The sequence below is a fragment of the Nonomuraea maheshkhaliensis genome, assembly GCF_039529435.1.
Taxonomy (GTDB): Bacteria; Actinomycetota; Actinomycetes; order Streptosporangiales; family Streptosporangiaceae; genus Nonomuraea; species Nonomuraea maheshkhaliensis.
Map to the genome: position 1 here is coordinate 1 of NZ_BAAAMU010000016.1, position 57,422 is coordinate 57,422.

Genomic DNA, 57,422 nt, shown 5'->3' on the forward strand with positions numbered 1-57,422 from the left:
TGGCGGCGTTGACCCGGTTCAGGATGACGGCGAACAGCGGGGCGAGGACGATCAGCGCGGCGGCGATCGTCACAGACGGCGGGGGGGGGGGGGGGGGGGGGGGCCGCCGGGCTGCTCGCGGCGTTCGCCGCGACCGCCGTCTTCTCGGCGCTGGCCATGGGCTGGGCACTGGTGCTCGGCATCACCGGCCCACCGTCGCCCGGCCTGCTGACCGTGTCTTTCCTGCTGTACGCGCTGTCGGCCCTGACCGGCACCGCGCTCGGCGCCCTCACCAGCCGGGCGATCCTGCCGTCGCCGGCCTTCTCGATCATGACCCTGGTGCTCGGCTTCCTGGCGATACTGCTGCTCAGCGCCACTTCGCTCTATTGGCTCACGGTGCCGCTCATCTCGTGGATGAAGGCCGCGAACGCCGGCGAGCTCGTCGGCCGGCTGCCTGTGCTCGGCTCGATCTCGCTGGTCTGGTGTGTGATCGGGCTCGGTGCGTACGCGTGGCTCCGCCGCAGAACCTGACCCCACCCACACCGGCGATGCCTGTTGGCCGGTCGCCTCTGACCGGCCCGCCCTCTGACCGGCCCGCCCTCTGACCAGCCCGCGCGAGACCAGCCCGCCCTCTGACCAGCCCGTCCGAGACCAGCCCGCCCTCTGACCAGCCCGTCCGAAACCGGCGCGCCTCTAACTTGCCCGCCACACGGTGGTTACTCGGCGGCGGCGAGCTGTCCGCAGGCGCCGTCGATCTCGCGCCCCCGCGTGTCCCTGACCGTCACGGGTACCCCGTGGAACTCCAGCCGCCGCACGAACGCCCGCTCGTCCTCCGGCCGCGAGGCCGTCCACTTCGACCCGGGCGTCGGGTTGAGCGGGATCAGGTTGACGTGCACCAGTTTGTTCTTGACCAGCTTGCCGAGCAGGTCGGCCCGCCACTCCTGGTCGTTGATGTCCTTGATGAGCGCGTACTCGATCGAGACCCGCCGCTTGGTCCTGGCCGCGTACGCCCAGGCGGCGTCGAGGACCTCGGCCACCTTCCACCGCGTGTTGATCGGCACCAGCGTGTCGCGCAGCTCGTCGTCGGGCGCGTGCAGCGACAGCGCCAGCGTGACCGGCAGCCCCTCGTCGGCGAGCTTGCCGATCGCCGGCACCAGCCCGACCGTGGACACGGTCACCCCGCGCGCCGAGATGCCGAGCCCGTGCGGCGACGGCTCCACCAGGCGGCGGACCGCGCCGATCACCTGCTTGTAGTTGGCCAGCGGCTCGCCCATGCCCATGAACACGACGTTGCTGACCCGCCCGGGCCCGCCGGGCACCTCGCCGGCGGCCAGCGCCCGCGCCCCGGAGACGACCTGCTCGACGATCTCGGCGGTCGACATGTTCCGGGTCAGCCCGGCCTGCCCCGTGGCGCAGAACGGACAGTTCATGCCGCATCCGGCCTGCGACGACACGCACATCGTGACCCGGTCGGGATAACGCATGAGCACCGACTCGACCAGCGCCCCGTCGAACAGCCGCCACAGCGTCTTACGCGTGGTGCCCCCGTCGGTGGTCATCTCCCTGACCGGCGTGAGCAGGTCGGGCAGCAGCGTGGACAGCCTCTCCCTGGCCGCCGCGGGCAGGTCGGTCATCGCGTCCACGTCGGAGGTCAGCCGCTCGAAGTAGTGGCGCGAGAGCTGGTCGGCGCGGAAGGCCTTCTCGCCCAGCTCGGTCACCGCGGCCCGCCGGTCGGCCATCGACAGGTCGGCCAGGTGCCGCGCGGGCTTGGCCCGGCGCGGCGCGACGAAGGTGAGCTGGCCTGGAGGCTGGGACACGTTGCTGCCTTTGCTTTGAGGGGTTGTCGACCAGGGTAATGAACGTTCGGATCGGAGGTGGCATTCCTGGTCACGTCATGGCTCGCGTCTTGGTCACCGCCCGATCTACAGTCATCTCGTATGGCGATTTTTCGGTCGGCATCTGGCGAGGGTGGCACCGAGGTCGTGCTCGCCGCCGGCAACCCGTACGGGAGCCGGACGCTCGTGGTCGAGCGGGACGAGGACTCCTCGGTAGCTTACCTGTGCTCTCCGGACGGTGTGGTCCACGGCGCCGTCTGGCTGGCCAACCACCGCCCCGCCCCGGCCGTCGTCGATCTGGCGCGGATCAACGCGGGCCTGCCGCCGCTGATGCCCAGGCCCAACACCCTGCACCCCGAAGGCCGCCGCCCGCTCGGGCAGCTGAGCCCGCTGTGGTTCGAGGAGGGCGACGGCGTGGCCCTCTACGAGGACGACGAACTGCTCGCGGTCATCCCGGGCTGGGCCGACATGAGCAGGGGCATGCCGGGATACGCCCGCGACGCGGTGGGCGAGTCACCGTTCGCGTGGGCGCTGTCGGAGGCGCTCGAAGGGCTGCGTCCCCGGATCTCCAACGCCAGGTCCTACTGGCGCTGGCGGCACAGCGAGGGGTCGTGGCCGTCGTTCCAGGAGTTCGTGATGGGGCATCTGGACCGGGTGCTGGGACCGGCGGGCCGCTACTGGGACGCCAGTGGTGACCGGCTGCCGACCGTCGGCATCACCGAACGCCCTCCGGTGGCCGACCGCGCCTTCACCGTGCTGTCCACGGTCGGGATGAGCTGCCAGCGCATGCCGACGGTGGAGCAGTGGATCGACAAGCCGGGCGCGTACGCCAGGATAGAGCTGGCCGTGGCCACCCGCGAGGACCCTCGGGACGCGGCGTTGCTGCTGGTCTGGCTGTCGCAGTATCCGTGGCACTCGGTCACGTGGCTGGGCCACGGGCACACGGCGAAGTGGTATCACGAGCCTGCGACGTTCCCCCTCGGGCCGCAGTACTCGGGCGTCCTGATGCAGGCCAACCCACCCCATATGCCTGACATGTCAGGATTCGCGTTCGGCGGCGAGGTCGTACGGTGGCTCTGGCTCTCCCCCACCACCACACCTACGGAAGCCCAGCCCCACTGAGCCCGCCACCGCCAGGGAGACGGCTGAGGCACGCCACCGTCAAGGGGGGCGATTGAGCCCCACCACCGTCAGAGCGACGGCTGAGCCCCGCCACTATCAGGGAGGCGGCTGAGGCCCGCCGCCGGCAGAGCCGACCTCGTCACAGTAGACGACCGAAACCCGCCGCCGCCGTCAGAACGACACCGACATGTGGCACCGTCAGAAGAAGATGGTCATCAACGCCCAGACCGGCACCAGCGTCGTCACCAGCGAGTCCAGCCGGTCCATCAACCCACCGTGCCCCGGCAGGATCGTCCCCAGGTCCTTGATGCCGAGATCCCGCTTGATCATCGACTCGATCAGGTCGCCCACGGTCGCCAGCACCGCCGCCAGCGCGCCGATCAGCGCCCCTTGCCAGATGTCGCCGCCGAGCAGCCAGGTCACCAGCCAGGCGCCCACCGCCGTGCACGCGACGATCGACCCGGCCAGGCCCTCCCAGGTCTTCTTCGGGCTGATCACCGTCAACTGGTGCTTACCGAACAGCACCCCCGCGATGTAGCCCCCGATGTCGCTGGCCACGGTCACCGCGATGAAGATCACCACGCGGTGGTCGCCGTCGCCCTCCTTCAGCAGCAGCGCGACGAACGCGGCCAGCATCGCGGGGTAGAAGAGCGTGAGCACCGAGGCCGACGCGTCGCGTACGTAACCGTCCGTACCGTCGCTGAACATCCGCCAGATCAGCAGCACCAGCGCGGACACCGCGAACGCGGCCAGCAACCAGACCGGCCCGCCCCAGTACGCCCCCGCGTGCATCGCCACCATGCCCGCCAGCACCGGCACGGCCGGGACCTTGATGTCGCGGGTGGCGAAGGCCTTGACCAGCTCCAGCACGCCCACACCGACGGCGCCCGCCACCACCAGGAGGAACAGCTCCTTGATCGTGTAGACGGTGCCGATGACCAGCGCGCCCAGCACCACACCGACGGCGATGGCCGCGGGCAGGTTTCTTCCGGTACGGCTGCCGCCGCTCGAGCTGGTGCCAGCCGTACGTTCTTCCACTGAGTTCTCCAAGAGCCCACGGCCCCCGCCGTCGAAGCGAGGGCCGTAGTGCAGACCCGCTACGCTGCGGCGGCCCGTCGAACGCGGTCCGCCCCGTGGCGGCCCGTCGTGAGCGCGGTCCGCCCTGCGGCGCGCCGCTCAGACTTCGAGCAGCTCGGTTTCCTTGTGCTTGAGCAGCTCGTCGATCTTGGCGACGTGCTTCTGGGTGAGGTCGTCGAGCTCCTTCTCGGCCCGCCGGACCTCGTCCTCGCCCGCCTCGCCGTCCTTGATCATCTTGTCGAGGACTTCCTTGGCGGAGCGGCGGATGTTGCGTACCGACACCTTGGCGTGCTCGCCCTTGTTCCTGGCGACCTTGATGTACTCCTTGCGGCGCTCCTCGGACAGCTCGGGGAACGTCACCCGGATCACCTGACCGTCGTCGGTGGGGTTGACGCCGAGGTCGGAGTCGCGGATGGCCCGCTCGATCGCGCTCATCGAGCCCTTGTCGTACGGCTGGATGATGACCATGCGCGCCTCGGGCACGTGGAACGACGCCAACTGCTGGATCGGCGTCGGCGTGCCGTAGTACTCGGCGTTGATCTTGTTGAACATCGAGGGGGTGACCCGGCCCGTACGGATGCTCGCGAAGTCCTCCTTCGCGACCGAAACGGCCTTGTCCATCTTCTCCTCGGCCTCGAGGAGGGTTTCGTCGATCACAGCGGCTCCCTGTCTTCTAGCTGGCGGTCTCGGGCTCGCTCCGTCATTTGCCTGCGGGACTAACCAGCGTGCCGATTTTCTCACCGCGCACCGCTCGCAGGATGTTGCCTTCGCCCATGAGGTCGAAGACCACGATCGGCAGGTCGTTGTCCTTGCACAGGCTGATCGCGGTGGCGTCCATGACCGCGAGGTCGCGCAGCAGCACCTCGCCGTAGTCGAGATGGTCGAACCTGACCGCGTCGGGGTTCTTGCGGGGATCGGAGTCGTAGATCCCGTCCACCTGCGTGCCCTTGAGCAGCGCCTCCGCGCCGATCTCCAGGGCCCGCTGGGACGCCGCGGTGTCGGTGGAGAAGTAGGGCGAGCCGAGCCCGGCGCCGAAGATGACCACGCGCCCCTTCTCAAGGTGCCTGATCGCGCGGCGCGGCAGGAACGGCTCGGCCACCTGCTGCATGGTGATGGCGGTCTGCACGCGCGTCTCCACGCCCCGCCGCTCCAGGAAGTCCTGCAGCGCCAGGCAGTTGATGACCGTGCCGAGCATGCCCATGTAGTCGGCCCTGGCCCGGTCGATGCCGCCCTGGGACAGGGTGGCGCCGCGGAACATGTTGCCACCGCCGACCACGACCGCGACCTGCACGCCCTCCTTGACCGCCTCGGCGATCGAGTCGGCCAGATGATCGACGATCACCGGATCGATGCCGAGCGGCTCGCTGCCGGCGAACGCCTCTCCTGACAGCTTCAGCATCACCCGCTTCCACCTGAGTGGACCCTGCGGGTTCGGAGATGGGGAAGCCGCCGTCCGTGTGGATTCGTGGGCTGACTCCCGGTGGTCCTGCACGGCGGCGGCCTCCTTCATTCGGCGGATCGTTGAGCTGTGAGCTTGCCTAAGCCTAAGCCTGACCGACCTTGAATCGGACAAAGCCCAGCACCTCGACGCCATTCTCCTCGGCGTACTTGCCCACGCTCTTCTTGTTGTCCTTGACGAAGGCCTGCTGCAGCAGCGTGAAGTCCTTGTACCAGCCGTTCACGCGACCCTCGACGATCTTGCCGATGGCGGCCTCGGGCTTGCCCTCCTCACGGGTCATCTCCTCGAAGAGCTTGCGCTCCTTCTCGACGACCTCGGCGGGCACGGAGTCGGCCTTCAGGTACTGCGGAGCCATCGCGGCGGCGTGCTGCGCGATGTCCTTGGCGACCTCGGCGTTCGGCTTGTCCAGCTGGACCAGCACCCCGACCGCCGGCGGCAGCGCCGGGTCGGTCTTGTGCATGTACGCGCCGATGTAGCCGCCCTCCAGCACCGCGAAGCGCCGGATCTCGATCTTCTCGCCCAGCGCGGCGTTGGCGGTGTCGAGGCGCTCCTTGACGGTCTTGCCGTCGAAGGAGGACTCGAGCAGCGCCGCCACGTCGGCGGGCTTGCTCTCCAGGACGTGCGCGACGACCTGGGCGGCCAGCTCCTGGAAGCGCTCGCCCTTGGCCACGAAGTCCGTCTCGCAGTTGAGCTCGAGAAGCGCTGCGGAGGAGTCGCCGTCCTGCTTGAGCGCCACCAGGCCGTTGGACGCGGTACGGGCCTCACGCTTGCCCACGTCCTTGGCGCCCTTCAGGCGCAGCAGCTCGATGGCGCGGTCGAAGTCACCATCGGACTCCTCCAGCGCCTTCTTGCAGTCCATCATGCCGGCGGCGGTGATCTCGCGAAGCCGCTTGACGTCGGCCATGTTCACGGAAGCCATGCTCTTTTTCCTTGTGGGATTTCGTCGTCGTCATCGTGGATGGGGCAGGCGCCGGGATCCGGCCTCCCACCCCCTGTTCGTACGGCAGGCGTGTGCCGTACGGGAGCCTTGCCTTACTCGGGGCCCGGGTCGGCCCGGCCTCGCTGCTGCTTCGCTCGGCATACTGCCCAGCCTCGCCTCGGTTACCACCTCAGCTCAGCACCGCCGCGCGAACCGATCAGAAGGCCGGCAAGCCGAACGAACCGACCTGGCCGACCACGCTCATCCGAACGAACCGACCCGGCCGACCACGCTCATCCAAGCGAACCGACCTGGCCACTCGCACAACCTGCGCCAACCGACTCCGGCGAGCCGCAGACCCTGCGCGAACCGACCACAGCCAGTCGCCCAGCTCCGGCCAACCTCGACTCTGGTCAGCCTCAGCTTCAGCCAACCTCAGCTTCAGTCAACCTCAGCTCTGGCCAGAGCTCAGCTCTGGCCAGAGCTCAGCTCTGGCCAGCCTCAGCTTCAGCCAGCCTCGGCTTCGGCAGCCGCAGCCAAGCTCAGCCAACCCGGCTCCACCCAGCGGCAGAACTAGAGCCAACCGACCTCGTGCCGACACCAACTCTGAACCGGCACCGACCCTGAAAGCCAGTGCCCGCCCCTGAGCAGGCACCCGACCTCAAGCCGGCGCTCCGGCCTGAACCGGTGCCCTGACCCTGAGCCGACACCCGACCTTGAGCGGCTGTCCACCCTGAGCCAGTCCCGGCCTTGAGCCAGTATCCGCCCTGAGCCAGGGCCCGACCTTGGGCCGGTGTCAGCCCGTGAGCCAGAGCCTGGCCTCAGACCGGTGTCCGACTCAAGCCGACACGAACCCGACCCTCAGACCTCAGCCGGTATCCAGCCTCAGACCAGCACGCCCAGCCTCAGACCGGCACCTTCCAAGAGTCCGGAAGTACCGTCCAGGAGTCAGCCCGGAAGCTTCAGCTCGAGTCAGTCCGGAAGCTCTGGCTCGCCAACCCGCATGCGTGCCCCGAAGAGGGCGGGGACGTCAGAACTCGTGCCCCGCCCTGACCAAGGCGTCAGGCCTGCTGGTCGTTCTCGCCCTCGGCGGCAGCGGCCTCAGCCGGAGCCTCCTCGGCCGGAGCAGCCTCAGGAGCAGCGGCCTCGGGAGCAGCAGCCTCGGCAGCGGGAGCCTCCTCGGCGGCAGCCTCGGGAGCAGCCGGCGCGGCCTCGTCAGCCGCACGCTCCGGGGTGCCCTGCTCGATGAGCTCACGCTCCCACTCGGCCAGCGGCTCGGCGGCGGCCGGCTTCTCGTCACCGCGAGCGGCGCCGGAGCGAGCCATCAGACCGGCCGCGACACCGTCGGCGACGACCCTGGTCAGCAGGCCGACAGCGCGGATGGCGTCGTCGTTGCCCGGGATCGGGTAGTCGACCTCGTCGGGGTCGCAGTTGGTGTCGAGGATCGCGACGACAGGGATGCCAAGCTTCTTGGCCTCGCTGATCGCGATGTGCTCCTTCTTGGTGTCGACGACCCACACCGCGCTGGGCACGCGACCCATGTCACGGATGCCGCCGAGCGTACGCTCGAGCTTGTCCTTCTCGCGACGGCGCATGAGGAGCTCCTTCTTGGTGAGCCCCGAGCCCGCGACGTTGTCGAAGTCGAGCTCCTCGAGCTCCTTCAGACGCTGCAGCCTCTTGTGCACGGTGGAGAAGTTGGTGAGCATGCCACCCAGCCAGCGCTGGTTGACGTACGGCATGCCGACCCGCGCGGCCTGCTCGGAGATGGCCTCCTGAGCCTGCTTCTTCGTACCGATGAAGAGGATCGTGCCACCGTGGGCGACGGTCTCCTTCACGAAGTCGTAGGCACGGTCGATGTACGACAGAGACTTCTGCAGGTCGATGATGTAAATGCCGTTGCGCTCGGTGAAGATGAAGCGCTTCATCTTCGGGTTCCAGCGCCGGGTCTGGTGACCGAAGTGAACGCCACTCTCGAGCAGCTGTCGCATGGTGACGACGGGGGCCATGTGCTGGTCCTCCAGGTCTGGGCGCCCTGCGGATGGGCGCGATTCTCGGTTATGCCGCAGCAGCGCGTTGTCTGCCGCCCTGATGCCCCGAACCCGCTCCCGCCGGGCACATGGCCCGGACCGATGGCGCGGTCCGCAATGGGGCATGCGAAGTCGGCCTGTGGTCACAGGCCACCGAAAAGTCTACCTCCCACACCGCCCCAGGCTGACCGTCTGCGGTCAACCAGACATTCGACCCCTCTGCGACACCACCACTCATCAACCCCACCAGCCTCACACCGCCCACCCCCAAAGCCCCCGCGCTCCGCACGAACAGTCGCCCCTGCTCACAAGCCCAAACGCCCCGCCCAAACCCCAGCCATTCAAGCAGTCCCCTCAACCATCACCACCTCCGCCCCACCCAGCCACCCCTTTCCAGCCCGCCATAACCCCCCACCCCGCTCACTCCGCAACCACCTGCTGACGACGGGTGAGTAGCGGCTGTCGTCGACACCACCTTGACCACGCTCAGCCCCACCCTCCCGCTCCGCCCAACGGCCCGGCTAGACGTCGGCGGTGTCGGCGATGCCGCGGATGGTGACGCGCTCGTAGCCGTGCTCACCGATGTGCCACCCCTGCCAAACCCACACCCACCCAACCCCAGCCCCACCGAACCCGGCGCCGAACCCGAACCCCGCCCAACCCAGCGCCACCCAACCCAACCGATTTGACCCCGCCCTGCCGAACCCCTCCCTGCCTGACCTGACCCACCATCCCCCGCCTGCCGAACCAGGCCCTACTCAACCCCGCCCCCGCCCGACCCTTCTGCCCCACGTCAGCCAACCCTGGTTACACCGAACCAGGCCTGCCCAACTCCGCCCCGCCGAACCCCTGTCCTGCCTGACCTAACTCGCCCAACCCAACCCGCCTGAACCCCACATCCCTGCCGAAGCCCATGCGCACACCTCCACAGGGCCGCATACCTCACTTGCGCTCAGCCACGCCATGATCTTCGGTAGGCAGCCCCGGAACCGCCCTCGCCGCCACCGGGAACAGATTGATCTGAGCCTCAGCCACCCTGGCCCCCTCCGGCGCGACCCCTTCACCTCGACGCTGCAGCACGAACGGCTCGATCAACTTCTCGATCTCCCGGTTCAACCGGGCAAGCTCCTCGGCATCGACCCTGATCCGGTACCGACCGAACCGGGTCGCATCCCGCCACTCCTCGGGCTCCCGATCGACATTCGCCAGCGCCCGTTCGGCCTCCTCATTGGCCTCTCGTCGGAACGCCGTGATCAACGTGACCTTGGCCTCCCGGACGTCAGGCTGATCATCAGGCAGCACCCCCACGCTGACCGGCTTGCCCACCGCCTTCCAGAGCCGCTCCCTGCCATCTCCCCTGGGCGGCGCATCTTCCACGAACCCGTACTTGGCCAGCATCCGCAGGTGATAACTGGCAGCGCTGGGAGTGATCCCCGCGATCTCCGCCACTTCGGTGGCAGTGGCGCTGCCCTCCACATTGAGCCTGTTGAGGATCATCAACCTCGCCGGATGGGCCAGCGCCCGCATCGCCTTGGGATCACTGAGCCCTTCGCCGTGCCGCGTCATGTGCCAACGGTACTCAATCACAGGCGTGAAGCATTGCCTTCATAACTATGAAGGGATACCTTCATAGTTATGAAGCGTTCCCTTCACAACTTGGCCGACTCCACCCCTCCCCACATCCCTCAGCCTGAATCACATGAGGCCCCCAGCCTCCATGACCTCGTCGAACCACCGGCTACAGCCTCCGGACTCACCGAGACCAACGAGGCTGACACCCGCCGACCCAGCCCCACGACTGCCGCGAAGACTGCTCCCCCACTCACTCCCTTGAGAAAGCAACGCGACTATCGCCTGCTCTGGACCGCCCGAACGATCTCCATCACCGGCTCAGAGGTATCGAAACTGGCCATCCCACTGACCGCGATCACCCTGTTGACCGCATCCCCGTCCCAAATGGGCATGTTGACCGCCGCCGCCTCGGTGCCCGCTCTCGCGTTCGGCCTCCAGTCGGGCGCCATCGCCGACCGGCTCACCCGTCATCGCCCGATGATGATCGCTTGCGAACTCGTCTCATGCGCGGCCGCAGCCACGATCCCGATCGCCTGGCTCCTCGGCATACTGAACGTCGTCTGGCTGATCGTCGTGGCACTGGTGATCGGTACGGCAGGCGTGCTCTTCAAAGCGGCGAACTTCCCCCACATCGCAGCCGTGGTCCCCACGAGCCAGCGCACCGAGGCGATGGCCGGCTTCCACGCCTCCTACTCCGTCGCATCAGTCAGCGGCCCCGGCTTGGCTGGCCTTCTGGTGCAAATCCTCACAGCTCCCTTGGCCGTACTGGCGGAAGCCCTGTCGTTCCTGACCTCGGCTCTCCTGCTGCGCTCCATCCGAACCCCGGAGAAGCACACCGCTACGACCTCCCGAGGCATGTGGCAGGACGTCATGGAAGGCCTCATGGCCAGCGTCACCCACCCCGTGCTCCGCGCCCTTCTGGGCGCAGGCGTCACCATCAACTTCTTCGCCATGGCCTACACCGCCGTCTACATGCTCTACATGCTGCATACGCTCGACATCCCCAAGAGCCTCATCGGTGTACTCATCGCCCTGGGCGGAGCCGGCGGCCTGCTCGGCGCGTGGGCAACCGCCCGCCTGTCCAAGCGCTACGGCGAGGACCGCATCCTCCTCATCGCAGTGATCTTCTTCCCCATGGAGATCCTCGTGGTGGGCCTGCTGAACGGCTCCCTGTGGTGGAAGATCTCGATACTCGTCCTGACGGGCACACTGACCGGCGGCATCGTCGTCGCCTTCGCCACTTGTATGGGTGCGATCATCCTCCGGGAAACGTCCCCGGAACTCCGCGGCCGGGTCAACGCCACCATGACCTTCGCCGTTCAAGGCGTTCTGGCCCTGGGCGGCCTCGCCGGCGGTCTGGTCGCCGAACTCATCGGCTTGCGCCCTGTCATCCTCATCTGCGCCGCTGGCATCGCTCTGAGCACCATCTGGATCTGGACGTCACCTCTACGCCCGCACCGCGTCAAGCCATCGTCTCCGACCCACGCAACTTCAGCGCCATCACACGTGTAGCCCACGAACCACTTGATCGAATCAGCCCGCCGTCCCGCGGCAGGCGTGACCATCATGCCTCACCTTCATCATTCCGCAACTGCGTTATCCACAGGCACCCATCCGCCGCTTCCGATATCCACAGAACGACGTTCACCACCTCGCGCCGCAGGCCACCCCCGCCAAACTCCCCCGCATGAACGTCAACACCGCCTGCCCCACACCCGCCGTCTCTCCGGTTCCCGCCACTCCTCCGCCGATGAACACCCATCCGCGACCATGGCCTCACCTCTGGACAAACCCGGCACCGATCAGGACCGCCATCATGACCACGTTCATCTCCGCGACCCTGATCCTGCCCATCCTCACACCTCCGGCCAGAGCCTCCCCGCTCCCCTGGCGCTGGCCCCTGGACGGACACCCCAGGATCGTGCGCCGCTTCACCCCACCGCCGGAGCCCTGGCTGGCCGGCCACCGCGGCGTCGACCTGGCCGCCCCCGTCTCTGCCACCGTCCTCGCCTCAGGCTCGGGCACGATCCGCTTCGCCGGCCCCGTCGCCGGAAAAGGCGTGATCGCCATAGATCACCCAGACGGCCTCCGCACGACTTACCTTCCCGTCACAGCATCTGTACGCCGCGGCCAACCCATCACAGCAGGCGCCAAGATCGGCACCCTGGAAGACTCAACGCCTCACTGCACGGAGTCATGCCTGCACTGGGGCCTGCTCCGCAACACCCGTTACCTCAACCCTCTCGCCCTCCTCGGCCAAGCCCCCATCCGCCTCCTCCCCTACTGGTCTCTACCAACGACCAAGACAAACAACCCCCAGCATCCGCCCCCTGACCAGACCTTGCCTTCCCCGCACACAGCAACGCCCGCGAACGCCCTCACCCTCCCCCACGCAGAGCCCGCCCCACCCACGCTCCAACGAACCCCGCTTCGCCCCTCGACAGGGTCACTCCCACCATCAGCGGCACACCTCTCAGCCCCATTTCCGCATGTAGAAACGCCGCCCTACTCAACGGAAACCGCAACCCAGCCCCCGACGGCACTCCCGCCAGCCTTGTTCCTGACCGCATCCCCAGCTACGCCAAGCCTCAGCCTCCTGGCCATGACGCTCGCGTCGTCCCGCCACAAGACCGCCCAGGAAAACGCCACACCCATCACGAGCCCGACCACGCAGCCGCCCTCGAACCCGACCCCCCAAGCAGGCCCAAACAAGAACCCAAACACCGACACCGACACCGACACCGACAAGATCACCGCAACCGCAACCGCCGACGTCACCCTCGCCACGAGCCCGAGCCCGAGCCCGAGCCCGAGCCCGAGCCCGACGGCGACGGCGACGGCGACGGCGACGGCGACGGCGACGGCGACGGCAGCGAGCACGACCGCCAGCGCCAGCCTCATCACCACAACGACAACCGTGAACGACACCGGCACAAACCCCACTGCGACCCTCGCTACCTCCGCCACCGGCCATGGCCCTGGCCGCGACAGCGACAACGACAGCGACAGCGACAGCGACAGCGACAGCGACAGCGACAGAAGCGCGACCACCTCAGGCGCAACCTCGCCACCCGCCAGCCATCGCCCAACATCCCCGATCCGAACCCTGCTGCACGCAACCTCAACCCAACTGAGCCCTGCCTCCACGATCGGCGTCGGCATACTTCTGGGAGCCGTGCTCCTCCTGCTCACCGCCACCCTGCGCAGCACAACACGCCGCAGACGCAGCAAGCGCCGCATCAGAACGCCAAAGCACGGCCCCGTACGAGGCCAGCACCGCAAAGAACGACATCGCCGGCGAAATCCAGCTCCTCGACGCCGCCCTCCTCCGAGCTGACCGGCGAAACCCCTGCGACATCCATCGCAGCAACCTGCTCGGTCAATGGCCCTTCCCCGCCCCTGCAACCCCCGCCCCCACGGCCAAAGAGCTGATGAGACGGCTAAGCCACCGGCTACCAACGCCTCGTTCCTTCGCGTCGGGTGCTCTAAGCAGACCAGCCAACGTGGGTCCGATAGCCGTACCCAACCAACGTGGGCCCAGTGGCCGTTCTCTCGCGTCGACCGTGGGTCGTCGACCTACGGGTTGGGAATCCTATCCGCCGCCCTCGTCCTTACCCTCTTCCTCGATCAAGCCCTAGGATGCGCCTGCCGGTACGCCGCCCGCAGCCGTTCGATCGATACATGCGTGTAGATCTGGGTGGTGTTCAAGGACGCGTGCCCAAGCAGTTCCTGCACGCTGCGAAGATCGGCACCGCCTTCTAGAAGGTGCGTCGCCGCACTGTGCCGCAATCCATGCGGCCCCAGGTCGGGCGCGCCCTCTACCTGCGCCAGCCGCGCGTGCACCACTCGCCGTACGGTGCCCGCGTCGATACGTCCACCCCGTACCCCAAGGAAGAGAGCCGGCCCGGTTCCGGCCTTCATCCACAGCGGCCGCCCGTGGATGCACCACCGGTCCAATGCGCGCAGAGCAGGCAGCCCGAACGGCACCGTACGCTCCTTGCGCCCCTTGCCCATCACTCTGACGACGTTCCGCTCGCGGTCGACATCGTCGACATCGAGCGCGCACAGTTCACTCACCCGCACACCCGTGGCGTACAGCAGCTCAAGAAGCGCCTGATCCCGCAGTTCCTTAGGTCCTTCGCTGGAGGCAGCGTCAAGAGCGGCCTTCGCCTGCCGCTGATCGAGTACGGCCGGCAGCGGCCTGGGCGCCTTAGCGCTTCCCAGCAGCAACCCGGGATCCGTCGACAACCAGCCGCGACGATGGCAGTACGCGGTGAAGGTGCGCGCGCAAGCCGTCTTGCGCGCCAGCGTGGCTCGCGCCTTTCCCGCCGCATGCTGCCCGGCCAGCCACTCCCTCAGCGCCCCGATATCGAGTCCTCCCAGCACGCCGTGCGTGTGATCGAGCAGGGATTTGACGTCGGTCAAGTACGCCCGGACCGTGTGCGGCGAAAGATCGCGTTCAAGCCGCAGATACCGCCCGAACTCGGTCACCACTTCTTCCCTGTCCACGCCCACATCGTCCACGCCCACGTCGCCCTCCGATCACGATCCGACCGCGTCCGTCCCCTGAAACGTCCACCACATGGCGCACCCACCGCCACTCAAGACACTCACGCACTACTCCGACCATCCGCAAATACCCGCTGCGCTTCCCACCTCCAACCCAGACCCATTCACGTCCAGCGCGCCCTCCCACCTCCAACCCGCGCCCACCCATACCCGCCACGCTTCCTCACCTTCGTCGCACGCACCGGCCCATACCCTGCACGCCTTCTGCCTCCAGCCGCGCCCACCCACACCCATCACGGCTTCCTCGCCTTCGCCCCACGCACCCACCCGTACGCTGCACGCCCCCTGCCTCCAGCGGCGCGCACCCACCCAAACCCCGCCATGCCCTCCTACTTTCAGCCGCGCCCGCCCACGCCCACCACGACTTCCTCACCTTCGCCATCCGCACCCGCCCAAACACTGCACGCAACCACCTCCGAACGCGCGCCCACCCGCCCCCGCCACGCCCTCCCACCCTTCGGCCCATGCACCCCGCAGATATGTGGCACGCCCTTTCACCTTCGCAGCAAGCCACGAGCACGATCGACGGCCGGCTCCAGCACCGAAGCCGGGCCGTCGGATCGGGACAGCGACCTCCTACTCCGCCGAGACCCAGGCAGCGATGTCACCGATGACCATTGGATCGACATGCTGCGGAGATTCGTAGTCGGCCGGCGTGGACGGCCCGTCGCCTGGAAAGAACAGGTGATCGTCGGCGTCGTAAACCCGGATCGTGACGTCTGGTCGATGCCCGAGCCCTGCCTTCCATCCCGAGAGATCATCCGCGACGGTCACCTGATAGTCGCGCCCTCCCTGAAGGATGAACATCGGCTTGTCCACCGCCACCGCGGTCGCCACGGGGTCGTAGTCGCGCAGATCCAGCCAGTACGTGGCCGAAAGCCCGAACGGCAATGCCTCGGACGGCGTCGAGGGCGACAGGTCAGGACTGTCGACCGTCGCGGCCAGCCGCACCATGCCCTCCACCATTGCCTCCGCGGCCGGGCCAGGGCTCAGTGAAGCGAGATGGCGAGTGACACGCACCGCGGCGTGGTGCATCGGCTGCGTATCGCCCGCCAGGATCACCAGGCCCCTGATGGAGGCGTCAGCGGCCGCCACTCGCGGAGCGACCTTGCCGCCCATGCTGTGGCCGACGACGAAGATCCGCTCCGGATCCACTCCGCCCTGGCTCTGGAGGAGACGTACGGCCGCGACCGCGTGCGGCACGTACTCGTCCGTCATCGTGAAGTCCGGCGCGTCGGCCGCCTGGGCATGCGCGTATGTCACCTTGTCGAACCGCAGCGCGGCCACGCCGCGACTTGCCAGGCCCCACGCGAGGTCCTTGAGCGGTTTGTTCGGCCCGCTGGTCTCATCGCGATCGAACGGGCCTCCCCCGCTGAGCAACACCACGCCCGGTGCTTGTCCCGTACCCGGTGTCTGCCCCGGGCCCGATGCCTGTCCCCCGTCTGGCGTATGTCCTGCGCCCGGTGTTCGTTCCGCGCCCGGTGTCCGTGCCGGGCCCGATCCCCGTCCTGCGCTCGGTGTTTGTCCCGCGCCTGGAGTCCGTGCCGTGCTGTGCGGCAGGGTGAGAGTTCCCGGTACGGCGAGAGGTCCGGAACCGATCATGACGTCGTGCTCGGTGAAACGTTCGGGCACGGCGTAGGCCGGCGGGGCCCACACGCTGGTGGTGCCTGGGGCGAGCCGAAGCCCATGCAGTCTCCCGGCGTCGTCGACCGCCATGACCAGCGCGAGCACGCCGTCCCCGCAGATGATGGGAACGCTCACCTGCATCAGCCCAGCTCCGGCCGGTTGGCCGACCGGCTCCCCGAGTGCGGACACCGAACCGCGCTTGCCGACCTCCGCTTCCCAGGCGACTTGTAACGCCTGCTCCGACACGACAGCACGCAGCGGTGGCTCAAACAGCTCGACGACTTCCGCGAAGCGCCCATCCCGGGCCAGCTGCGCGACCCGCACGGCTGCCACACGCGCATCCGCCATGACCACTCACCACCTTTCTCATATTTGCGAAAGGTAACACATATGAAATCATTAGGCGATGGACTCACTGGACCTCCTGGCGCACCCGGTACGGCTCCGCGTCGTGCACGCCATGCGGGGAGGGCGCACGCTGACAACTGCCGAACTGTGTGGACGAATCCCCGATGTCTCCAAGGCCACGCTTTACCGCCACATCGACGTGCTGGTGTCAGCGGGAGTTCTCGAGGTGGCGGACGAACGGCGGGTGCGAGGAGCGGTGGAGCGCCATTACCGCCTCCGTCAGGACCTCGCGGTGATCGACGAGGCCGCCCTAAGAACGCTGTCCGTCGACGATCACCGTCGCGGATTCGCCACAGCCGTGGCGATCTTGCTCGCCGAGTTCAACACCTATCTCAGCCGGGAGGGCGCGGATCCGGTCGAGGACCTGGTCGGATACCGGCAACATGCCATCTGGCTCAACACCGACGAACTCCATGACCTGATCAGTGAGCTGCGCCGTGCCATCGTTCCCCGCCTGGCGAACCCGTCCACCCCTGACCGCGCGCAGTACCTCCTGAGCCCGATCATGTTCCCTGTCGAACCATCAGCCTCCGCCCGGACAGACCCTGAGCACGACTGAACCCCGAGACAAGCCTGGTTGACGGAAAAGGAGGAGGCCGCGAGCGTGAGCCCGCCGATCAGCACAATCGCTGTCGACGACGCTCGAAAATGAGGCCGTTACGACGGTCGAAACGAGGCCGCCGAGATGGATTGGGTGGGTGATCTCGGTGAGGATTGAGCTCTGGTCTGACGGCTGGTCGCGTACGGCATGTCGTGGCAACAGGGCGCGCGGGATCTGGGATCGGCAGGTCGACGGTCGAGCAAGCATTGGCGCCAGACCGGCCGCCGAAGTACGTCCGCAAGCAGGTGCCGACGGCGTTCACGCCGTTCGGGCCGCTCGTGCGGCAGTTGCCGACAATCGCATTGCCGCCTGCCGTCCTTGACGGGTTGCTGCTCTGGTGGAAACCCCGCTCGGGGAACATTCCAGCCCCGCCAGTTCGCCGGCTCCATGGCCTACGGGGTCGCCAGGCCGCCAGGCCGCCGGGGCACCGGTTCACCGGGTCACCGGGTCACCGGGTCAGGTCACCGGGTCACCGGCCTACCGGTTCGCCGGTCGGCCGACCATAAAGTGCGCGCTCATGGAGGCCGACAAAGTAGGAGCCATCGATGGGCGTTCTGCCTCACTCGTGCCCAGTCAGAAGCCATACTGTTTTGGCGGCCATCGTTCTGCTCTCCGGTCTCGTCAGGGCCCTCCAAGGATCAAACGGTGGCCGTCACCATTTCACGGTGGCCCCGCCTGTGAGCAGGCCGAACGGGTGCACCACGCCCGTGGACGTAGCCCACCACGGGATGCCGTTGTAGCGGGGCCGGGGTCGTATCGAGCCGACCTCACGCCTTCACCTGGTCGATCGGCCTTGCCTTGGCAGGTCCGCATCGTTCGGGTGCTGTGCGGTGCCGTACTCGGGATGTTGCGGGGTGGCGTCCGGCGGTTGCGGAGCGCCGTAGCCAGGGTGCTGTGGGCCACCGTCTGACCGCTTTCATGCCATCGTCCAGGTCTTCAGCCTCCTGTTGGCAGACCTCTTTGGCCCATCCGGCACGTGGTGGTGGTGCGTACGTGACCGAGGTCGTGGTTGGGGCAGCCCTGCACTGGTTACAGGAAGTCCTCTGGGAACGGCGGGACTTCCGCTGGGTCGGGCTCCGGGGCGAGCGGGGGTTCGAGGGTGGCGGAGTCGAGGGCTTTGCGGTAGGCGGTTTGTTGTTTGCGGAGGCGCCAGCCCTTGGTGCTTCGTTCGACGTAGCCTGCGGCGGCCAGGCCGCCCAAGGCGCTCAACGCCGTGTCCAGGCCGACGCCGGCCGCTACCGCGATCGATGCCGGTCCTGCGCCGCCTCGGGTGGGTACCGCGTCGAGGACTCTCTTCGTCGACTCGTTGAGTCTGTCTCTGGGGACGGCGGGGGCTCTCACCTGTGGTGTCAGGTCGTCGCCCAGCACGCCCACGAGCTCGATCATGTCCTCCGGGGAGGTGACGCATACCGCTTTGCGCTCGCGGAGGAGTCTGTGGCAGCCGGCGGACATGCTCGACGTGATCGGGCCCGGCACTGCCCCGAGGTGTCTGGTGAGGGTCAGGGCGTGGGAGGCCGTATTGAGCGCGCCGCTGCGGAGAGCCGCTTCGACGACCACCGTGCCTCGCGACAATGCGGCGATCAAGCGGTTCCTGATGAGGAAGCGGGCTCGGGTCGGATGGACGCCGGGCGGGCACTCACTGATCAGGACCCCCTGCTGTCCGACTGCCGCGAACAGGGCCTCGTGGCTGCTCGGGTAGCAGATGTCCACGCCGCAGGCCAGGACCACGACCGTCGGGGCACCGGCGGCCAGCGCGCCCTTGTGCGCCGCTCCGTCCACACCGAACGCTCCGCCCGACACGACGGTCCATCCCGACTCGCTCAGACCGACGCCGAACTCCGCCGCGACGTGGGAACCGTACGACGTGGCGGCCCTGGCTCCCACTACGGCCACCGATTTGAGGCAGGAGAAGCGGAGATCCGCGGTGCCGTGAGCCCAGAGCGCCAGGGGGCGGCCCGCTCCGAGCTGGTCCAACTGCGTTGGCCACTCCGAGTCGCCTGGGATGATCAGCCTGGCTGCGGACCTCTTTCCCGCCTCGACATCCGCTGCGGGGTTGGAGGCCGCAAGGCGGGCGTACCAGGTGTTCAGGCGTGCTGCGAGGTCGGGTGGGCGTTCTTGCTCGGCTTCTCGGGCGGTGAACTCCGGTGGCAAGGCCCGGGCGCGGATCACCCTTACTGCCTGCTGGGCACCGTACTGGTCCACGAGGCGGCCCATGACGGGATCGCCTACGTCGGCGGCCCGCATGAGAGCGGCTCTCGCTTCGGCCTCTGTCTGGACGGTTGAAGCCGTGACGAAGGTGGCGGTGGTTGTGCAGTTTGCCTTGGTGGCGTTTGGGGCTTCAGTTGCCGCGGCGACCGTGACGGTGACGGCGCTCTGAGGGGGTCCGACAATCTCGAACGTTCCTGATGATTCATGGGCTCTCGGCGAGGTCTCGCAGAGGCCACGAGACTCGTCGATCTCGACCCTTCCAGATGCTTCAGCGGTCTCAGAGGTCTCGCTTGGGTGGCCGGGGATCACGGCAGGAGAGGCCGCAGGTCCGTGCGGGACTGCGAACCTATCGGATGGTCTGAGGGCCGGAGAGGAATCAGGGATCCATGGAGGTGGAGGAGGAGTGAAGGTCGTTGATGCGGTCCTGATTTCTACCTCGCCGGGTGGCTGCGAGGGCCCGCTGTCGGTGGCCCGGCTGTCTGCGCTCCGGGTGTCTGCGCTCCGGGTGTGGTCGTGCACACGCGCGTGATCTTCTTGCGCACGGCTCCTGGTCGCTGTCTCGATGCTGTTCTCCATCACAGGTTTGGCCTCCACGTCAGTCCTGGCTTTCCTACGGGGTCTGGTCTCCTTCCGGGTCTCGTGCGGCAGAGAACCTCCGTGCGGACGTGGTCGCGCTCGGTGGGTGCGATTGGTTCGGTGATGACCGCGCCTGTGGGTGGAGGAGCCGCAGGGGCGGGGCGTATGGCGCGCATGAGGCGCTGAAGGGGCTCACCGGCTCTGATCGGCGTATCGGGTCCGACCGCCCGACCGGGTCCGATCGCTGTATCGGACACGAATGGCCTACCGGGCCCGGCCGACGTCCCGGGCCTGGCCGGAGTCCCGAGACCGGCCGGAGTCCCGGGGCCGAGCAGCGTCCCGGGGCCGAGCAGCGTCCCGGGGCCGAGCAGCGTCACGAACGTAGGCGGTATGACGCGTACGACGGGCCTGATGGGCGCGAGGGGCGTCGTCGGTCTGGGGCGTGCCAGGGGTGAGAGGGGCGTGTTCGGAGTGGCGGCTTGGAGTGGCGCTGGGCATGCGGTGATCATGGCGAGGCTCCGGGTGGCGGTTCGGGGGCGGTACGAGGCGTGGGGTGGTCATGGGTCAGGGCTCCGGCCCGCGCTACGCAAAGTGCAGTCGGAGCCCGGCCAGCCACCACACAAAGTGCAGTCAGGCTCCGGCCAGCCGCTGGACAACGTGCAGTCGAGGCTCCGAGCGACCGGTCGGTCCGCGAGGTGCAGTTGGGGTTCTGATCGGTCACAGTGCGAGGTGCAGTCGGGGTTCCGATCGGTCGCGGTGCAGCGGTCGGTTCGGCCTGTTGGGAAGTTTCTGGTGCGGTGGGGTGTGCGTATGGCTATGACGGTTCGCGTTTGGCCCCTCCGGGACGGCGCGAAGTGACCCCGCCCCGGTTCAGGCATCGGTCGCGTCGGTCAGGGCCGGCTCCGGCCTGGAGCTGGTCCTTCTTGTCGGTGCTGCTTGCAGCGGTGTTGTCTCCGTCCTTCGCGTGATCTGCGAGGTGGAGCTGACTCAGACCGTGGAGTAGGGGCGGGTGCAATCGTCATCGCCGGTGTGTGAGGGGACCACGTCCAATGGCGATGTCTTCGGTCCTGCTCGTGGGAGGTGGCGAGGTCTTCGGCTTGCTGGTGCGAAGGGGCGAGCCCTTCGGCTCTCGTGGTGTGAGACATCGACGTTCTCGACTCTGCTGGTGCGAGGCGGCGGCATCCTCGACTCCGCCAGTGCGAGGGCGCGCCGTCCTCGACGCTGCTGGAGCGAGGTGGCGACACCCTCGACGCTGCTCGTGTGGGAGGTCATGACTCCACTCCGAGCCAGAAGCTGAGGGCGGCGTTGGTTTCGTCTTGGCCGGGGACGTCCTTGTCGGCCAGGTCGGCGAGGGTCCAGGCGACTCGGACGACACGGTCGAGGCCGCGGGCAGTGAGGGTGCCCGAGTCGAGGCAGGACGTCATGGGGTGCATGGCTTCGGCGGACGGGCGGTAGTCCGCGTGGAGGACGGAGGACGGGATCTCGGCGTTCGAGCGCCATGGTGTGCCGGCCAGGCGCTTGGCGGCCCGTTCACGAGCCACCAGGACGCGTTCGGCCACCGTCTCGCTGGTCTCCACGAACTGGCGGTCGGCCAGCAGCTCGCGTCTGGACGAGCGCGCGACCGTGACCTTCATGTCGATGCGGTCGAGCAGCGGGCCGGAGAGTCTGCCGAGGTAACGGCGGCGCGTCATGGGGGTGCATCTGCAGGTGCCTCCCTGGTCTTCCGCCTGGGCGCAGGGGCAGGGGTTCGCGGCCAGGATGAGCATGAATCTGGCGGGGAACGTGACCGACCCCGCGGATCTGGAGACGGTCACACGGCCGGATTCGAGGGGCTGCCTCAGCGCGTCGAGGACATGGCGCGGGAACTCGGGCGCCTCGTCCATGAACAACACCCCTCGATGGGCCAGGGAGACGGCTCCTGGACGGACGATCGTGCTGCCGCCACCGATGATCGCGGCCGAGGTCGCCGTGTGGTGCGGGCTGACGAACGGCGGCCGGCTCATCATGGGGGCGCTGGACGGCAGCGCTCCGGCTACCGAATGGATGGCCGTGACCTCCAGGGCATGGTCGAGCTCCAGGTCCGGCAGGAGGGTGGGGAGGCGCTCGGCGAGCATGGTCTTGCCGGTGCCGGGCGGGCCGAGCATCCAGAGGTTGTGGCCGCCCGCCGCGCACACTTCGAGGGCTCGGCGGGCGACCGGCTGGCCCACGACGTCCGCCAGATCGAGGTTGTCGGACGTGGTGGAGGGCGTGGGCGGCTGCGGGCACTCATCGGTCTCGGGCTTGGGCGGGTCGTCTCCCTTCCGCAGCCACTCCACGAGCTGGCGCAGATGCGAGACCGGGACCACCTTCACATCAGGCACCAGGACGGCCTCCGCGGAGTTAGCCGCCGGGACCACGACCGTGACGTCTCCGTGCTTGGCCGCGCCCAGGATCGAGGGCAGCACGCCGCGTACGGCCCTGATCCGGCCGTCGAGGCCCAGCTCTCCGAGGAAGAACGGCTCCGCGATCCGTTCTGCGGGAACCACCCCGGCCGCGCCGAGTATCGCCATCGCGATGGCCAGGTCGAACTGTGATCCGCGTTTGGGGAGGCTGGCCGGGAAGAGGCTGACGATGATGCGGGCGTCCGGCCAGGGATAATTGCTGTTGACCATCGCCGACCTGACCCGGTCGCGGGCTTCGCTGAGCGCCGTGTCGGGCAGGCCGATGAGGTGGATGCCGGCCAGGCCGTTGCCCACGTCGGCCTCGACCTCCACCGTACGGCCCGTGACGCCCACCAGGGCCACACTGCGTGTGCGGGCCACGGCCACCTAGATCGCCCCCCGTACGTGACGCAGCGCGAAGTCACCCGCGAAGCGTTCGAGGGCGATCACGTCTACCCTGACCGCTTTGTACGTTTCGGTGCGAGTGGCCAGCCATTTGGCCGCGAGCATGCGAAGCCTGGCGAGTTTGGCGGGACCGACCGACTCCAGAGCGGTGCCGTGTGATCTGCCCGATCGGGTTTTGACCTCCACCACGACGAGGTTGGAGCCGTCTTCCGCGATGATGTCGATCTCGCCGTGGCGGCAGCGCCAGTTGCGTTCGATCACCTTCATGCCCTTGGCCTCAAGGTAGGTCGCCGCTACCTCTTCGCCGCGTTTGCCCAGCTCTTGTTTGCTCTCCGGTGTCATGTGCCAGCTCCGTCCGGTGGGTGGTGCGGGTGGGTCTGGGCACTGACCTTCGTGGATGCGGGGTGGTGATGGTGGGGCCGAACGGGGTTCTGTGGATGAGGGCGGTGGGAGGGGGAGAGCCTGTGGATAACGCGGGTGCGGGTCGGGCCGAGCGGCCGCTTCTCAAGCCGCTTCCTCAGGGGGAAGACATTGAGTTCGCAGGTGGCGTGGGGTCACGTCCCAGGTCACGTCGCATGGTCCTCCGAGAGCTGGCGTCTCGTTGAGGGTGAAGGGCTGCGATGAGGGCGAGCGGCCTCAGGAGGGCACGGAGCGGGCGCCCTTGCCACGCGGGCGCACACCCTTGCCACTCGGGCGGACGCCGCCGGTCGGATCGACGCCGGTCGGATCGACGAAGAGGCGAGGGCTGCGGTTGTCGCTGAGGATGTCCCGTGTCTCGAGCTGCGAGCCGGATGGGGCGTTGTCGGCGCAGAGCCCGGCCGGTGGGAAGGGCAAGCGGCTCAGATAAGCGCAGGATTCTTCTCACAGGAGGGGCGAGGGGCCCGAGGGAAGCACACGTTTCCGCCCGCGGGGAGGTCAAGCCGCCTCAGAAAGGCGCCGGGTCCGCCCCGCGGGAAGAACGAGCGGCCCCAGCCCCAGGAGGGTGAGTGCAGATTCCTCTGCAGGACGAGCGAGCGCGCCCAGGAGGGTACAGGACCTCCCCCACAGGACGAGCGAACGGCCCCCGGAGGGTGAAGGGGTTGCGTCAACGGGAGTGGTGTACGGGTTTGATCCGGTCACAGGCGTTGCACCGTGAAATGGCGACGGCCATCGGGTGAGGGTCCGCTCCCAGGGAAGGGCGAGCGGGCCCGAGGTGGGTCCAGAGCAGTTCCGTGCGAAGGGGAAGCGCCCCAGGAAGAATGCGGGGCTTGCTCTGGAAGGGGAGAGCGGCCAAGAAGGTGCAAGGCCCGCTCCATGGGAAGAGGCGATCTCCGTGAAGATGAGCACCGCGCCGTGCGGGTGATGGTGCGGCTGCGCGTGCTGGTGCGGGTGCCAGTGCGGGTGCCGGGGCCGGTGCCAGTGCCGGGGCCAGTGCCGGTGCCGGGGCCGGTGCCAGTGCCGGGGCCAGTGCCGGGGCCGGTGCCGGTGCCCGTACCGGTGCTGGTGGTCGTGCGTTTGAGCCTTCCGGCCCGACCGTCTGGAGCCGTGAGAGCGACCAGCCCCCTGAGCTACGGGCACTGGCAGCGACCAGCCCTCTGAGCTGCGAGTACAGCCGGGGCCGTGAAAGCGAACATCCTCGTCAACGGCCGGTAGCCGCGCGTGGCGAGGCCATGAGCGAACGGCCTGATCAATAAGCCGCACGCGTGGTGAGGCCGTAGGAGTGAACGGCCTCGGCGAAGGTGTGGCCGTGCGCGTGCCAGAGCCGTGAGTCGGTGGCGGCTCAGGCCTCCGGCCCCCGGCTCAGGCCCCCAGGCCCTAAGCCCTCCATCCGCCCCTACCCCGAGAACCCCTCCTTGGGCATCTCCAGGTCGGCCTTCGCGAGCTCCTCCACGTTCACGTCCTTGAACGTCACGACCCGCACGTTCTTGACGAACCGCGCCGGCCGGTACATGTCCCACACCCAGGCGTCCTGCATCTTCACGTCGAAGAAGACGTCGCCGTTCTCCGCGGTACGGACGTCGAGATCCACCGAGTTGGTCAGATAGAAGCGCCGTTCAGTCTCCACCACGTACGTGAACAAACCGACGACATCACGGTATTCGCGGTAAAGCTGCAGCTCCATCTCGGTTTCGTACTTTTCGAGATCCTCTGCGCTCATCGCGGTCCTCCTGTCGTACCGGTCCCCCGGTTCGCCTGGTCAGGCAACCCCGGCCCCCATTTCATTTTCACCCATCCCCCTCGCCACCGTGACGAAGGAGAAACGGTGGTCAGGACACGGACCATGCGTTTCCAGCGCCAGCCGGTGTCCTGGAGTGACATACCCCTTGTGCTCGGCGAAGCCGTACAGCGGGTAGCGCTCGTCGAGCGTGACCATGAGGCGATCCCTGGTCACCTTGGCCACGATCGACGCCGCCGCCACGCATGCGGCCACCTGGTCCCCCTTCCACACGGCCAGAGACGGCGCCGGTAGCCCCGGGACCGGGAAGCCGTCCGTGAGGATGTACTCCGGGTCACAGGGCAACTGTGCGACAGCTCGCCGCATTCCTGAAACGTTGCACTTGTGAAGACCTTTGGCGTCGATCTCCCCCGACGGGATGATCACTATGCCTACATGAGAGACGCGGATGATCTGCTCGTAGAGACGTTCGCGCACCTGGGGGGTGAGAAGTTTGGAGTCTGCCAGGCCGTCGACCTGCTTGCGCAGGATGACGGCCGCGACCACCAGCGGCCCGGCGCACGCGCCACGGCCGGCCTCGTCCACGCCCGCGATCGGGGTGAGGCCGCGGCGAGCGAGCGCCCGCTCATAGGCGTAGAGTCCGGAATCTCGCCGGACGACGCTCGGTCGAGGGCGGAACGCAACTGTCATGACACAGGCAGCGTACGCCCCATTCGCCGCAATCCGCGACCGGAAGTGACGCCTACTTGACCTTGTCGAAGATGTCGGGACGGGAGAAAAGATAGCCCCGCGACAGTGGCCAGTAGCGGACCACGGCCGTGCCGATCACCGCGTCCACCGAGATGAAACCGCCTCCGGGCTCCTCCATGTGAGACCGGGAGTCGGCCGAGGCGCTGCGGTGGTCGCCCATCAGCCAGAGCTTTCCCGCGGGCACGGTGACGTCGAACTTATCGCCGGAAGCGAAATCGCCGGGATGGAGGTAGGAGGACTCGTCGAGGGCCGTACCGTTGACCGTGATGCGCTTCTGCTTGTCGCAGCACACCACCTTGTCGCCGCCGACGCCGATGACCCGCTTGATCGTGTCCTCGCCGTTCCATCCCTTGAAGACGATGATGTCACCGCGTTCGGGCGCGCCCGCGAGCTTGTTGACGAAGACGCGATCGTTGATCAGCAGCGTGTTCTCCATCGACTCCGACGGGATGTAGAACGAGCCGACCACGAATGCCTGCAGCAGCAGCGCGATGCCGACGCCCACGACGAGCAGCAGCACAGTCTCGCGGAAACTGCCCTTCTTCTTCTCTTTGCCCACGCCCTCCGCCTTCTTGGTGACGGCCATCAGCGCCTCTTCCGCAGGCGCCGACGGACCAGCGCCAAGGGTACGGCCAGCCCGAACCCCGCGACCAGCGGCACCTGGGTGCCGAGGGCGTTGAGGGCGGGCTGGGCGAAGGTGTCAGGGATGTCTATCGAGGAGAACCGGTCGAACGGCCAGACGATCACGAACGCCCTGCCGATGACCTGACCCACGGGAATGGAGCCCCCGCCGGGGTCGCCGGTGTGCGAGCGGGAGTCGAGGGAGACCGAACGGTGGTCGCCCATCACCCACAGCCGGTTCTGCGGGACGGAGATGTCGAAGAACTTGTCGGACGGCACGTCACCCGGATAGAGATAGCTCTCTTCCTCGATGGGCGTGCCGTTGACCGTGATGCGCCCCTTGGAGTCGCAACACTTGACATGATCACCGCCGACGCCGATGACCCGCTTGATGTAGTCCTTCTCGCCGGGCACGATGCCGAAGGCCGTGCCGACCCAGCGGAAGAACGCCGCGACGGGGTTGGACGGCTCTTCCAGCTGGAACTCACCGTCCCAGGAATCGACTCCCGAGAACACCACCACGTCGCCGCGCTCGATGTCACGAGTGTGGTAGACGAGCTTGTTGACCAGGACCCTGTCATTTGTGAGCAGGGTGTTCTCCATCGATTCCGACGGGATATAGAAGGCCTGGACCACAAACGTCTTGATGATCAGGGCCAGCACCAAGGCGACTACCACGAGAACAGGAAGTTCTTTCCAGAACGATCCCTTCTTCTCATTCTTCTCGCCCTTGGCAGGCTGCTGAGTCTCTTCGGCGACCACGTCCACCTCGTCCTCGACAGGGCGGCGCACAGCGCCGTGCTCCTGGCTCTCGCTAGTCATCGCTGACGAGCCTAGATGATGACTTGGCTCGACAAGCCTCGACCGACGTTACACCCACGCACGAGTCGCTCCACATAAAGGAAACGGCCCTGTAAAGCCGAATGGCCCGCGCGATGCGCGGGCCATCGGTAAAGGCCATGGTTACTTGGCGGCCGTCGTCTCACGCTTCTCGCGGATACGGGCGGCCTTACCGCGCAGGTCGCGCATGTAGTAGAGCTTGGCGCGGCGGACGTCGCCACGGGTCACGAGCACGATCTTCTCGATGACCGGGCTGTGCACCGGGAAGGTGCGCTCGACGCCGACGCCGTAGCTGACCTTGCGGACCGTGAAGGTCTCGCGGGCGCCGCTGCCCTGCCTGCGCAGCACGAAGCCCTTGAACACCTGGACGCGGGACCGGTTGCCTTCGACGACGCGTACGTGAACCTCGAGGGTGTCACCGGGGCGGAAAGCCGGCACGTCGCCGCGCAGGGTCGCCTTCTCGAGCTCCTGGATCTTCGTGTGCATGAGAGTCTATTCCTCAAAGTTTCGCGGGCACGCGGAGGTCCACCCGGCCACACCCGAGTCGGGCACGGCGACGGAAGCGGACACGCTTGCTGTCTCCTGGGGCCCGGGCTCGCTCATTCCCGGGCACGCAACACCGACCGCGGGATGGTCGGCAGCGATTCAGTTTGCCACATCTTTCCGGCGGACGCGAAACGACAGCTCGTCGAGGAGCTTCCTGTCGTGTTTGTCCAGCTTCTCGGGGTCGAGCGCCGCCGCGAGTTCGGGCCGGTTTCGTACGGTGCGCCGGATCGCTTCGTCCCGTCGCCAGCGGGCGACATTTCCGTGATGTCCTGACAGCAGGACGGCCGGGACCTCGTGGCCCCGCCACACCGGCGGTTTGGTGTAGACCGGGCCTTCGACCAGGTTCTCCATGGAACCGGGCGCGAAGGAGTCGTCCACGACCGACTGGGCGTTGCCGAGCACGCCGGGCAGGAGCCTGCCGATGGCCTCCGCCATGACCAGCACCGCCACCTCGCCGCCGGCCAGCACGTAGTCGCCGATGCTGACCTCGTCCACGCGCAGCCGCCCGGAGTACTCCTCCATGACGCGCGAGTCGATGCCCTCGTAGCGGCCGCACGCGAACAGCAGCCACGGCTCCTGTGCCAGCTCCTGTGCCAGCTCCTGGGTGAACGGACGCCCGCTCGGCGTCGGCACGATCAACCGCGGCAGGCCCCCTGCCCGCGGTGCGGCCGTCTGCGGCGTGACGTGACCCTCGTCCTCCGCGCTCGCGCCGCCGACAGCGCCGCCGACATCGCCGCCGACATCGCCGCCGACATCGCCGATGACCGCGTCGATGGCCTCGCCCCACACCTCCGGCTTCATGACCATGCCCGGCCCCCCGCCGTACGGCGTGTCGTCCACGGTCCTGTGCACGTCATGGGCCCAGTCGCGCAACTGGTGCACGCGTACGTCGAGCGTGCCCCGCTCCCGCGCCTTGCCGATCAGCGAGACGTCGAGCGGCGCGAAATACTCGGGAAAGATCGAGATGATGTCGAGCCGCATCACAGCAGCCCCTCAGGCGGATCCACGACCAGCCTGCCCGCCTCCACGTCGACCTCGGGCACCAGCGCCCGGACGAAGGGGATCAGGGCGTCCTCCTGGCCCTTGCGGCGTACCACGAGCAGGTCCTGGCCATGGTGCAGGACGTCCTCCACCTGCCCGACCGGCTCGCCCGCGACGGTCACCACCTCGAGCCCGATGAGCTGGTGGTCGTGGAACTCGTCGGGGTCGTCGGACGGCGTCACCTCGGCCGAGTCGATGACCAGCATGGTGCCACGCAGCGCCTCGGCGGCGTCGCGGTCGGTGACCCCTTCGAGAGACAGCAGCAGCATGCCCTTGTGCCAGCGGCGGGCCGCCACGACGAGCGGACCCCGCTCCGGCGGATCGGTCCTGATCGCCGTACCGGCGGCGAAGCGCAGCTCCGGTTCGTCGGTGCGCACCTCCACGGTCACGTCACCGCGGACCCCGTGCGGGCGGCCTATCCGGCCGACGACCAGCTGCACCTGAACCTGCTTTCTGTATCAACGCGGAGCGCCCCCATCGGAACGAGACCGATGAGGGCGCGAAAACCTGACGCTAACGGACTGCTTCGTGCAGATCGAGCAGATCGACCCGTACGTACTTCCCGTCGGCCAGGGCGTTCACGACCGTGCGCAGCGCCTTGGCGGTGCGCCCGCCGCGTCCGATGACCTTGCCCAGGTCCTCGGGGTGCACCCGGACCTCCAGGACGCGCCCGCTGCGAATGCGGCGTGCGCGGACCCGGACATCGTCAGGATGTTCGACGATGCCCTTCACGAGGTGCTCGAGAGCCTCCTCGAGCACGTCAGGCCTCGCCCTCGGCCGGGGTCTCGGCGGGGGCCTCAGCCTCGTCCTTCTTCTTGGCCTTCTTCGGCGTGGTGGCGGCCGTGCCGGTGTCGCCACCGGACAGCGCCTCCTTGGCCGCGGCCTCGTAGAGGGCGTGACGGTCGGGCGCGGGCTCGGCGACCTTGAGCGGCGCAGGGGCGGGCTCGCCCTTGAACTTCTGCCAGTCACCGGTGAGCTTCAGCAGCTTGAGCACCGGCTCGGTCGGCTGCGCGCCGACACTCAGCCAGTAAGCGGCACGCTCGGCGTCGATCTCGATGCGCGAAGGGTCGTTCTTCGGGTGGTACAGGCCGATCTCTTCGATCGCACGGCCGTCACGCTTGGTGCGGCTGTCGGCGACGACGATGCGGTACTGAGCATTGCGGATCATGCCGAGCCGCTTGAGCTTGATCTTGACTGCCACGGGTGTGGTCTCTCCTGCATTCGAGCGTGGGTGAACGGCACCTCGCCGAGTGGGGCACGACGGGATGACGCTCCAGGGACAGGCGTGACCTGCGGGAGGTGAGAGGGCACCCGCCTGGTCACGATGTTCCAACATGTCATTGTGCCAGATCGACGGCACTGCCCACGACTTGTCGGTGGCAGTGCATCGCAAAAGTACGACAATCCGAGCGCCCCAGGCGGAGGAGCCGCCCAGGCCGCCGCAGGTGGTTACTTCTGGCCGGGGAGGCGGAGTTTGGAGGGGTCGAAGCCCGGCGGCAGCTCCATCCCCGGCGGCAGCTTCCCGCCGAGGTTGCCGAGCACCCCACCCGGCTTGGGCGCCTCCTCGTCGGAACGCTCCGCGGGGGCCTTGCCGAGGGCGGCCTTGCGCGGGTCGCCGCTGACGCGCCGCCCCTTCTTGGCCTTCTTCTGCGCCTTGCTCGCCTTGCCCCGGCCGCCCGGCATGCCGGGGATGCCCATGCCGCCCGCCATCCGCTTCATCATCTTCTGGGCTTCGAAGAAGCGGGTGATCAGGTTGCTCACCGCGCTGACGGTGACGCCGGAGCCGGCGGCGATGCGCGCGCGGCGCGAGCCGTTGATGATCTTGGGGTCCTGGCGTTCGCCGGGGGTCATCGAGCGGATGATGGCCGCGATGCGGTCGAGGTCGCGGTCGTCGATGGAGTTGATCTGGTCGCGCATCTGCCCCATGCCGGGCATCATGCCGAGCAGGTTTTTGATCGGCCCCATCTTCTGGACCATCATCATCTGCTCGAGGAAGTCCTCGAGCGTGAAGTTTTCGCCCGACGTGAGCTTGCCGGCCATCTTGGCGGCCTGCTCCTCGTCGAACGTCTTCTGGGCCTGCTCGATCAGGGTGAGGATGTCACCCATGTCGAGGATGCGCGAGGCCATCCGGTCGGGGTGGAAGGCGTCGAAGTCTTCGAGCTTCTCGCCCGTGGAGGCGAACATGATCGGCCGGCCGGTGATGTGGCGGACCGACAGGGCGGCGCCGCCGCGGGCGTCGCCGTCGAGCTTGGTCAGCACGACGCCGTCGAAGCCGACGCCCTCCATGAACGCCTGCGCCGTCGTGACGGCGTCCTGGCCGATCATGGCGTCGACCACGAACAGGACCTCGTCGGGCGAGACCGCGTCGCGGATGTCGGCGGCCTGCTTCATCATCTCCTGGTCGATGCCCAGGCGACCGGCGGTGTCGATGATGACGATGTCGTGCTGCAGGCGGCGGGCCTCGTCGATGGAGCGGCGGGCCACCCCGATCGGGTCGCCGACGCCGTTGCCGGGCTCGGGCGCGTAGACGGCGACCTGGGCGCGCTCGCCCACGACCTGGAGCTGCTGGACGGCGTTGGGCCGCTGGAGGTCGGCGGCGACCAGCATGGGCGCGTGGCCCTGCTCGCGCAGCCACCGGGCGAGCTTGCCCGCGAGGGTCGTCTTGCCCGCGCCCTGGAGGCCCGCCAGCATGACGACGGTGGGCGGGGTCTTGGCGAAGCGGAGCCTGCGGGTCTCACCGCCGAGGATCCCGATCAGCTCGTCATTGACGATCTTGACGACCTGCTGCGCCGGATTCAGCGCCTGGGAGACCTCGGAACCGCGGGCGCGCTCCTTGACCTGGGCGACGAACGCCTTGACCACCGGCAACGCGACATCGGCCTCTAGCAGGGCGATGCGGATCTCGCGGGTGGTGGCGTCGATGTCGGCGTCGGACAGCCGCCCCTTGGATCGGAGGGAGGAGAAGACCGATGTCAGCCGGTCGGAAAGCGTCTCGAACACGTGGTTGGCCAGTCCTCGAAGCGAAAGTACGTCTAAGACTCCAGCCTATCCGCTCCGCTAGCCGCTCCAGCCTGGCACGGCCATCCTGACGGTGAGCGCGTGCTCGACCAGGTTGATCAGAGCGCTCTTGACCGAGTCCTTGGAGCGGGCGTCGAGCCGCACCATCGGGATGTGCGGCGCCAGCGTCAGAGCGTCGCGCACCTCGGAGTCGCTGTGCGGGTAGGAGCCGTCCCACCCGTTCACCCCCACGATGAACGGGAGCTGCGCCTCTTCGAAATAGTCGATGGCCGGGAAGCTGTCGGCGAGCCGCCGGGTGTCGACGAGCACGACCGCGCCGATGGCGCCGCGGACGAGGTCGTCCCACATGAACCAGAACCGGTGCTGCCCGGGGGTGCCGAACAGGTAGAGGATCAGGTCACGGTCGAGGGAGACGCGGCCGAAGTCCATGGCGACGGTCGTGGTCGACTTCAGCGGCGTCATGCCCAGATCGTCGATCCCGGCGGAGGCATCGGTCATGACGGCCTCCGTGGTCAACGGCATGATCTCCGACACCGCGCCGACGAACGTCGTCTTGCCCACTCCGAAACCGCCGGCGACCACGATCTTGGTCGAGGTCAAACCGGGGCTAGAGCCTGCGAAGTCCACTTAGCACCCTTTCCAGCAGGTTGACGTCCGGCCTACCCGCTTCCAGCTGCGGTTGATGCACGCGCACCAGACCCTCGGCCGCCATGTCGGCGATCAGCACCCGCACCACCCCGAGCGGGATCCGCAGCAGGGCCGAGACCTCGGCCACGGATCTCACCTGGAGGCAGAGCTGGCTGATCGCTTTGTACTCGGGCGTGATGTGGGAGAACTCCCGGTGCTCGGCCGTGGCCGAGGACACCAGCGCCTCCATCGCCAGTTTGACCCGCGGCGCCGTCCGCCCGCCGGTCACGGCGTAAGGCCGTACCGGCGAGGCCGGGTCGGAGCTCGACGGCGGCGGAGGCGGCGGCTCCCAGCCGCCGCTGTTCCATCCGCCGCTGTTCCACGTGGGATTCGACACCTACATCACCTGGTCTGGCTGGCGCGCAACTCCGCGCGCACAGCCGGAGTCAGCACCTGACCGGCGCGGTCGACCATCAGCGTCATCTGGTACGCGACCAGACCCATGTCGCAGTCGGGAGCGGCCAGGACGGCCAGGCAGGAGCCGTCGCTGATCGACATGATCAGCATCAGCCCGCGCTGCATCTCCACGATCGTCTGATTGACCGCACCACCCTCGAACACCCGCGCCGCACCCTGCGTCAAAGACACCAATCCTGACGCGATGGCGGCCAGCTGATCGGCACGATCAGCCGGAAAACCCGCCGACGCCGCCAACGGCAGACCATCGGACGACACCACCACCGCGTGCGCTACCCCCGGCACCGTGCTGACGAAGTCCGTGATTAACCAATCGACGCCACGTGCTGACTGGCTCAGGTCGTTCATGCGCGCTCATCCCTGCTCTCAACGCTTCTCGGACCGGAGGGATACGTTCTTCCCTCGCTGATGTCGTCCCGTGCTGCCCTGAAGCCTTGCTGGAAGCTCGACAGACGACTACGTACCCGTTCTGGCGAGACCGAAGGCATGGGCGCCACACCCTTGGGCGCCGACACGGTGTCCGCCGAGCCGGGCACCAGGTTGGCCTTGGGCACCCGCTTGGGCAGTCCCGCCGCCGTGGCACCGTCACGTACGGGCTCCACGACCGCCTTCGCGGCGCTCCAGCCGGCGTCGGCGTTGGCCGAACCCCAGGTGGCCTCGCCTTCGGCGCTCTGCTCGAACCAGGCGGACTCGACAGAGGCGAAGATCGGCAGGTACTCGTCCCCCGAAGAGGCGGGCTTGACGACAGGTATGGGTCCGGTGGCCGCCGACTCGGCCTCGGGCAGGTCGAAGCGTGAGCGCCGCGGGCCGAGGTCGGACGGTGCCGGTTCGGCCCAGCCCATGTCCTGGCGCTCGTCGCCAGCCGGGCGCTGGGGCAGCGAGGCACCGTTCCCCCAGCTGCCCATCGGGCTGGAGGGGGTACGCGAGGGCACCCACACGTCCCTGCTCTCGAATCCGCCGCCGCCGTTGCCGCGCGGCTCGGACGGCCAGCCCATGTCCACGCTCGGCTGGGAGGGGAAGGACGGGTGCCCGGGGCCCGGCCGGTAGTCGCCCCCGCCGCCCCACTGGGGTACGGGAGGAGGCGGCGGGGTGGGCTGCTGGCCGCCGAAGCCGAAGCCGAAGCTGTCGTCGCGCGAGTCCATCGACGGCATGGACGGCATCGAAGGCATGGACGGCATGCCCTGGTTCCCGCCCGCCGGGTAGGCGGGGGACTGCGAGCCCAGGAGGGTCTCGGGGATCAGCACCATCGCGGTCAGGCCGCCGGAGCCGTGCGGGCGCAGCTGCACCCGGATGCCGTGGCGGTGGGCCAGGCGGGCGACCACGAACAGGCCCATGCGGCGCGACACCGAGACGTCCACGCTGGGCGCGTCGATGAGGCGTTCGTTGGCCTGGGTCAGTTCGTCGGCGGTCATGCCGATGCCGGAGTCGGTGATCGACAGCATCACGCCGCCGCCGTCGATCCGGCTGCCGGAGACCGTCACCCTGGTCTCGCGTGGCGAGAACGACAGCGCGTTCTCCACCAGCTCGGCGAGCAGGTGGATGACGTCGTTGACGGCCTGCCCGGCGACGGCCACGCCGTCGGGGACCTGGAGCACGACGCGTTCGTAGTTCTCGACCTCGGACAGCGAGGCGCGGGCCACGTCGACCAGCTTGACGGGCTTGCTCCAGCGGCGAGGAGGCTCCTGGCCGGCGAGGACCAGCAGGTTCTCACTGTTACGCCGCATGCGGGTGGCCAGGTGGTCCAGCTTGAACAGGTTGCCCAGCCGGTTCTCGTCCTGCTCGCCCTGCTCCAGACCGTCGATCAGGGTGATCTGCCGCTCCACCAGCGTCTGACTGCGGCGCGACAGGTTCACGAACATCGCGTTGACGTTGCTGCGCAACCGGGCCTCCTCGCCCGCCAGCCGCACCGCCTCGCGGTGCACCTCGTCGAACGCCCGCGCGACTTCACCGATCTCGTCGTTGGAGGCGACTCCGATGGGTTCGACGTCCGAGCTGTCGACGGCCGTCTCCGTCTCGCGCATCTGGCGGACGGTGTCGGGCAGGCGGCGTCCGGCGATGAACAGGGCTTCCCTGCGCAGCCTGCGCAGGGGGCCGCTGAGCGAGCGAGCCATGATCACGGTGACCAGCAGGACCAGGATGAGCAGGAGGACGATCGCGCCCGCCGCGATGATGGCACTCTGTTGCTCCGCGCCCTCCAGGGTGCGGCTGCGCAGCACGATGCTGTCGGCGGCCTGCTGCTCGACCTCGCGCATCCCGTCGATGGTCTCGGTGATGGCGTCGTACCAGGCTTTGCCGTCTCGGGTGAGCCCGATCTGGCGGTCGGTCAGGAGCAGGCCGGCGTTCTGGAGCACCAGGGCGCGCTGCGAGAGGATCTCCGCGCGGTCGACGGCCTTGCCGCTGACGGTGTCGTCGTACAGCTGGCGAAGTTTCAGCGAGACCTGCGACCTGAAGGTGCTGAGCTCACTGTTCTTCTGGGCACGCGCGGCGATGAAGTCGTCGAGCGCCGTCTTGCCGAAGGACCTGGTCGCCAGCGCGGCCACGAGCAGGGCGCGCTGGGTGGAGACGTACTGCTTGGCTCGGGACAGCGCGCCGAAGCCGGCCACGCTGGCGGACAGCTCCTCGTCGACCGCGCCTCGGTCGATCTTGTCGTTCAGCGACAGCAGGTCCGAGATGGTCCGGTCGTAGAGGGTGATGACCGAGTTCACGTCGAGCTGGGAGTCCATGGCGGTCTCTCGCGACGTGGCCAGCTCGTCGAGCCGGTTCTTGATGATCAGAGCCTCGGCCGCGTGGGGGCTGTCCCCGGTGCTCAAGGTGTCGACGTCGCCTCGGACGTCGGTGACGAGCTTGTCGACCCGTTCGTACTGGGTCTTCACGTTGGAGGGGGTACCGCCTCTGCGTCCCTGCGCGACGTACATCGCGCTCAGGTCGCGCTCGCTCTCCACTTCGTGGGCGAGGCCCGTCAGCTGGCTGGCCAGCACCGCGACCTCGTTGACCTGTGCGTACTCGTTGGCCGTGGCGATCGAGGTGGCGGCCCTCAGGCCGCCCAGCGTCAGTGCGGCGATGGTCGGGATGACGACCAGAACCACCAGCTTGGAGCGCACGCGCCAGTTACGCAGAGAGAAGCGGGCCCCCGCCTTCCGGCTGCCGCCTGCGGCTTTGCCCGGAGCCTGCGTCTGTGGTTTATGGGATGCCATTTGGGGGGCTCCATCAGTTAAGCCCTGATCCCCGCCCACAGAGGGGACAACACTCTTCACTTGCCTCCGCAACCTCTCCTCGGATGGTTTGGTGCACGAAGATCACGTCATGCCGGTGTTTGCAGTGTGACGCCGACGCACCCTTGGGGCGAGAGCTAATTGGAGCACATCAACAGGAGATCGGCCAATACCGCAAAGATCTCAGTTGCCACGCAATCCGACAATCTTCTCATAAGTCAACACCTGTCGCCCAGTCCCCCCGGCCAAGGTGAGCACTCCAGATAATCGGACAAAACGGGCAATATCACTCTATATGTGTATATATCTCGTTAATTTCCGGTGGACTGGATGCGGTAGGAAGCCCTGGCTGCGCTAGGGTGCCACCGTCGTTGAACACTCCCGTTCGCACTCACCCCCCTCGGTTCAAAGGAGACCCGCAATGCGGTTCGGTGCATTAGGGCGCACTGCTCTGATTGGGCTCGTCGCCTCCCTCGTCATCACGGGGTGTTCCAGCTCGGGCGAAGGAGGCGGCACCACCAGCGCCTCCTCGGAAATGAAGACCGACCTGCTGATCGGCCAGTACCCCGGTGCGGACTCCGCCCCTCTCTTCATTGCCATGGAGCGCGGTTTCTTCAAGGAAGAGGGCCTCAACGTCAAGCAGGAGCCGATCCAGGCTCCGCAGGCGGTACTGCCCAAGCTCTCCAACGGAACCATGGACGTCGTCCTCGGCAGCTACGCCACCATCCTGACGATCCAGGAGGCGGGCACCGAGAAGTTCAAGTACATCGCCGACTCCTACCAGGGTGCGGCCGGTGCGTTCGGCATCATGGTCAAGAAGGGCTCGACCATCAAGGACGTCGCCGGCCTCAAGGGCAAGAAGGTCGGCGTCAACGCCCTGGCCGGTCTGGGCGTCCTCACCATGAACCCGCACTTCAAGATCGCCGGTCTGGACCCCAAGACCGACATCCAGTACGTCGAGGTTCCCACCACCAACTGGCTCAGCTCGCTCGACAAGGGCGACGTCGACGCGGTGTGGATGACCGACCCGTACGTCAGCGAGGCCAAGAAGACGCTCGGCGCCACCATGCTGCTGGACACCATGTCCGGCCCGACCGACGGCCTGCCGATCACCGGCTGGGCCGCCACGGAGAAGTGGGTGTCGGAGAATCCGAAGACGCTCGCCGCCTTCCAGCGCGCCATGGCCAAGGCCCAGAACATCGCCGCCACGGACCGTAGCGCGGTGACCAAGGTGCTGCCGACCTTCACCAAGATCCCGGCGGAGACGGCCGCGACCATCAACCTGGGCAACTACCCGACCACGCTGAGCGCCGACCGCATCCAGCGGGTCGCCGACCTCATGCTCGACGCGGGCATGCTCAAGAAGCAGATTGACGTCAAGTCAATGATTTACACCGCCCCTCAGGGATGATGAGCACGATCACCGCAGTGCGGGGCGAGCGGTCTCCGCTCGCCCGCGCGAAACTCATCAAGGTCACCCGCCACGCCGTCGGCGTGGCGGGTTTTCTGCTCGCCTGGCAGTTGCTCGGGATGTCCGGCCTGGTGAAGTGGCTGCCTCCGGCGATCGACACCCTGGTCAGGGCCGTCGGGCTGGCCGTAGACCCGGTCTTCCTCGACGACCTGCGGGGCACGCTGGTCGCCGCGATCATCGGGCTGCCGCTGGCCGTGGTGATCGCCGTGCCAATCGGGCTGCTGCTGGGAACGGTCCCGGCCGTCGAGGAGATGACCCGGGTGTTCGTGGAGTTCCTGCGGCCCATCCCCTCGGTGGCGCTGATCCCGCTGGGGCTGTTCTTCTTCCAGCCGGAGATCAACGCGAAGGTGGCTCTCATCGTCTTCGCCGCCTCCTGGCCGATCCTCATCAACACGCTGTACGGCGTGCGTGACGTGGACCCGCTGGGCAAGGAGACGCTGCGCTCGTTCGGCTTCGGCAAGGGCGCGGTCATCTGGCGGGTGTCCCTGCCGAGCGCGGCCCCGTTCATCGCCACCGGAGTGCGCCTGGCCGCGAGCATCACGCTCATCCTGGCCGTCAGCTTCGAGTACATCGTGGGCGGGTCGAGCGGCATCGGCAGCTTCCTCATCGAGGCGAGCACGGGCATCGGCGCCGACGCCATGATCGACGTGATCGCGGCGCTCATCTGGGCCGGAGTGATCGGTCTCGTCGTCAACACCCTGCTCATGCGCGCCGAGCGGCGCCTGTTCAAGTGGCGGACGGCATGATCCGTACCCTGGTCAAACGGCTCTGGCTGGTTCCCGTCGTGCTGATCGCGTGGGAGCTGACCGCGCGCTCGGCCGAGAGCCCGTACCTGCCGGGCCCGATCCGGATCCTGTCCCGCATGTACGACATGTGGTTCTCCGGGCCTTACATCCTCACCGACGAGGCCATCGACAACTTCGTCCCCAGCCTGGTCCGCGTGACCGGGTCCTGGTGCCTGGCCGTGATCGTGGGCGTGGCACTGGGAGTGGCGATCGGCCGCAGCTCGTGGCTGGCGGACTACGTCTCGCCGCTGATCGAGTTCGGCCGGGCGGTGCCGCCGCCCGCGATGCTGCCGGTCTTCCTCGTGCTCTTCACGATGGGAACGCAGGTGCAGGTGGCGACCATCGTCTTCGGCATCGTCTGGCCGATCCTGCTCAACTCCATCGACGGCGCGCGCAGCGTCGACCATCTGAAGATCGAGACGGCGACGGTCTTCGGGGTGCCGGCTCACCTGCGGTTCAGCCGGATCATCCTGCCGTCGGCCGCGCCGAAGATCTTCGCCGGGCTGCGGCTGAGCGTGTCACTTGCGCTGATCCTGATGATCATCTCGGAGCTGAAGGGCAGCACCGAGGGGATCGGCTACCTGCTCAACCTGGCCAGCAACAACGCCGACATGCCGGCCATCTGGGCCGGAGTCCTGCTGCTCGGCGTGCTCGGCTACGTACTCAACACCCTGTTTCTCATGGTGGAGCGGCGCGTGCTCGCCTGGCACCGCGACGCCCACCGCATCGCATAGGAGAGTTCACGCCCGTGAGCGAGCTGCTGCTGAAGAACGTGAAGGTCGTCACCCACGACCGCGACGAGCCCATCGACGCGGACGTCGCCATCGAGGACGGCCGGATCGTCCGGGTCGAGCCGGGGCTGTCCACGGCGGGCGAGGTGATCGACGGGGGCGGCCGGCTGGCCTTCCCCGGAGTCGTGGACGCCCACCAGCACTGGGGCATCTACAACCCCCTGCCGGAGGACGCCGAGTCGGAGAGCCGGGCCAGCGCCCAGGGCGGCGTCACCACCGCGCTCACCTACATGCGGACCGGTCAGTACTACCTCAACAAGGGCGGGCCCTACGCCGAGTTCTACCCTGAGGTGCTGCGGCAGGCCGAGGGCAGGGCCTACGTCGACTACGGGTTCCACCTGGCACCCATGTCGAGCGGGCACATCGGCGAGCTGCCCGACCTGGTCGAGCGGTTCGGCGTCCCGTCGTTCAAGATCTTCATGTTCTACGGCGGTCACGGGCTGCACGGGCGCTCGAACGACCAGAGCTCGTTCCTCATGCTGCCCGAGGGCGAGCGTTACGACTACGCGCACTTCGAGTTCGTGATGCGCGGCGTGCAGGCGGCCCGCGAGCGCCTGCCCGAGCTGGCGAGCGAGATCTCGCTGTCACTGCATTGTGAGACAGCCGAGATCATGACGGCCTACACCAAGCTCGTGGAGGAGGCCGGGGAGCTGAGCGGGCTGGCCGCCTACAGCGCCTCGCGTCCTCCGCACTCCGAGGGGCTGGCGGTCTTCATCGCCTCCTACCTCGCCCACGAGACGGGGCTGGGCAACGTCAACCTGCTGCACCTTTCGTCGCGCAAGGCCATGGACGCCGCCGTACGCATGGCGGCGACGTTCCCGCACATCGACTTCCGCCGCGAGGTCACGATCGGCCACCTGCTCGCCGACGTGGACACCGCCAACGGCATCGGCTCCAAGGTGAACCCGCCGATCAGGCCGCGCGAGGACGTCGAGGCCCTGTGGGAGTACGTGCTCGACGGCACCGTGGACTGGGTCGTCAGCGACCACGCCTGCTGCCGCGACGAGGTCAAGTTCGGCGAGCCGCGCGACAACGTCTTCCTGGCGAAGTCCGGGTTCGGCGGGGCCGAGTACCTGCTGCCCGGCCTGGTCACCGAGGGCCGCCGCCGGGGGCTGCCGTACGGCCGCATCGCCGCGCTGACCTCGTGGAACCCGGCCAAGCGGTTCGGCCTGCGCACCAAGGGCACGATCGCGCCCGGGTTCGACGCCGACATCTGCCTGGTCGACCCCGCGCAGACGTGGACGGTGCGGGCGCAGGACTCGGAGTCGACGCAGGAGTACACGCCGTTCGAGGGGTTCGAGCTGACCGCCAGGGTGACCGACACGTTCGTGCGCGGCCACCGGGTGCTGGACTCCGGCAAGATCGTGGGCGCTCCTGCGGGCAGGTACGTGTCCCGGCCCGCCTGATCACCAGTAGCACACGCCGCCGCCGTACGGACGAGCAACCGTCTCATCCGTACGGCGGCGGCGTTTTGTCAGCTTTCACAGGAGCGATTCCCCGCAGCGCCGGTCCCGCGCGGGAGCGGCCCTTCCCCGCACGACGGTTCCACAGGAACGATTCTCCGCCGAGCCGGTTCGCACGGTGCCCAATTGATCATCATTCGGGTACGCTCCGGGCCAGTGACGTCAGTCGCTCTCCATGACGCGATAACCCCCCGGTAGGAGAACGCATGAGATCACGAATCCCGGCCGTCGTCCTCGGGCTCGCCCTGGCTCTTTCCGGGTGTGGTGGCGGCGACTCCCCCACTCCCACAGCCGCCGGCGGCACCGGCTTAGAGAAGACCACGATCAAGGTCGGTGCCCTGCCCATCCCCGACCCGGCCGCCCTCTACATCGCCCAGGCCAAGGGCTTCTTCAAGGCGGAGGGCCTGACCGTGGAGCCGGTGACGATCACCGGCGGCGCGGCGGCGTTGCCGCAGATCGAGAGCGGCGCCCTGGACATCTCGCAGACCAACTACGTCTCGACGATCCTGGCCGCGGGCCAGGGCAAGAAGATCAAGCTGGTCGCCGACATGTACCAGGCGGCGCCCAACACCTTCACCATCATGGTGCCCAAGGACTCCCCCATCCGGTCGGTGGCCGACCTCAAGGGCAAGGTCGTGCTGGTCAACAACCTCCAGAACATCGCCACCCTGGCGGTGACGTCCCAGATCAAGGCCGCCGGCCTGGCCACGGACGACGTCAGGTACATCGAGAAGCCGTTCCCCGAGATGGGCAACGCGCTCAACTCCGGCCAGGGGGACGCGGCCTGGATCACCGAGCCGTTCATCACGGCCAACAAGAACGCGCTCGGCTTCCGCACGATCGCCGACACGATGACGGGCGCCACGGCGGAGTTCCCGATCGCGGGCTGGATGGCCAGTGAGGACTGGGCCGCGAAGAACCCCAGGACGCTGGCGGCCTTCCAGCGGGCGATCGCCAAGGCACAGCAGCTCGCGTCGTCCGACAGGAAGGAGGTCGAGGCGATCCTGCCGACGTACACGAAGATCGACGCCAAGACGGCGGCGGCCATCGCCCTGGGCACCTTCCCGACCTCGCTCGACGCGGCCCGGCTGCAGAAGGTCGCCGACCTCATGCTCGAATACGGGTACCTCAAGAGTCCCGTGGACGTGAAGTCGATGATCGTGCCGACCACCGGATGATCGCCGCGCGCGTGCTCCGCGGCGCCGCCGGCGTCGCGGGGTTCCTCGTGGCCGCGGAGTCGTTCATCCGGTTCGGGCTGGGCGAGGGGCTGGTCTTCCCCGCGCCGTCCGCGATCCTGCTCGGGGCGTGGGAACTGCTCGCGGACGGCGTCTTCCTGGAGGGGGCGCTCGCGACGCTGACGAACTGGGTGCTCGGCCTGCTCGCCGCCACCGCGGTGGCCGTGCCCGCCGGTGTGCTGCTCGGCGCGCTGCCTCCGGCCGAGCGCGCCATCAGGCCGGTGCTGGAGTTCCTGCGGCCGATCCCGTCCGTGGCGATCATCCCGCTGGCGATCCTGCTGATCCCGGTGGACGAGCTGATGAAGGTCTCGGTCATCGTGTACGCCTCCATCTGGCCGATCCTGATCAACACCCTGTACGGCATGCGCGACGTGGACCCGATGGCCAAGGACACCCTGCGGGCCTTCGGGTTCGGGCCGCTGGCCGTACTCGTCCGGGTGAGCCTGCCGAGCGCGGCCCCGTTCGTCGCCACGGGCGTCAGGATCGCGGCCGGGATCGCGCTCGTGCTGGCGGTCAGCGCCGAGCTGGTGGCGGGCGGCGTGGCAGGCATCGGCGTCTACGTGAACGTGGCCGGGAGCGGCAACCGGATGGACCTCATGATGGCGGCCACGTTCTGGGCCGGGGTGCTGGGGGTGGCGGCGAACCTGGTGCTGCTGGCCGGGGAGCGCCGCCTGTTCCACTGGCACCGGGCGCGGACGGGAGAGGCGGAGTCGTGAGGGCCCTCATCAGGCTCTGGGTGATCCCGCTCGTGCTCGTGCTGTGGGAGCTCGCCGCCCGCGCCCTGGCGGACACGGACTTCCCGCCGCCGACGACGATCATCGCCCGCATGCACGCGCTGTGGTTCTCGGGCCCGGCCGGGCGGCTGTTCCTCACCGAGGACGCCATGGGCAACCTGCTGCCGAGCCTCGGCCGCATGTTCGGCGGCTGGGTGCTGGCCGCGGTGATCGGGGTGCTGCTGGGGACGGCGCTCGGGCGGTCCCGCACCGCGACCGACTATGTGGACCCGCTGATGGAGTTCGGGCGCTCCATCCCGCCGCCGCTGCTGCTGCCGGTGTTCGTGCTGCTGTTCAAGGTGGAGCTGACCACGCAGCTGGCCACGATCGTGTTCGGGGTGATCTGGCCGGTCCTGCTCAACTCCGTGGACGGCGCCAGGTCGGTGGACCGCGGCTACACGGAGACCGCGACGGTCTTCGGCCTGACCAGGGCGCAGCGCCTGCGCCTGGTCGTCCTGCCCGCCGCCGCGCCGAAGATCTTCGCCGGGCTGCGGCTGAGCCTGTCGCTGGCGCTGATCCTCATGGTGATCACCGAGCTCATCGGCGGCTCCAACGGCATCGGGTACCAGCTGCTGCAGGCCCAGCGCAGCTTCGACGGGGCGGGGGTGTGGGCGGCGATCGCGCTGCTCGGCGTGCTCGGCTACCTGGTGAACGCGCTGTTCGTGCTGGCCGAGCGGCGCGTCCTGGTCTGGCACCGCCAGTCGGGCCGGGGCTGAGGGCCTACGACTCCGGGGCCGAGTCTGAGTCGGGGTCGAACGCGGCCACCAGCCGGAGCAGCTCGCCCACGTCGCCGGCCTGCTCCAGGCGGCCCGCGAGCCCGGCCACGGCGTCGGCGGTGGCGGCGGAGAGCCGGCCGGCCGCGTTGTCGCGGAACTTCAGCGCCAGCTCATCCGCCGACAGCGGCCGATCAGGGCCGCCACGGTTGGCCAGCACCTCCTGCCGCCACTCCCGGCCGTCGGCGTCACGGGCCCGCAGCACGGCGGGGAACTGGTGCGGGAAGATCTCCGTCGCGCGCTCGTCCGGCACCACGTCCACCTTGGCCATGAGCTCACGCCGCAGCGGGTCCCTGGCCAGCTCATCGGTGAAGTCGGCCAGGCCCAGACCGAGCCCGCCGCCGCCGAGCAGCCCGGCCGCCACCGCGTACGGGCCGCTGAACTGCGCCTGGTAACCCGTCTCCGGGGTGCGCTTGGCCTCGATCGGCTGCCCGATGGTCCTGATCACGGGCGCGGGGACGCCCAGCGTCAGGCTCTTCACCCGGTGCGGGTCAAGCCCCTGCGCGCGCAGGCCCATCGCCGCGTCGATGGCGGCGTGGGTGAAGTGGTTGGCCGGGTACGGCTTGAAGAAGATGCCGGGCACGGCCCACTCCGAGCCGAGGCCCCTGGTGATCTCGCCGGGCTCGTAGTGGCCGTGCAGGAACGCCTCGAAGAAGCCGAAACGTCCCTCGATCACGGTCGGAGGGCCGGTGAAGCCGCGCCGGACCAGGTCGGCCGAGGTCACCGCCGCGTGCGCGGCCCATCCGCAGTGCAGCCGCTTGACCGTGCCGCCGGTCCTGTTGCCCTCGATGATGCCCGAGGCGGTGGAGGCGGCCAGGCCGAGCGAGTCGAGCACGCCTTCGGCCGGCAGGCCGAACAGCAGCGCCGCCGCGACGGCGCCGCCCATGGTGCCGCAGATGGAGGTGGCGTGCTGGCCGTGCTCGAAGAAGGTCGAGTTGCCGGCTTCCGGGTCGTATCCGGCCATGCCGAGGCGTACGCAGACCTCAAGGCCCACCGCTATGGCGCGGATCGTGTCCCGGCCCGAGGCGCCGGCCAGCTCGGCGGCGGCCAGCGCGGCCGGAATGACGGGGGCGCTGGGGTGCAGCACGGAGGGCAGATGGGTGTCGTCGTAGTCGAGCGAGTGCGCGAGCACGCCGTTGGCGAGCGCGGCCAGCGCGGCGGGCACCTTCGCGCCGCCGCCCACGACGTGCGCCTGCGGGGCGCCGCCCTGGTCACGGACATAGGAGACGATGGCGGTGCTGGTCGGCAGCCGGTGCGCGGCCACGCAGAGCCCGATCACGTCGAGTACCCGCTTGCGCACGCTGTCGGCGACCTCCTCCGGCAGCGTGTCGTAGGTGGTGCCGGCCGCGAACTCCGCCAGCAACCGGCCCAGGGTCGGCTCAGCCACGGGACTCCTCCTGGCTCGCAGGTGTGCCCGCCACCAGCGCCAGCGGACGCACCGGGGAGCCGGTCGCGCCCAGGAAGGCCAGCGGAGACAGCACGAACGTGAACTCGTGCACGCCGTCCCGGGCCAGTCCGTCCAGGTCCATCGCCTCGACGATGTAGACGCCGGATTCCACCAGCAGCACCCGGTGCGCGGGCAGCACGCTGTGCCCCTCCCCCGGGGCCAGGCGCTCGAACGCGATGGTGTCGGCGCCCACCGCGTGCGGGGACCTGGCGGTCAGCCAGCGGGCTCCCGCCTCGCCCACGCCGGGCACGCCCGACCTTGCCCCGATGTAGACCTCCCGGTCGGGGTCGGCGAAGTGGCGTCCCCATCCGCTGCGGACCAGGACGACGTCTCCGGGGGCGGGTTCGACGCCCTGGCGGCGTACGGTCTCGTCGAGATCGGCCGGGGTGATCTCGTAACCCGGCGCGCACGACTCCAGCCCGAGCGCGGCCGGCACGTCAAGCAGCACGCCGCGGCGGACGATCGGCGCGATCGTGTGCACGCCGTGCTCGGGGTAGCGGCCCCCGACGCACGCTTCCGCCGCGTCGGCCCCGCCGTGCAACCTGCCGTCCTGGGACACGTGCGCCAGCGCGTCGATGTGGGTGCCGACGTGGGTGCCCATGAAGATCAGGTCGTTGGCGGCCGACCCCCCGTCGGGACGCACCTTGTCGCCGTGCCGGCGCGGGAGCGTGTGGGTGTAGGCGGGGTGGTTGGGCGACTGGGGCATGCCGGCGAAGAGCGGCCTGCCCAGGTCGTAGATCCTCACACCGCCACGCACCGCGTCGAGCAAGGGGTCGGTGTTCGCGGTCGTGCTCATGTTCTCCGTCTCTTCTCACCGACGTCTCTTCTCACAGACGTCTCTCTTACCGGGCGCCTGTCCTGGAGGAATCCCGGAGGACAGGCGCCTTGCTCACAGGCGTCCCGTGGCGTAGCGCACGGTGCGTTCCAGGAGGAAGCCGTCCTGGGGCAGCGACGCCTCCAGGGCGGCTCTCGCCTCGGCGCGCGACGACTCCGGGATGCTCTCCAGCGCGGCCCTGCGGGCGGCCGACCAGAGCCAGTCCCACACCTGCCCGGCCTGGATGGGCACCTCGAACACCACGTCCGCGCAGGCGGCGTCGCGCAGGCCGCCCGCCTCGAACAGCTCGATCATCTCCTCGGGGCCGCCCAGCTTGTGCGTGAACGGGGCGCTGCCCGCCCCCGTCGTGTACGGCTCAAGCGCCCGCGCCACCAGCCCGAGCAGCTCGGCCTCGGCCGGGCTCGACCGGACCAGCAGGCTGGCCGCCAGCCGCCCGCCCGGCTTCAGCAGCCCGGCCATGGACCGCACGGCGGCCAGCGGGTCGGGCAGGAAGTACAGCATCATCCCGGCCAGCACGACGTCGAACCGCTCCCCCGGCAGCAGCTCCTCGGCCTGCTCCGCGTCGCCGAGCAGCACGGTCGCCTGGCGCAGGCCCTGGCGTTCGACCTCGGCGGTGGCGGCGGCCACCATCCCGGGCGCGAGGTCCAGCCCGACGACCCGGCCGGTGGGGCCGACCGCGTGCGCGGCCGGCACGAGCGAGGCGCCGGTTCCGCAGCCGGCGTCGAGGACGTGGTCCCCTGGTCCTGGGGCGGCGCGCCGGACGAGCTCGGCGGCGACGGGTGCGAAGAAGGACACGCCGACGCGCTCGTACGTGCCGGCCGCGCGGTCGAACAGGCCGGCCATGTACTCCTTGGCGTTCATCAGATTTCCTCCACAGTCAGCTTGCGGACGCCGGGCGTCTGGGGGTGGACCGATGATCAGATGAGCTCGAAGCTGAGCCTGCCACGAAAGGCGGACAATCGCCACAAGCACCCCATTCGCCCCTCCGATTCGGTACGCGTACGGAGAGACGAGGCATCGCAAGAGAGTCGCGAGGAAGTCGTCGAAGAAGGGGCCAGGCGGGGGTCAGCCGCCCCAGCCCGGCACGGCCATCCTGACCGTGAGCGCGTGCTCGACCAGGTTGATCAGAGCGCTCTTGACCGAGTCCTTGGAGCGGGCGTCGAGCCGGACCAAGGGAATGTGCGGCGCCAGCGTCAGAGCGTCGCGCACCTCGCTGTCACTGTGGGGGTATTGGCCGTCCCATCCGTTCACGCCCACCACGAACGGGAGCTGCGCCTCTTCGAAATAGTCGATCGCGGGAAAACTGTCGGCGAGCCGGCGCGTGTCGACCAGCACGACCGCGCCGATGGCGCCCCGCACCAGGTCGTCCCACATGAACCAGAACCGGTGCTGCCCGGGCGTGCCGAACAGGTAGAGGATCAGGTCACGATCCAGGGAGACCCGGCCGAAGTCCATGGCGACGGTCGTGGTCGACTTCAGCGGCGTCATGCCCAGATCGTCGATCCCGGCGGAGGCATCGGTCATGACGGCCTCCGTGGTCAACGGCATGATCTCCGACACCGCGCCGACGAACGTCGTCTTGCCCACCCCGAAACCTCCCGCCACCACGATCTTCGTCGAGGTGAGCCCGGGGCTAGAGCCTGCGAAGTCCACTTAGCACCCTTTCGAGCAGATTTACGTCCGGCCGGCCGGCGTCCAGTTGCGGCTGATGCACGCGCACCAGACCCTCGGCGGCCATGTCAGCGATCAGCACCCGCACCACCCCGAGCGGGATCCGCAGCAGGGCCGACACCTCTGCCACGGACCGGACCTGCCGGCACAGTTGACTGATCGCCTGGTACTCCGGCGTGATGTGCGAGAACTCCCGGTGCTCGGCCGTGGCCGAGGACACCAGGGCCTCCATCGCCAGTTTGACCCGCGGCGCCGTCCGTCCACCTGTCACCGCGTAGGGACGGACGGGCGATGCGGGGTCGTGATTCAGCTGCGGCTGGGACTGGGGTTGAGGCGGAGGGGCCCAACCGCCGCTGTTCCATCGAGGGTCTGACACCTACATCACCTGGTCTGACTGGCACGCAGTTCGGCACGCACAGCCGGAGTCAGCACCTGACCGGCACGATCGACCATCAGCGTCATCTGATAGGCGACCAGACCCATGTCACAGTCGGGAGCCGCCAGCACCGCCAGGCACGAGCCGTCGCTGATCGACATGATCAGCATCAGCCCGCGCTGCATCTCCACGATCGTCTGATTGACCGCACCACCCTCGAACACCCGCGCCGCACCCTGCGTCAAAGACACCAATCCTGACGCGATGGCGGCCAGCTGATCGGCACGATCAGCCGGAAAACCCGCCGACGCCGCCAACGGCAGACCATCGGACGACACCACCACCGCGTGCGCTACCCCCGGCACCGTGCTGACGAAGTCCGTGATCAGCCAGTCGACACCGCGCGCCGCGTGGCTCAGGTCGTTCATAGGCCCTCCTCCCTTTCGTTGTTCTTCGGGCCAGAGGGGAACGCTTTGCCGTCGGTGATGTCATCGCGTGCCGCCCTGAAGCCTTGCTGGAAGCTGGATAGCCGGTTGCGGATCCGATCCGGTGACACCGACGGCATCGGTGTCACGCCCTTGGGTGAGGCCCCCGTGTCCGCCGATCCCGGGACCAGGTTGGCCTTGGGCACCCGTTTGGGCAGTCCCGCCGCCGTCGATCCGTCTCGTACCGGCTCCACTACCGCCTCCGCCGCGCTCCAGCCCGCGTCCGCCTTCGAGGAACCCCAGCTCGCGCCGTTCGTGTCCCGCCCGAACCAGGCGGACTCGACGGCGGCGAAGATCGGCAGGTAGTCGTCGCCGGCGGACGCGGGCGGTGCCGCCGGCATGGGGCCTGTGACGCCGGAGTCGGACTCGGGGAAGTCGAACCCCGGCCGCTGCGACGGGTTGGTGTCCTGGTTCCAGCCGCCGGGAGGCGCTTCGGGAACGGGTCGTTTGGGCAGGCCCCGGTCGCCGTTCCAGGCGGAGCCGCGGGGCGGCGTCCAGATGTCGCCGCCGTCGTGAGCGCTGCCGCGCGGTTCCTGGGACCAGGCCGACGGGTCGGGCTGCCAGGGCGGCGCCCCCCAGTTGCCGCCGCTGCCGCCGCCGTCCGGGTTGGACGGGAAGGACGGGTGTCCCGGCCCCATCTGGAACGTCGGTTGCGGCCAGTCGGTGGCCGGTGGCGCGGGATGCGGCCCCGAGTAGGGCTCGCCGCCGGGCGCTCCCGGTCCGGCCGGCCCGCCGCTCCCCGCGCCGGCGAAGGCCGTCGGCTGGTTGCCGGAGAACTGGGGCGGCTGGTTGCCGGAGAAGGACGGCATACCGGCGAAGTTGGGCGCCTGGGAGCCGAGCATGTTCTCGGGGATCAGCACCATCGCGGTCAGGCCGCCCGAGGCGTGCGGGCGCAGCTGCACCCGGATGCCGTGGCGGTGGGCCAGGCGGGCGACCACGAACAGGCCCATGCGGCGCGACACCGACACGTCCACGCTGGGCGCGTCCGTCAGCCGCTCGTTGGCCTGGACCAGCTCCTCCTGGGTCATGCCGATGCCGGAGTCGGTGATCGACAACATCACGCCGCCGCCGTCGATCCGGCTGCCGGAGACCGTCACCCTGGTCTCGCGCGGCGAGAACGACAGCGCGTTCTCCACCAGCTCGGCGAGCAGGTGGATGACGTCGTTGACCGCCTGCCCGGCGACCGACACGCCGTCCGGGACCTGGAGCACCACGCGCTCGTAGTTCTCCACCTCGGACAGCGACGCGCGGGCCACGTCGACCAGCTTCACCGGCTGGCTCCAGCGGCGCGGCGGGTCCTGGCCGGCGAGGACCAGCAGGTTCTCACTGTTACGCCGCATGCGGGTGGCCAGATGGTCCAGCTTGAACAGGTTGCCCAGCCGGTTCTCGTCCTGCTCGCCCTGCTCCAGACCGTCGATCAGGGTGATCTGCCGCTCCACCAGCGTCTGACTGCGGCGCGACAGGTTCACGAACATCGCGTTGACGTTGCTGCGCAACCGGGCCTCCTCGCCCGCCAGCCGCACCGCCTCACGGTGCACCTCGTCGAACGCCCGCGCCACCTCGCCGATCTCGTCGTGCGTGTCCACGCCGATCGGCAGCACGGGGCCGACCGTGCCGTCACCGCTGTCACGCAGGCCCTGGACGGTCTCCGGAAGTCGCTGCCCGGCGATGTCGAGTGCCTCCCTGCGCAGCCTGCGCAGCGGCCTGATGAGCGAGCGGGCGATGAGCGAGATGATCGCGATCACCACGATCAGCAGCAGCAGGATGAGCCCGCCGGAGATCATCGCCGACCGGTTGGCCCCCTCCACCAGGCCACGCGCGCGCAGGATGACGGAGGAGGACAGCTCCTTCTCCACGGCGCGCAGCGCGTCGATCTTGCCGGTGCTGACCTCGAACCAGGTGGCCACGTCCCGGTCCGGCCGCAGGCCGATGCTCAGCTCCTTGCCCTCGGCCGACTGGGCCATGGCGCGCAGCCGGAACAGGTCGGTCTGGTCGACGTCGCGGCCGACGACGGTGTTGCGGTAGAGCTCAAGCTGGTCGAGGTTCGACAGCGTGGCGAACAGCGTCTCCTCGCTCTCCTCACGCGACTTGGCGTCGGTGAGCGCGTCGAGCTCGCCGCTGTCGAAGCCCTTCTTGTCCAGCGCGCTGGCCAGGATGCCGCGCTGCTTGGACGCCTGTTCCTTGGCCCTGGCGATGGCGGCCATCGAGCTGGCGCTGTCGGCGACCTGGTCGTCCACCGCCACCTGGCCGACCTGGTCGTGGAACTGCAGCAGGGCCGCGATGATCTCGGAGTATTTCCTGATCATCGGCAGCGGCTGGATCTTGCCGTTGACGGCGGTCTCCCGCAGGGTCGGGATCTCCTCCAGGCGGCGCAGCACCGGCCGCACGGCCTCGCCGTGGGTGTCGCTGAGCGCGATCGCCCGCTGCTTGGCCTCCTCGATGAGGCCGTTCACCCCGCTGTAGGTCGTGCGGAGCTGGGCCTCGCGGTTGTCCGGCCGGCCCTGGGCGATGTAGAGAGCGGTCTCGTCGCGTTCGAAGGAGAGGTCGTGCGTGACGGCGCCGAGCTGCTGGCTGAGCTCGGCGACCTCTCTGAGGGTCTCGTACGTGTTGGCGTCGCTGAGGGAGGTGACGACGTTCAGCCCGCCCAGGCCCACGGCGACGGCGGTAGGTACGACGATCAGCGCGATCAGGCGCGACCGCACATGCCAGTTGCCCAATCCGAACCTCTTTGAAGAGGAAGTGGGTTTGGACAGCCTGCGCTTCTGATGGCCGTGCGACTCGCGGTCAGCGGAAGCTTCAGCGCTCTGCGTTCTCACTGCCTTCGCAACCTCTCGCCCGTGAGGGAATTCCCGGTTATTGCAGGTCTTGCGCGTGGGGCAATATGTGCATCGAGATAAGCGCCATTTGAGCACAGGGCTCGAACGGGGCCAACCACCCTTAATGCCCCGATGAGGTGTTCGTCCCTAAATGTCCGGAAAAAGCGGCGGAATCATACCAGCACGTTCTAGCTGGTGAAACAGGCAATGGGAGATCGTTCCACGAGCCGCCGCCTGACTCGCGGAAAAGATCGAATGACGGGCCTCACGAGCACCCGATGTCCCGCTGGTTACCTCCAATCCCAAACCGGACAAACATCAGGATTCTTGCGGGTCGTCAAATTTTCACGATATAGCGGTAAACAGACATTGCAACCACAAGTGTTATCTTCACGATAATGACCACACATTTGGTGCTACCGTCGATCCCTGTTGTGCGTCAGGCACACAGCCCCCGGGAGCAGAAGCCACCCGGTCCCCCCCTGGCTCCATCTGAAGGGAGTCCCTGACATGAGGCTTGGCCGTTCCGCCAGGGCCGCCATCATCGGGTTCGCTTTGACACTCGGCGCCGTGGCGTGCAGCACCGGCGGCGCATCCACCGCCAGCGCTCCGCCGTCGGCACCCGCCAACGGTGGCCTGGAGAAGACCCAGCTCAAGATCGCAACCCTGCCCGCCATCGACAGTGCCGCCCTCTACGTGGCCATCGACCAGGGGCTCTTCGAGAAGGAGGGACTGGAGGTCACCCCGCAGATCGTCCAGGCCGCGCCTGAGGCGATCCCCATGCTGGTCAAGGGCGAGATCGACGCGATGTTCGGGAACTACGTGTCGATGTTCGCCGCCCACGACAAGAACGCGCTGAAGCTGCGCATCCTGGCCGAGGGCTCTCGCGCAGCCCCCGACTCGCTCAGCATCATGGCGCTGCCCAACTCGCCCATCAAGACGCCGAAGGACCTGGAAGGCAAGACGATCAACGTCAACGTCCTGCACAACTTCCAGGAGTTGGCACTCACCCAGGTGCTCAAGGCCAACAACGTCGACCCGGCCACCATCAAGTACGTCCAGGTGACGTTCCAGAACATCATGCCGTCGTGGAAGGACGGCCAGATCGACGCCGCCTACCTGGGCGAGCCGATGGTCACCGCGGCCACGTCCAGCATGGGAGCGCGCAAGATCCTCGACCCCGCCTCGGGGCCGGCCGCCGAGTTCCCCATCTCGGGTTACGTCAGCACCCAGGACTGGTACGACGACAACCCGAAGGTGTCGGCCGCCTTCCAGCGGGCCATCCACAACGCGGCCAAGCTGATGGAGAACAACCGTGAGGTGGTGGCCAAGGTGCTGCCCACCTTCACCCAGATCGACGCCGGCACCGCCGCCACCGTGACCTTCCCCTACTTCTCCAGCAACGACAACCCGGTCCGCCTCCAGCGGGTGGCCGACTGGATGCTGGAAGCCAAGTGGCTGACCAAGCCGATCGAAGTCAAGTCCCTCATGTCGCCCACCACGTCGGGGTGAGCGCTCAGACCCTGTCCCGCGTCGGGCCCGGGGGCCCCCCCCCCCCCCCCGATTGACCGACCGGGGCTCTCGGTTTCGCCGCGCTGATCGAGCTGCTCAGCAGGACCGGGATCGCCGATCCCGCGTTCCTGCCGCCCGCCACGGAGATCCTGGGCCGGGCCGCCACGCTGCTCCTCGACGCGCAGTTCCACGCGCACGCCCTGACCAGCGCGCTGGCCTGGGCCATCGGGCTCGGCCTCGCGGCCGTGGTCGCGGTGCCGCTCGGCCTGCTGCTCGGCAGCGTGCCGATCATCGACGCCGCCACCCGCTCGGTCGTGGAGTTCCTGCGGCCGATCCCGTCCGTGGCGCTGATCCCGCTGGTGGCCCTGCTCATCGGCACGGGGCTGCAGCACCGCGTGGCGCTGGTCGTCTACGCCTCGCTCTGGCCCATCCTCTACAACACGATGTACGGCCTGCGCGGCGTCGACCCGCTGGCCAAGGAGTCGCTGCGCGCCTACGGCTTCGGCCCACCGGCCGTGCTGCTGCGCGTGTCGCTGCCCTCAGCGGCCCCCTTCATCGCCACCGGCGTCCGCCTGGCGGCGGGGGTGGCGCTCATCCTGACCGTCAGCACCGAGATCGTGGCCGGGCGGGGTGAGGGCATCGGCGTGTTCATCTTCTTCGCCGGGATCGCCGTGCCCGCGCGGATGGCCGACATCCTGGCCGGGGTGTTCTGGGTGGGAATGTTCGGCGTCCTGGTCAACGCGCTGCTGGTGGCCGCCGAGCGGCGGGCCTTCCGCTGGCACCACGCGCAGCGAGGAGAGCCGGGATGAAGGGCAGGGGCATGCGGACGGCCGTCTTCCGGCTGCTGGTCCTCGTCGGGCTCGTCGCGGTCTGGGAGGCGGGCACGCGGGCGGCCGGCGACCCGTTCTTCCCCCCGCCCAGCACGATCGTGGTGCGGATGTACGAGCTGTGGTTCTCCGGGCCGCCCACTACGTTGTTCCTGACCGAGGGGGCCGTCGCGGACGTCCTGCCCAGCCTGGGCCGGATGGCGCTCGGGTTCGCAGGGGGCGCGCTGGGCGGGGTCGTGCTCGGGCTGGCGGTGGGGCTGTCGGCGCGGGTCTACGACTACCTCGACGGCGTGCTGCAGTTCCTGCGCGCGATCCCGCCGCCCGCGCTGGTGACCGTCTTCCTCGTGCTGTTCGGTTTCGGGCTGCGGATGCAACTGGCGTTCATCCTGTTCAGCATCGTCTGGCCGGTGCTGCTCAACACCGCCGACGGGGCCCGCTCGGTGGAGCCGCTGCACCTGCAGACCTGCCAGGCGTTCCGGCTGTCGCGAGCCGAACGGTTGTTCCGGGTGATCCTGCCCTCGGCGCTGCCCAAGATGTTCGCCGGGCTGCGGCTGGCCCTGTCGCTCTCGCTCATCGTCATGGTCTTCTCCGAGCTGCTGCCCGGCACCACGAACGGGATCGGCTTCCAGCTCACCTTCGCCTACCAGAGCTTCGACCTGCCCGCCATGTGGGCCGGCATCGTGCTGCTCGGGGTGATCGGCTATCTGCTCAACGAGATGTTCCTGATCGTCGAACGCCGGGTGCTCGCCTGGCACCACGCCGCCCAGCGGCTGGTCGGATAGGGAGCGCCTATGAGGCTGTCACTCCCATGGCGATGCGGAACGTGCGAGAGTAAGATCACGCCCTGAATAGGTTTACCTGACTGACATGTCCAGCTTTACCCCCTCCGCTAGAGTCGTTGCGACTCCTCAAGAGTCACCGCGCTGTCCGCGGTCTCGCCCCTAGGACATCCATTGCTCGAGATAGACAACCTTTCCCATGTGTACGGCGGCGGCACCCCCAACGAGCACCACGCCATCGACGGGCTCAACCTGAGCGTCGCCGAGGGCGAACTGCTCTGCATCGTCGGTCCCTCGGGATGCGGGAAGTCGACGCTGCTGCGCTCCATCGCCGGTCTGATCACGCCGACGGGCGGCCAGGTCAAGGTCGAGGGCAATCTGGTGCGCCAGACGCCCGACAACCTGGCCGTCGTCTTCCAGGACTACAGCCGCTCGCTGTTCCCGTGGATGTCGGTCGCCGACAACGTGGCCCTGCCGCTGCGCCGCAAGAGCATGGACAAGCGCCGGCGCCGCGAGGCCGCCCAGGAGGCCCTGGAGTCGGTGGGCCTGGAGGCCGCGGGCCGCAAATACCCGTTCCAACTGTCGGGCGGCATGCAGCAGCGGGTGGCGATCGCCAGGGCGCTGGCCTACCGGCCGACGCTGATGCTGATGGACGAGCCGTTCGGCTCGGTGGACGCGCAGACCAGGGAGGACCTGGAGGACCTGGTGCTCAAGGTCCGCGGCCACCATCAGATGACGATCGTGCTCATCACGCACGACATCGACGAGAGCGTCTACGTGGGCGACCGCGTGGTGGTGCTGTCCAAGGCGCCCGCGCACGTCGTCGGCGACCTGAAGGTCGACCTGCCCGGGCCGCGCGACCAGATCACGACGCGCGAACACCCCGACTTCGTGCACCTGCGTGCCGAGGTGGGGCGGCTCGTCCGCGGCCACGCCACGGTCTAGACCGCTCCTTCCTTCCGCGTCCGGCGCCGGGCCTCCGTCGAGAGGCCCTCTCGCCGTGCCTCTCCGCCCAAGAGCGTTAAGCTGAAAAGGGTGGAGGATCTTTTAGCCGGCCGGGGATGCAGCTGGACCTTCGGCCCTGAATCGCTGACCATCACTCCGGGGCCGGGCAAGGCTCCGAAACTCCTGGCCGAGCTCGGCGAGCGCGTCGTGCCGTACACGGCCATCTCCGACGTCACGCTGACGCGGGGCAAGCGCGGCACCGTGGCGCTGCGGGCGATTCCCAGGTGGGGCGCCGATCCCGTGCTGGCGGCCGCGGCCGGGCAGCTCAAGGAGCGCGAGGACCCGTACCTGCTGGTGCTGCCCGAGGACAAGGAGACGCTCGCCGACTACTACGCGCAGGAGCTGCGCTCGGCCGTCACCGACCGGGGTCCTGCCGATCGTTTCCTCCTCGCCCCGCCTCCGACGCCCCGGGCCTTCAAGGCGTGGGACGGCGCCGCGGCCTTCGACGGCGAGATCGTCACCTTCACCTGGTTCTGGTCGGGAGCCTCGTCGGCCAAGTACGCCACAGGCGACCAGCGTTACCACCTGACCGAGCTGGAGGGCGTCGAGTGGCACGCCCCCGAGGGGGCCAGCGGGTCGCTGCGGCTCAAAGCGCGCGGGCGGCGGACGCCGCTCGATCCCAACAAGGATCCGGCCTCCGTCGTCTTCTCGCTCGGCTACGGCGCCACGCACCAGTCGTTGCCCTTCGCCGCCGCCGTGCTGGCCGCTCTCCCCTCCTCAGGCGAGTCCGGGACTCCTCAGGCGGACGAGGCGCCCAGGCCGCCAGAGACGCGTACGGCGGCGCCCCACTGGAGCGAAGTGACCGAGCTGATCGCCAGACTGGGCGAGCTGCGGGACAACGGGCTGCTGTCGGAGGAGGAGTTCCAGGCCAAGAAGACCGAGCTGCTGTCACGCCTCTGACCCGCCGGACGAGCGCGGGCGGGCTGGGTGAGTCGGGTGAGTTCGGGCGGGCGGGCCCTGGTGAGCCCGCCCGCGCCGAGCCGTTTACACCGGCGTGTGCATGTGGCGGGTCAGGGCGTGCTCCACCAGCGTGATCAGGGTGGATTTCACCGATTCGCGCTGCCGGGCGTCGAGCCGGACGATCGGGATGTGGCCGCCGATCGACAGCGCCTCCCTGAGCTCGTCCTCCTGGTGCGCGAACTGACCGTCCCAGCCGTTGATGCCGATGACGAAGGGCAGTTTCGCCTCTTCGAAGTAGTCGATGGCCGGGAAGCTGTCGGCCAGGCGGCGGGTGTCCACGAGGACGACCGCGCCGATGGCCCCGCGTACGAGGTCGTCCCACATGAACCAGAACCGGTGCTGTCCGGGCGTGCCGAACAGGTACAGGATCAGGTCACGGTCGAGCGAGACCCGGCCGAAGTCCATGGCGACGGTCGTGGTCGTCTTGTTCGGAGTGAGGGAGACGTCGTCCACGTGAGCGGAAGCGTCTGTCATGACCGCTTCCGTGGTGAGCGGCAGAATCTCCGAGACCGCCCCCACGAACGTCGTCTTCCCCACGCCGAAGCCCCCGGCCACGACGATCTTCGTCGAGGTTAGGCCGGGGCTAGAGCCTGCGAAGTCCACTGAGCACCCTTTCGAGCAAGTTGAGGTCCGGCTTTCCCGCGTCCAGCGCAGGCTGGTGCACGCGGATCAGGCCTTCCGACGCCATGTCGGCGATCAGCACCCGGACCACACCAAGAGGCTGGCGTAAAAGGGCGGAGATCTCGGCAACCGACCGGACGTTCCGGGTCAGCTGAATGATCGCCTGATACTCCGGACTTAGTAGGGAAATGTCTTGGTATTCAGACGTCATGGAGGATACGAGTGCCTCCATGGCGAACTTCATCCGCGGCGCGGTGCGCCCTCCGGTCACGGCATAGGGCCGCACCAGAGAACTCGGCTTCTGCGGACGGGGAGCCGCCGGATGCGGCGGAGTGCTATCACCAGCCCAACCCTGCTGACCTGACACCATATCTCCTGTCACCGCCCAAACTAGCGGGGGCGGGCCGCTTGCAGCTCAGCGCGTACGGCCGGGGTCAGCACCTGGCCGGCCCGCTCGACCAGCAGGGTCATCTGGTACGCGACCAGACCCATGTCACAGTCGGGAGCAGCCAGGACCGCCAAGCAGGAGCCATCGCTGATCGACATGATCATCAAGAGCCCGCGCTGCATCTCGATAACGGTCTGGGTCACCATACCGCCCTCGAAAACCCGCGCGGCGCCCTGGGTGAGACTGATCACACCGGAGGCGACCGCGGCGAGCTGGTCGGCCCGGTCCTTGGGAAAACCCTCGGAGAAGGCCAGCGGCA

The 57,422-nt window shown here is 68.5% G+C and carries 55 protein-coding genes and 1 pseudogene (1 of these 56 running past the window's edge); 17 read left to right on the forward strand and 39 right to left on the reverse strand.

Annotated elements, in window-relative coordinates:
- Positions 1-156: 156 nt before the first annotated feature.
- Positions 157-510, forward strand: coding sequence for a hypothetical protein (locus ABFX54_RS13350; protein WP_346104641.1), 354 nt, complete (start codon positions 157-159; stop codon positions 508-510).
- 185 nt (positions 511-695) lie between these two features.
- On the opposite strand, the gene rlmN is transcribed toward ABFX54_RS13350, so the two are convergent.
- Positions 696-1,796, reverse strand: coding sequence for a dual-specificity RNA methyltransferase RlmN (rlmN, locus tag ABFX54_RS13355; RefSeq protein WP_346104642.1), 1,101 nt, complete (start codon positions 1,794-1,796; stop codon positions 696-698).
- Between the two features lie 120 nt (positions 1,797-1,916).
- Between rlmN and ABFX54_RS13360 the strand changes: the two genes are divergently transcribed.
- The gene (locus ABFX54_RS13360) at positions 1,917-2,936 is read left to right on the forward strand and encodes a suppressor of fused domain protein (protein ID WP_346104644.1); all 1,020 of its coding nucleotides are present in this window, start codon (positions 1,917-1,919) and stop codon (positions 2,934-2,936) included.
- A gap of 198 nt (positions 2,937-3,134) precedes the next feature.
- Here ABFX54_RS13360 and ABFX54_RS13365 read toward each other — a convergent pair whose 3' ends face one another.
- From ABFX54_RS13365 to ABFX54_RS13395, 7 genes are all read right to left on the reverse strand, one after another.
- The gene (locus ABFX54_RS13365; RefSeq protein ID WP_346104646.1) at positions 3,135-3,974 is read right to left on the reverse strand and encodes a phosphatidate cytidylyltransferase; all 840 of its coding nucleotides are present in this window, start codon (positions 3,972-3,974) and stop codon (positions 3,135-3,137) included.
- A 138-nt stretch (positions 3,975-4,112) separates the two neighbouring features.
- The gene (frr, locus tag ABFX54_RS13370) at positions 4,113-4,670 is read right to left on the reverse strand and encodes a ribosome recycling factor (protein WP_346104648.1); all 558 of its coding nucleotides are present in this window, start codon (positions 4,668-4,670) and stop codon (positions 4,113-4,115) included.
- Positions 4,671-4,713: 43 nt separating this feature from the next.
- A complete protein-coding gene (gene pyrH / locus ABFX54_RS13375) occupies positions 4,714-5,412 on the reverse strand; it encodes a UMP kinase (RefSeq protein WP_219912434.1) in 699 nt (232 codons plus the stop codon).
- A gap of 145 nt (positions 5,413-5,557) precedes the next feature.
- A complete protein-coding gene (gene tsf / locus ABFX54_RS13380) occupies positions 5,558-6,391 on the reverse strand; it encodes a translation elongation factor Ts (protein WP_346104650.1) in 834 nt (277 codons plus the stop codon).
- Positions 6,392-7,452: 1,061 nt separating this feature from the next.
- Positions 7,453-8,397: a 30S ribosomal protein S2 gene (gene rpsB / locus ABFX54_RS13385; protein ID WP_346104823.1), complete on the reverse strand. Its 945-nt coding sequence runs from the start codon at positions 8,395-8,397 to the stop codon at positions 7,453-7,455.
- Positions 8,398-8,939: 542 nt separating this feature from the next.
- Positions 8,940-9,089: a hypothetical protein gene (locus tag ABFX54_RS13390; RefSeq protein WP_346104651.1), complete on the reverse strand. Its 150-nt coding sequence runs from the start codon at positions 9,087-9,089 to the stop codon at positions 8,940-8,942.
- A gap of 271 nt (positions 9,090-9,360) precedes the next feature.
- Entirely contained in the window at positions 9,361-9,984 is a 624-nt protein-coding gene (locus ABFX54_RS13395; protein WP_346104652.1) for a helix-turn-helix domain-containing protein, read from the reverse strand.
- 264 nt (positions 9,985-10,248) lie between these two features.
- On the opposite strand from ABFX54_RS13395, the gene ABFX54_RS13400 reads away from it, so the two are divergent.
- Together ABFX54_RS13400 and ABFX54_RS56920 are read left to right on the forward strand one after the other, a co-directional pair.
- Positions 10,249-11,502, forward strand: coding sequence for an MFS transporter (locus ABFX54_RS13400; RefSeq protein WP_346104653.1), 1,254 nt, complete (start codon positions 10,249-10,251; stop codon positions 11,500-11,502).
- A 304-nt stretch (positions 11,503-11,806) separates the two neighbouring features.
- Positions 11,807-12,220, forward strand: a pseudogene (locus ABFX54_RS56920) (M23 family metallopeptidase); the annotation flags it as partial.
- 275 nt (positions 12,221-12,495) lie between these two features.
- Here ABFX54_RS56920 and ABFX54_RS13405 read toward each other — a convergent pair.
- From ABFX54_RS13405 to ABFX54_RS13420, 4 genes are all read right to left on the reverse strand, one after another.
- A complete protein-coding gene (locus ABFX54_RS13405; protein ID WP_346104655.1) occupies positions 12,496-13,152 on the reverse strand; it encodes a hypothetical protein in 657 nt (218 codons plus the stop codon).
- A gap of 77 nt (positions 13,153-13,229) precedes the next feature.
- Positions 13,230-13,373, reverse strand: a complete 144-nt coding sequence (locus ABFX54_RS13410; RefSeq protein ID WP_346104657.1) for a hypothetical protein — start codon at positions 13,371-13,373, stop codon at positions 13,230-13,232.
- Positions 13,374-13,617: 244 nt separating this feature from the next.
- Complete coding sequence (locus ABFX54_RS13415) at positions 13,618-14,520, reverse strand: tyrosine recombinase XerC (RefSeq protein WP_346104659.1); 903 nt, start codon at positions 14,518-14,520, stop codon at positions 13,618-13,620.
- 615 nt (positions 14,521-15,135) lie between these two features.
- On the reverse strand, positions 15,136-16,533 hold the full coding sequence (locus ABFX54_RS13420) for an alpha/beta hydrolase family protein (protein ID WP_346104661.1): 1,398 nt from the start codon (positions 16,531-16,533) through the stop codon (positions 15,136-15,138).
- 58 nt (positions 16,534-16,591) lie between these two features.
- Here ABFX54_RS13420 and ABFX54_RS13425 point away from each other — a divergent pair, with 58 nt between their 5' ends.
- On the forward strand, positions 16,592-17,152 hold the full coding sequence (locus ABFX54_RS13425) for a helix-turn-helix domain-containing protein (protein WP_346104663.1): 561 nt from the start codon (positions 16,592-16,594) through the stop codon (positions 17,150-17,152).
- A gap of 1,071 nt (positions 17,153-18,223) precedes the next feature.
- On the opposite strand, the gene dprA is transcribed toward ABFX54_RS13425, so the two are convergent.
- The 17 genes from dprA to ABFX54_RS13510 all read right to left on the reverse strand — a co-directional run bounded on the left by dprA (position 18,224) and on the right by ABFX54_RS13510 (position 36,072).
- Positions 18,224-19,711: a DNA-processing protein DprA gene (gene dprA / locus ABFX54_RS13430; RefSeq protein WP_346104665.1), complete on the reverse strand. Its 1,488-nt coding sequence runs from the start codon at positions 19,709-19,711 to the stop codon at positions 18,224-18,226.
- Between the two features lie 1,535 nt (positions 19,712-21,246).
- Entirely contained in the window at positions 21,247-22,785 is a 1,539-nt protein-coding gene (locus ABFX54_RS13435) for a YifB family Mg chelatase-like AAA ATPase (RefSeq protein ID WP_346104667.1), read from the reverse strand.
- Positions 22,786-23,145, reverse strand: a complete 360-nt coding sequence (locus tag ABFX54_RS13440; protein WP_346104668.1) for a YraN family protein — start codon at positions 23,143-23,145, stop codon at positions 22,786-22,788.
- 1,471 nt (positions 23,146-24,616) lie between these two features.
- Positions 24,617-24,940, reverse strand: coding sequence for a DUF2469 domain-containing protein (locus ABFX54_RS13445; protein WP_026215037.1), 324 nt, complete (start codon positions 24,938-24,940; stop codon positions 24,617-24,619).
- 39 nt (positions 24,941-24,979) lie between these two features.
- Positions 24,980-25,648 carry a ribonuclease HII gene (locus tag ABFX54_RS13450; protein ID WP_346104671.1) on the reverse strand — a complete coding sequence of 223 codons (669 nt, stop codon included), beginning with the start codon at positions 25,646-25,648 and terminating at the stop codon, positions 24,980-24,982.
- A 52-nt stretch (positions 25,649-25,700) separates the two neighbouring features.
- Complete coding sequence (lepB, locus tag ABFX54_RS13455; protein WP_346104672.1) at positions 25,701-26,294, reverse strand: signal peptidase I; 594 nt, start codon at positions 26,292-26,294, stop codon at positions 25,701-25,703.
- Positions 26,294-27,151, reverse strand: a complete 858-nt coding sequence (gene lepB, locus ABFX54_RS13460) for a signal peptidase I (RefSeq protein ID WP_346104674.1) — start codon at positions 27,149-27,151, stop codon at positions 26,294-26,296. Before lepB (ABFX54_RS13460) ends, lepB (ABFX54_RS13455) begins: the two co-directional genes overlap by 1 nt.
- A 141-nt stretch (positions 27,152-27,292) precedes the next feature.
- The gene (gene rplS / locus ABFX54_RS13465) at positions 27,293-27,655 is read right to left on the reverse strand and encodes a 50S ribosomal protein L19 (RefSeq protein WP_106251970.1); all 363 of its coding nucleotides are present in this window, start codon (positions 27,653-27,655) and stop codon (positions 27,293-27,295) included.
- Between the two features lie 159 nt (positions 27,656-27,814).
- Positions 27,815-28,696, reverse strand: coding sequence for a tRNA (guanosine(37)-N1)-methyltransferase TrmD (trmD, locus tag ABFX54_RS13470; RefSeq protein WP_346104676.1), 882 nt, complete (start codon positions 28,694-28,696; stop codon positions 27,815-27,817).
- Positions 28,696-29,196: a ribosome maturation factor RimM gene (gene rimM / locus ABFX54_RS13475; protein ID WP_346104678.1), complete on the reverse strand. Its 501-nt coding sequence runs from the start codon at positions 29,194-29,196 to the stop codon at positions 28,696-28,698. The genes trmD and rimM overlap by 1 nt, the downstream gene beginning before the upstream one ends.
- A gap of 73 nt (positions 29,197-29,269) precedes the next feature.
- Positions 29,270-29,515, reverse strand: a complete 246-nt coding sequence (locus ABFX54_RS13480; RefSeq protein ID WP_043634919.1) for an RNA-binding protein — start codon at positions 29,513-29,515, stop codon at positions 29,270-29,272.
- Position 29,516: 1 nt separating this feature from the next.
- Positions 29,517-29,957, reverse strand: a complete 441-nt coding sequence (gene rpsP, locus ABFX54_RS13485) for a 30S ribosomal protein S16 (RefSeq protein WP_346104681.1) — start codon at positions 29,955-29,957, stop codon at positions 29,517-29,519.
- 248 nt (positions 29,958-30,205) lie between these two features.
- Positions 30,206-31,756, reverse strand: a complete 1,551-nt coding sequence (ffh, locus tag ABFX54_RS13490; protein ID WP_346104682.1) for a signal recognition particle protein — start codon at positions 31,754-31,756, stop codon at positions 30,206-30,208.
- A 57-nt stretch (positions 31,757-31,813) separates the two neighbouring features.
- Positions 31,814-32,374 carry a GTP-binding protein gene (locus tag ABFX54_RS13495; RefSeq protein WP_106252091.1) on the reverse strand — a complete coding sequence of 187 codons (561 nt, stop codon included), beginning with the start codon at positions 32,372-32,374 and terminating at the stop codon, positions 31,814-31,816.
- Positions 32,375-32,381: 7 nt separating this feature from the next.
- A complete protein-coding gene (locus tag ABFX54_RS13500; RefSeq protein ID WP_393271781.1) occupies positions 32,382-32,798 on the reverse strand; it encodes a DUF742 domain-containing protein in 417 nt (138 codons plus the stop codon).
- Between the two features lie 5 nt (positions 32,799-32,803).
- The gene (locus tag ABFX54_RS13505) at positions 32,804-33,226 is read right to left on the reverse strand and encodes a roadblock/LC7 domain-containing protein (RefSeq protein ID WP_346104683.1); all 423 of its coding nucleotides are present in this window, start codon (positions 33,224-33,226) and stop codon (positions 32,804-32,806) included.
- Positions 33,223-36,072, reverse strand: a complete 2,850-nt coding sequence (locus ABFX54_RS13510; RefSeq protein WP_346104684.1) for a sensor histidine kinase — start codon at positions 36,070-36,072, stop codon at positions 33,223-33,225. The genes ABFX54_RS13505 and ABFX54_RS13510 overlap by 4 nt, the downstream gene beginning before the upstream one ends.
- A 553-nt stretch (positions 36,073-36,625) precedes the next feature.
- On the opposite strand from ABFX54_RS13510, the gene ABFX54_RS13515 reads away from it, so the two are divergent.
- The 7 genes from ABFX54_RS13515 (at position 36,626) to ABFX54_RS13545 (ending at position 43,324) form a co-directional block, all read left to right on the forward strand.
- Complete coding sequence (locus ABFX54_RS13515; RefSeq protein ID WP_346104685.1) at positions 36,626-37,501, forward strand: ABC transporter substrate-binding protein; 876 nt, start codon at positions 36,626-36,628, stop codon at positions 37,499-37,501.
- Positions 37,502-37,518: 17 nt separating this feature from the next.
- The gene (locus ABFX54_RS13520) at positions 37,519-38,307 is read left to right on the forward strand and encodes an ABC transporter permease (protein WP_346104686.1); all 789 of its coding nucleotides are present in this window, start codon (positions 37,519-37,521) and stop codon (positions 38,305-38,307) included.
- Entirely contained in the window at positions 38,304-39,080 is a 777-nt protein-coding gene (locus ABFX54_RS13525; RefSeq protein WP_346104688.1) for an ABC transporter permease, read from the forward strand. Before ABFX54_RS13520 ends, ABFX54_RS13525 begins: the two co-directional genes overlap by 4 nt.
- Before the next feature lie 14 nt (positions 39,081-39,094).
- On the forward strand, positions 39,095-40,543 hold the full coding sequence (locus ABFX54_RS13530; RefSeq protein ID WP_346104689.1) for a dihydroorotase: 1,449 nt from the start codon (positions 39,095-39,097) through the stop codon (positions 40,541-40,543).
- 263 nt (positions 40,544-40,806) lie between these two features.
- Entirely contained in the window at positions 40,807-41,778 is a 972-nt protein-coding gene (locus tag ABFX54_RS13535; protein ID WP_346104690.1) for an ABC transporter substrate-binding protein, read from the forward strand.
- Positions 41,775-42,551: an ABC transporter permease gene (locus tag ABFX54_RS13540; protein ID WP_346104691.1), complete on the forward strand. Its 777-nt coding sequence runs from the start codon at positions 41,775-41,777 to the stop codon at positions 42,549-42,551. Before ABFX54_RS13535 ends, ABFX54_RS13540 begins: the two co-directional genes overlap by 4 nt.
- Positions 42,548-43,324: an ABC transporter permease gene (locus ABFX54_RS13545; protein WP_346104692.1), complete on the forward strand. Its 777-nt coding sequence runs from the start codon at positions 42,548-42,550 to the stop codon at positions 43,322-43,324. Before ABFX54_RS13540 ends, ABFX54_RS13545 begins: the two co-directional genes overlap by 4 nt.
- A 4-nt stretch (positions 43,325-43,328) precedes the next feature.
- Here the strand turns inward: ABFX54_RS13545 and ABFX54_RS13550 are convergent, their stop codons facing one another.
- From ABFX54_RS13550 to ABFX54_RS13580, 7 genes are all read right to left on the reverse strand, one after another.
- Positions 43,329-44,768: an MmgE/PrpD family protein gene (locus tag ABFX54_RS13550; protein WP_346104693.1), complete on the reverse strand. Its 1,440-nt coding sequence runs from the start codon at positions 44,766-44,768 to the stop codon at positions 43,329-43,331.
- On the reverse strand, positions 44,761-45,624 hold the full coding sequence (locus ABFX54_RS13555; RefSeq protein WP_346104694.1) for a cyclase family protein: 864 nt from the start codon (positions 45,622-45,624) through the stop codon (positions 44,761-44,763). Before ABFX54_RS13555 ends, ABFX54_RS13550 begins: the two co-directional genes overlap by 8 nt.
- Before the next feature lie 93 nt (positions 45,625-45,717).
- Positions 45,718-46,524 (reverse strand): class I SAM-dependent methyltransferase, encoded by an 807-nt coding sequence (locus tag ABFX54_RS13560; protein WP_346104695.1) that lies wholly within the window; start codon positions 46,522-46,524, stop codon positions 45,718-45,720.
- A gap of 204 nt (positions 46,525-46,728) precedes the next feature.
- Positions 46,729-47,316, reverse strand: a complete 588-nt coding sequence (locus ABFX54_RS13565) for a GTP-binding protein (RefSeq protein WP_346104696.1) — start codon at positions 47,314-47,316, stop codon at positions 46,729-46,731.
- The gene (locus tag ABFX54_RS13570) at positions 47,297-47,644 is read right to left on the reverse strand and encodes a DUF742 domain-containing protein (protein WP_346104825.1); all 348 of its coding nucleotides are present in this window, start codon (positions 47,642-47,644) and stop codon (positions 47,297-47,299) included. The genes ABFX54_RS13565 and ABFX54_RS13570 overlap by 20 nt, the downstream gene beginning before the upstream one ends.
- A 71-nt stretch (positions 47,645-47,715) precedes the next feature.
- A complete protein-coding gene (locus ABFX54_RS13575; protein WP_080042345.1) occupies positions 47,716-48,138 on the reverse strand; it encodes a roadblock/LC7 domain-containing protein in 423 nt (140 codons plus the stop codon).
- Entirely contained in the window at positions 48,135-50,912 is a 2,778-nt protein-coding gene (locus ABFX54_RS13580) for a sensor histidine kinase (RefSeq protein WP_346104698.1), read from the reverse strand. Before ABFX54_RS13580 ends, ABFX54_RS13575 begins: the two co-directional genes overlap by 4 nt.
- A gap of 609 nt (positions 50,913-51,521) precedes the next feature.
- Here ABFX54_RS13580 and ABFX54_RS13585 point away from each other — a divergent pair.
- From ABFX54_RS13585 to ABFX54_RS13605, 5 genes are all read left to right on the forward strand, one after another.
- Positions 51,522-52,523 (forward strand): ABC transporter substrate-binding protein, encoded by a 1,002-nt coding sequence (locus tag ABFX54_RS13585; protein ID WP_346104700.1) that lies wholly within the window; start codon positions 51,522-51,524, stop codon positions 52,521-52,523.
- Positions 52,524-52,768: 245 nt separating this feature from the next.
- On the forward strand, positions 52,769-53,332 hold the full coding sequence (locus ABFX54_RS13590; RefSeq protein WP_346104701.1) for an ABC transporter permease: 564 nt from the start codon (positions 52,769-52,771) through the stop codon (positions 53,330-53,332).
- On the forward strand, positions 53,329-54,132 hold the full coding sequence (locus ABFX54_RS13595) for an ABC transporter permease (protein WP_346104702.1): 804 nt from the start codon (positions 53,329-53,331) through the stop codon (positions 54,130-54,132). Before ABFX54_RS13590 ends, ABFX54_RS13595 begins: the two co-directional genes overlap by 4 nt.
- A 171-nt stretch (positions 54,133-54,303) precedes the next feature.
- On the forward strand, positions 54,304-55,074 hold the full coding sequence (locus tag ABFX54_RS13600; RefSeq protein WP_346104704.1) for an ABC transporter ATP-binding protein: 771 nt from the start codon (positions 54,304-54,306) through the stop codon (positions 55,072-55,074).
- A gap of 90 nt (positions 55,075-55,164) precedes the next feature.
- Positions 55,165-56,034: a DUF4429 domain-containing protein gene (locus ABFX54_RS13605; protein ID WP_346104705.1), complete on the forward strand. Its 870-nt coding sequence runs from the start codon at positions 55,165-55,167 to the stop codon at positions 56,032-56,034.
- Positions 56,035-56,118: 84 nt separating this feature from the next.
- Here ABFX54_RS13605 and ABFX54_RS13610 read toward each other — a convergent pair whose 3' ends face one another.
- The 3 genes in view from ABFX54_RS13610 to ABFX54_RS13620 are tightly spaced (at most 20 nt apart) and all read right to left on the reverse strand, a layout consistent with a single transcriptional unit that may run on beyond the window.
- On the reverse strand, positions 56,119-56,697 hold the full coding sequence (locus tag ABFX54_RS13610; RefSeq protein WP_106248363.1) for a GTP-binding protein: 579 nt from the start codon (positions 56,695-56,697) through the stop codon (positions 56,119-56,121).
- A complete protein-coding gene (locus ABFX54_RS13615; protein ID WP_346104707.1) occupies positions 56,678-57,085 on the reverse strand; it encodes a DUF742 domain-containing protein in 408 nt (135 codons plus the stop codon). Before ABFX54_RS13615 ends, ABFX54_RS13610 begins: the two co-directional genes overlap by 20 nt.
- Before the next feature lie 20 nt (positions 57,086-57,105).
- A protein-coding gene (locus ABFX54_RS13620; protein ID WP_090935862.1) for a roadblock/LC7 domain-containing protein crosses the window boundary here: on the reverse strand, positions 57,106-57,422 show its 3' portion. Its footprint extends 106 nt past the window's final position; 317 of the gene's 423 nt are visible here — the last part of the coding sequence; the start codon falls outside the window, past its right edge — the gene reads right to left on this strand; the stop codon is at positions 57,106-57,108.

Bases quoted from the DNA above. Each gene is read 5' to 3' on its own strand.
- ABFX54_RS13535 (WP_346104690.1), top strand. From the start codon at position 40,807: ATGAGATCACGAATCCCGGCCGTCGTCCTCGGGCTCGCCCTGGCTCTT.
- ABFX54_RS13425 (WP_346104663.1), top strand. From the start codon at position 16,592: ATGGACTCACTGGACCTCCTGGCGCACCCGGTACGGCTCCGCGTCGTG.
- ABFX54_RS13555 (WP_346104694.1), bottom strand. From the start codon at position 45,624: ATGAGCACGACCGCGAACACCGACCCCTTGCTCGACGCGGTGCGTGGC.
- lepB (WP_346104672.1), bottom strand. From the start codon at position 26,294: ATGGCCGTCACCAAGAAGGCGGAGGGCGTGGGCAAAGAGAAGAAGAAG.
- ABFX54_RS13405 (WP_346104655.1), bottom strand. From the start codon at position 13,152: ATGCCGACGCCGATCGTGGAGGCAGGGCTCAGTTGGGTTGAGGTTGCG.
- ABFX54_RS13450 (WP_346104671.1), bottom strand. From the start codon at position 25,648: ATGACAGTTGCGTTCCGCCCTCGACCGAGCGTCGTCCGGCGAGATTCC.
- rplS (WP_106251970.1), bottom strand. From the start codon at position 27,655: ATGCACACGAAGATCCAGGAGCTCGAGAAGGCGACCCTGCGCGGCGAC.
- trmD (WP_346104676.1), bottom strand. From the start codon at position 28,696: ATGCGGCTCGACATCATCTCGATCTTTCCCGAGTATTTCGCGCCGCTC.
- ABFX54_RS13510 (WP_346104684.1), bottom strand. From the start codon at position 36,072: ATGGCATCCCATAAACCACAGACGCAGGCTCCGGGCAAAGCCGCAGGC.
- ABFX54_RS13350 (WP_346104641.1), top strand. From the start codon at position 157: ATGGGCTGGGCACTGGTGCTCGGCATCACCGGCCCACCGTCGCCCGGC.
- lepB (WP_346104674.1), bottom strand. From the start codon at position 27,151: ATGACTAGCGAGAGCCAGGAGCACGGCGCTGTGCGCCGCCCTGTCGAG.
- pyrH (WP_219912434.1), bottom strand. From the start codon at position 5,412: ATGCTGAAGCTGTCAGGAGAGGCGTTCGCCGGCAGCGAGCCGCTCGGC.
- rpsB (WP_346104823.1), bottom strand. From the start codon at position 8,397: ATGGCCCCCGTCGTCACCATGCGACAGCTGCTCGAGAGTGGCGTTCAC.
- ABFX54_RS13560 (WP_346104695.1), bottom strand. From the start codon at position 46,524: ATGAACGCCAAGGAGTACATGGCCGGCCTGTTCGACCGCGCGGCCGGC.
- ABFX54_RS13575 (WP_080042345.1), bottom strand. From the start codon at position 48,138: ATGAACGACCTGAGCCACGCGGCGCGCGGTGTCGACTGGCTGATCACG.
- ABFX54_RS13395 (WP_346104652.1), bottom strand. From the start codon at position 9,984: ATGACGCGGCACGGCGAAGGGCTCAGTGATCCCAAGGCGATGCGGGCG.
- ABFX54_RS13595 (WP_346104702.1), top strand. From the start codon at position 53,329: ATGAAGGGCAGGGGCATGCGGACGGCCGTCTTCCGGCTGCTGGTCCTC.
- ABFX54_RS13515 (WP_346104685.1), top strand. From the start codon at position 36,626: ATGAAGACCGACCTGCTGATCGGCCAGTACCCCGGTGCGGACTCCGCC.
- ABFX54_RS13505 (WP_346104683.1), bottom strand. From the start codon at position 33,226: ATGAACGACCTGAGCCAGTCAGCACGTGGCGTCGATTGGTTAATCACG.
- ABFX54_RS13360 (WP_346104644.1), top strand. From the start codon at position 1,917: ATGGCGATTTTTCGGTCGGCATCTGGCGAGGGTGGCACCGAGGTCGTG.
- ABFX54_RS13525 (WP_346104688.1), top strand. From the start codon at position 38,304: ATGATCCGTACCCTGGTCAAACGGCTCTGGCTGGTTCCCGTCGTGCTG.
- ABFX54_RS13440 (WP_346104668.1), bottom strand. From the start codon at position 23,145: ATGACACCGGAGAGCAAACAAGAGCTGGGCAAACGCGGCGAAGAGGTA.
- ABFX54_RS13420 (WP_346104661.1), bottom strand. From the start codon at position 16,533: ATGGCGGATGCGCGTGTGGCAGCCGTGCGGGTCGCGCAGCTGGCCCGG.
- ABFX54_RS13445 (WP_026215037.1), bottom strand. From the start codon at position 24,940: ATGAGCGCAGAGGATCTCGAAAAGTACGAAACCGAGATGGAGCTGCAG.
- tsf (WP_346104650.1), bottom strand. From the start codon at position 6,391: ATGGCTTCCGTGAACATGGCCGACGTCAAGCGGCTTCGCGAGATCACC.
- ABFX54_RS13540 (WP_346104691.1), top strand. From the start codon at position 41,775: ATGATCGCCGCGCGCGTGCTCCGCGGCGCCGCCGGCGTCGCGGGGTTC.
- ABFX54_RS13615 (WP_346104707.1), bottom strand. From the start codon at position 57,085: ATGGTGTCAGGTCAGCAGGGTTGGGCTGGTGATAGCACTCCGCCGCAT.
- ABFX54_RS13585 (WP_346104700.1), top strand. From the start codon at position 51,522: ATGAGGCTTGGCCGTTCCGCCAGGGCCGCCATCATCGGGTTCGCTTTG.